Genomic DNA, 57506 nt, shown 5'->3' on the forward strand with positions numbered 1-57506 from the left:
GAATGTCTTGAGGCCGAGCTCTTCCGCGAGCTTCACGACGTCATCCGCCATGGCCGCGATGCCGCCTTGCTCGGGCACCTCGCCAGGGGAACGGCCAGTTCCCAAGTGATCGTAGGTGATCACCCGGAAATGCTCGGAAAGCGCCTCGATCTGCGGCGTCCAGTAGGTGCCGCTGCCGCCGAGGCCGGAGGACAGAATGATGGTCGGCGCGTCCTCTCCCGACGCGCCAAAAATATCGTAATGAACCATGCCGTTACTTGCCGATGTGGGCGACTGTGGCGATCTCAACGAGAGCGTCCGGCTTCACCAGGCCGCACTGAACGCAATACCTGGCCGGCTTGTCGCCCGGGAAATACTCCGCGTAGACCTTGTTCACGGCCTGATAATTCGCCCAGTCGGTGATGAAGATATGGTTCATCGTGACGTCCTCCATCGTGCCGCCGGCGGTCTCGATGACGGATTTGATGACCTCCAGGACGTGACGGGTCTGTGCTCCGGCATCACCCACATGGACGACGTCGTTGTTCTTGTCGAAGGGCAAGGTCCCCGAGACGTAGACAATGCCGTCTGCCAGCGTTCCCGGCGAATAGGGCGCGATCGGCTTCTGGGTTCCTTCCGGAACGATGATCGACTTTGGCATTCCGTTCTCCTCTTTGTTTTTCAAATTCACATATCGGTCGGAGCGGCCTGGCTGATGGCGCCACAGAAATCATTGACGGTCGCGACCCAGCCGAAGAATTTCTCGACATTGTAGACGGTCGCCTGCTGGATGAAGTCCGGCCCCAGGTGATGGGTCGCATCCTCCAGCATCACGCCGAAATATTCGAGGTGAAACGCGTCTCTCAGCGAGCTTTCGACGCAGACATTGGTGGCAATGCCGACGAAGACGAGATTGCGGATGCCGCGTGCGCGCAGCACGCTGTCCATATTGGTGTTGAAGAAGCCCGAGTAGCGGGTCTTCGGCACGAGGATGTCGCCAGGCTTCGGCTGCAACTCGTCTACGATCGCGTAATCCCAGGTGCCCTTGGCAAGCAGTTGGCCCTGCAGTTCCGGCCGCGCCCGCATAGTCTTCAGTGCATTCGACTTGTGCCAGTTGGGAGAACCGGGGCCGCCGGCTTCCACATAGTCCTTGTCCCAGCCGTTCTGGAAATAGATGACCTGCACGCCGTTCTCGCGCGCTGCATCCAGCGTCTTCTTGATATTCGCGATCGTGCCCTTGGCGCCGGCGATGTCGAAGCCGGCGAGATCGACATAGCCGCCTTCTGTCGAATAAGCGTTCTGCATGTCGACGACGACGACAGCAGTTTCCGATGGCTTCATCGAGATCGGTTCCGGTCGTGCGGGAAGCGTCACGCTTTCCAGACGGCTTGCTGGTGCCTGATATCCTGCGACACCGGTCATTCCGCAGCCTCCAGTTCCATCTTGATGTGCTGGCGGCTTTTCATCAGCGGCTGCACGAACTGTCCGAACTTTTCGATGCCTTCGAGAAAATCGTCGAAGGTCAGCATGACACCGCCGGTGCCCGGCACTTCGGCCATCTCGTCCAGCATCGCCGCAACCTCGGCATAGGAGCCAATGATCGTTCCCATGTTGATGTTGACCGCCGAAACCGGGTTTGCCATGTGGCGGACATTTGTGTCGGAGCCGGACTTGGTATCAACAGCGCTCTGAAGGCCGAGCCACTTGATCGCGTCCTGATCGGCACCGGCCTTGTAGTGCTCCCACTTGGCCCAGGCGTCTTCGGATTTCTCTTCGGCAAGAACCATGGTCAGCACGAACGAGCGCACATCGCGACCCGTCTTCTCCGTCGCGGCCAGCAGGCGTTCGTTGGTGGGCGCAAAGGCCTTCGGCGTGTTGACGCCGACGCCGAAGCAGAAGCTGTAATCGGCATATTCCGCCGAGAAGGCCATGCCGGCATTGGATGAGCCTGCGCAGATCACCTTCACATCCCCTTCCGGGATCGGCTTCATGCGGCAGTCGTCCATCTGGAAGTACTTGCCCTTGAGATCCGACTGACCGGTGGTCAGCAGTTCCTTCAGAACGGTGGTGTATTCGCCGAGATAGGCATAGCGATCGGCGAAATAGTCGTCGCCGGGCCAGAGCCCCATCTGGCTGTATTCGGGGCGCTGCCAGCCGGTGATCAGATTGATGCCGAAGCGTCCGCCGGAAATGCTGTCGATCGTGGTTGCCATGCGCGCGACGATTGCCGGTGGCATGATCAGGGTTGCGGCTGTGCCGAACAGCTTGATCTTGGAAGTGACGGCGGCAAGGCCTGCCATCAGTGTGAAGGATTCCAGATTGTAGTCCCAGAATTCCGTCTTGCCGCCGAATCCGCGCAGCTTGATCATCGACAGCGCGAAATCAAACCCGTATTTTTCGGCCTTGAGCGTGATTTCCTTGTTCAGCTCGAACGACGGCTTGTACTGCGGTGCGTTTTCCGAAAGCAGCCAGCCGTTGTTGCCGATTGGGATGAAGACTCCGACTTCCATATTCCGATCCTTCCATGCTGGATTTCCAGGCAATGCGATAAACAGAACGGACGCAAGCTACGTGCCAGTTGTAGCCTCTCATAAGTTTCAATGACTTGCCAGACGGAGCCTCAAAGATATTTTATCGGCTGATAAATTTTTGACCATTTGATAAATTTTTCGGTCGGAGGTCTGCCGAAGCCGTGTGCAGCAACGGCTCCGGCAGAGCCCGTTACAGTGCGGGATGCCGGTTGACGTCCTTGTAGAGCAGGTAGCGGAAGCGACCGGGGCCGCCGGCATAGCAGGCCTGCGGGCAGTAGGAGCGCAGCCACATATAATCGCCAGCTTCCACCTCTACCCAGTCCTGGTTCAGGCGGTAGACGGCCTTGCCTTCCAGCACATAGAGCCCGTGCTCCATGATATGCGTTTCCATGAACGGGATCACCGCACCCGGCTCGAAGGTGACGATGTTGAGGTGCATGTCGTAGCGGATGTCGGAGGGATCGATGAAGCGGGTCGTCGCCCATTTGCCGTCCGTATCGGGCATCGGGTCGAGCACGCAGTCGTCCTCATGGGTAAAGATTGCCGGCGGCAGGTCCAGACCATCGACCACCTGGAACGCCTTGCGAACCCAGTGGAACCGCACCGGAGCGCCACTGCGGTTCCAGATCTGCCATTTCGAGCCTGCGGGCAAATAGGCAAACGACCCGGTCCGCAATTGGTTTTCCTGGCCATCCATCTCGATCGTCATTTCGCCATCCACGACGAAGATGGCGGCCGAGGCGCGCGGATCAGGTTCGGGACGAGCGCTACCGCCCTGCGGCGCGACTTCCATGATGTATTGCGCAAAGGTTTCTGCGAAACCGGAGAGTGGCCGGGAAATGATCCAGGCGCGCGCATTCTCCCAATGCGGCAGCATGCTGGTGACGATGTCGCTCATGACAGTACGCGGAATGACCGCATAGGCGGTTGTGAACACCGCCTTGCTACTGAGAAGGTTCGTCTGTGGCGGCAGGCCACCCATATTCGAGTAGTAACGGCTCGTCGTCATGCGCTGCGATTCCCCATGCTTGGCTTATCCTTCAGGTGTAAGCACGGTTTTCACGACGGGCAATATGCGTTTTCCGTCAGGTGACGGCACCGACCTGCCACGGCACGAATTCGTTGTCGCCATAGTCGTAGATCTCGCTCACGGTCTTTTCGCCCGAGGCGACAGCGATCACATGCTCGAAAATCCGCTCGCCCGACTGCTCGATCGTCTCGTCGCCGGTGACGATCCCTCCACAGTTGATGTCCATGTCTTCCTTCATGTGCTCGTACATTTCGGAATTGGTGGCAATCTTGACGCAAGGCGCCGGCTTGAAACCGGACACCGAGCCGCGTCCGGTTGTGAAGCAGATGACGTTGCAGCCGCCCGCAACCTGGCCGGTCACGGCAACCGGATCATAGCCAGGCGTGTCCATGAAGACGAAGCCCTGCTCTGTCACCGTCTCGGCAAACTCGTAGACCGCCTTCAGCGGCATGGAGCCCCCCTTGGCGACGGCACCGAGCGACTTTTCCAGGATAGTCGTAAGACCGCCGAGCTTGTTGCCGTAGGATGGATTGTTGTTCAGCTCGTCGCCGTTTCGCGCCGTATAGTCGCGCCACCAGTCGATGCGCGACAGAAGCTTCTGCGCGACTTCCGGTGTCGACGCGCGACGCGTCAGCAGATGTTCTGCACCGTAGATCTCAGGTGTTTCGGCAAGAACGGTCGTGCCGCCATTGCGGACGATCAGATCCGAAGCGTGGCCGAGCGCCGGGTTTGCGGAAATCCCTGAATAGCCATCCGAGCCGCCGCATTCGAGAGCAAGCTTCAGCTTCGACAAAGGCTGCTCCGTGCGCACCGCGGAATTCACCATGGGCAGCATTTCCTTGATGATCGAAATCGCGGCGTCGATCGTCTTTTTGGTCCCGCCATGCTGCTGGATCGTCATCGTCCGCAGCCGCTCGCCCTCCTCCATACGGTAATGTTCGAGGATCGGTGCGATCTGGTTGGTCTCGCAGCCGAGGCCGATCATCAGGATCCCACCGAAATTGGGATGCCGGGCATAGCCCTGGATGGTGCGGATCAGCAGGCGGTAGCCTTCCGACTTGTTGTTGATCGCACAGCCGCTGCTATGCGTCAGCGCCACGACGCCATCGATATTGCCAAACCCGTCCAGCCCGCCCATGCGGTTGAAATAGTCCGCAATGTAGCGGGAGACGGTGGCGGAACAGTTCACCGAGGAGATGATGCCAATGTAGTTGCGCGTTCCTGCACCACCGAGGCCGCGATCGAAACCCATGAATGTCCGGCGCTGCTCGAGCGGCAAAAGGGCACGCTCGCCACCATCGACGCAGAACTGGTGCTCATGCGTGGAGGGAAGCATGGCAAGATTGTGCAGGTGCACGTGATTGCCGGGTGCGATGTCCTGCGTCGCAAGACCGATCACCTGACCGTATTTCTTGACTTCCTGGCCGGCCGCAATCGCCCTGAGCGCAACCTTGTGGCCTCGCCCGATCAGATCGCGCGCCAGCAGAGCTTCGATTCCAACCGGCGAACCCTGCTGGATCGACCGACGGGCAACGGCAACGTCATCGGCGGTATTGAGCACGATAACCGGGGATGTCATGTCATTCATAATGGACCTCCTCCCTGGAGGTATCAAAGTCGGGGTTGAATTTGGTTTTCGGCTGCTAGTGGTCAAGCCAGCGGCGTTTCGATTCCTCCAGATGCATGCGCATCATTGCCTGGGCTAGCAGCCCGTCACGCGCCTCCAGCGCGGTCAGGATTTCCTCATGCTCCGCGAGGGCGCAACTCCATGTTTCCGGTGTTTCGAAATGCTCCCGAAGCTGGGCGGAAAGAGGGCTGTGCCGATCGTCAAACAGATCGCCGATGATGCGGCCAATGACACTGTTTCCCGACTGGGTGGCGATCGTCAGGTGGAACTGGCGATCCTGGTCGACCGGTTTGCGGCCTTCCTCTATCTCGATCGCCATCGCGTCGAGCGTTTGACGAAGCGTAGCAAGCGCCTCCGGCGTGATGCGCGCGCAGGCAAGAACGATGGCGGCACCCTCGATTGTCGCACGCGCCTGCATCAGCTCGGCCGGGCTCTCTCCCATGGACCCCGACCATGCAGCGCGCCGCTCGGCGGCCGGAACGACATAGACGCCAGACCCCATGCGGATCTCGACAGTGCCGTCCAGTTCAAGTGCGATCAACGCCTCGCGTAGCGAGGGGCGCGACACACCAAGCTGCTGCGCAAGCTCCCGTTCCGCCGGCAGGCGCTGGCCGAAACGAAACTGCCCATTCTGCACCAAGCCGCGGATCTGGTCTGCGATCTGTTGATAAAGCCGGCGTTCCGGGATCCGAATTCCGTTCATAAGCGCTCCAAAACTGGCCTTACCATATTGCGTGACCGTTGAACTGGCAAGGCCAATGACGACAGCTATATGTCCCGTAACGCTGCGAAAACACAAATTTCGCCCTTCGCCACGAAACTGGCTTGACCATTTTGGTAAGGCCGCCTAGCAATATTGGCCAGACCGGATGGGTGGAGCTGACCGGCAGTCGCAAGCTTGCGACAAGAGGAGGATGTGGAGGATGCAGACCGATCATTCGGTACTCGAGGCGCGTTTGCGCCCGGCCGTTGGCGTGCCAGCAGCTGACGCACTTCTGCGGCTCGACAACATCTCCAAGGAATTTCCGGGCGTCAAAGCTCTGGCCGACGTCAGCTTCGACCTTCGTCGCGGCGAAGTGCATGCCGTGTGCGGCGAAAACGGTGCGGGAAAATCGACGCTGATGAAGATCATCAGCGGCGTTTACCAGCCAACATCGGGCACCATCACATACAAGGGCGAGGAGCGGAATTTCTCGTCGACGCGGCAGTCCGAGTCCGCCGGCATCGCCATCATCCACCAGGAACTCAATCTGGTTCCGCATCTGACAGTCGCCGAAAACATCTATCTCGCCCGCGAGCCTCGCCGCGGCTTTCTCGTCGACCGCAAGAAACTCCGGGCAGATGCCAAGCGCTGTCTCGACCGGCTGGGCGTCGATATCAGCCCTGATGTCTCCGTCCGTGGGCTTTCCGTGGCGCAGTGCCAGATGGTGGAGATCGCCAAGGCATTGTCGCTGGATGCCGAAGTCCTGATCATGGACGAGCCAACCTCGTCCTTGACCGAGCAGGAAACGCGGCTTCTGTTCAAAGTCATCCGTGATCTCAAGACATCAGGCGTCGGGGTCGTCTACATTTCTCACCGGCTCGACGAAATGGCCGAAATCGTCGATCGCGTCACAGTACTGCGCGATGGTCGTTACATTGCCACCGACGATTTTGCCGCGACGACCGTCGATGACATCGTCGCCAAGATGGTCGGCCGCTCGCTGGAAGAAAAGTTTCCAGAGAGAACCTCGACGCCGAGTGACGACGTCATTCTCGGCGTAGAAGGCCTCAATCGCACCGGTGTCTTCAGCGACATCTCGTTCACGCTTCGGCGCGGCGAAATTCTCGGTTTTGCAGGCCTGATGGGTGCCGGGCGCACCGAAGTCGCGCGCGCGATCTTCGGCGCCGATGCGATCGATGCCGGCACGATCACCCTGCATGGCCAGACACTGTCGATCTCCTCGCCGCGGGATGCGATCGATGCGGGCATCGCCTACCTCTCGGAAGACCGCAAGGCACAAGGGCTGGCGATCAAGATGCCTGTTGATGCGAACATGACGCTCGCCAACATGGAAGCGCTCTCCGATCGCTTGGGGCTGATCGATTTCAAGGCGCAAGACAAGGCCGCCAACGAGTATGTCGACCTTCTCAATATCCGCACGCCGTCGATCCGGCAGCAGGTGCGGCTGCTTTCGGGCGGAAACCAACAGAAGATCATCATCGGCAAATGGCTTTTCCGCAAGTCGAAGGTCCTGTTCTTCGATGAGCCAACCCGCGGCATCGACGTGGGCGCCAAGCTCGCGATCTACAGGATCATGGACGAACTGGCGGCAAACGGCATCGGCGTTGTGCTGATCAGTTCGGAACTGCCCGAAATCATGGGCATGACGGACCGGGTTGCGGTCTTCCATCATGGCCGCATCACCGGCGTGCTGGAAACGGCAAAGACAAACCAGGAAGAAATTATGCGCTACGCCTCCGGTTACAGCCGGACATCAGGTGCGGACGCTGGCGCAAGGAGCAAGCATGGCTGATATTACCGAACCCTCGAAGTCGCGCAGCGTTTCGCTGAGCGACCGCCAAAAGGACATCATCCAGAAGTTTGCAGCACTCGGCAGCCTGTTTGTTCTTGTGCTGGTGTTTTCATTCAGCAGCAACGCCTTCTTCACCGTCAACAATGCGATGACGATCGCCTTGCAGGTCACCTCGATTGCCCTTCTCGGCATCGGTGCCACCTGCGTCATCATTACCGGCGGCATCGATTTGTCCGTCGGCTCTGTGCTGGCGCTGGCAGGCGTCGTCGCGGCTCTCTGCGTGAAAGAGCTCGGTCTGCCGGTTCCGCTCGGCATGTTCGTCGGCATTCTCGTCGGCAGCCTCTGCGGCCTGATCAACGGCATTCTGGTGACCCAGATGAAACTGCCGCCCTTTATCGCGACGCTCGGCATGATGCTGATCGCCCGCGGCGTGGCGCTTCAGATTACCGGTGCCCGCGCCGTCTCAGGCCTCGGCGAATCCTTCGGCGTGCTCGGCAACGGCTCGTTGTTTCGCGTCGTCACCATCGGCGACGACGGCTTCCCGACGGTGGTCTTCCCGGGCATCCCCTATCCGGTCATCCTGATGATCGTGATTGCGATTGCCGTGTCCTTCATGCTGAACCGCTCCGTGCTCGGCCGCCATATCTATGCGGTCGGTTCGAATGCGGACGCCGCCCGGCTGTCCGGCGTCAACGTCGCCCGCGTCACCAATTTCACCTATATATTGTCAGGCACGCTCGCTGGTTTGACCGGTTGCGTGCTGATGTCCCGCCTCGTGACGGCCCAGCCGAACGAAGGCGTGATGTACGAACTCGATGCCATCGCCAGCGCGGTCATCGGCGGCACCTCGCTGATCGGCGGTGTCGGCACGATTTCCGGAACGGCGATCGGCGCCTTCGTCATCGGCATCCTGCGCAACGGGCTCAACATGAACGGCGTTTCCGCCTTCACACAACAGATCATCATCGGCCTCGTCATCCTGATCACCGTCTGGATCGATCAATTGCGCAACCGCCGGTGAAGAAGGGTGCGGACCCTTTTCCGCGACAATGGGGGTGGGAGTTCCCCGGGGCGGCGAAAACGCCGTCCGTTTGAGGAGGATTGAACATGAAGAAACTAGCAACCGCGTTGCTTGCCTCGGCGCTGATCTTGGGTGCGGCCTCTGCACAGGCAGCCGAGATCGCCGTCATCGTCAAGACCGTCAACTCGACCTTCTGGCAGAACGTCCAGAAGGGCGCTGATGCCGCCATGAAGGAAGTCGGCGCCGGCAATACGATGACCTTCCAGGGTCCGGCATCGGAATCCGCCATCGCTGACCAGGTCAACATGGTCGAAAATGCCGTTAACCGCGGCGTGGCCGGCATCGTGCTTGCGCCGTCCGATCCGGACGCGCTGATCCCGGCCGTGAAAAAGGCCTGGGAAGCCCGTATTCCGGTCGTGATCGTTGACTCGATGCTGAGCAAGGGCTCGGAACAGTATTACCAGTCGTTCCTCGCAACCGACAACAAGACGGCCGGCGAACTGGCTGCCAAGGCGTTGATTGGCAAGGTCGGCACCGAAGGCAAGATCGCCGTCATGTCCTATGTGGCAGGCGCCGGTTCCGAAATCGGCCGCGTCGGTGGCTTCACCGATTATATCAAGGCAAACTCGAAGCTCCAGATCGTCGGCCCGTTCTACTCGCAGTCGCAGATGGCGACGGCGCTGAACCAGACCACGGACGTTCTGGCCGCCAATTCCGACCTCAAGGCCATCTTCGGCGCCAATGAGCCGACGGCGATCGGCATGGGCCGCGCCATCAAGCAGTCCGGCAAATCGGGCAAGCTTGTCGCGATCGGCTTCGACGGCAACCAGGACCTGCAGGAATTCGTCAAGGACGGCACGCTTCAAGCGATTGCAGTCCAGGGCTCGTTCCAGATGGGCGATCTCGGCGTCAAGACGATCTCCAAGCTCCTGAAAAAGGAAAAGGTCGAGAAGTTTGTCGATACGGGTGTCGTCGTCGTCACCAAGGACAATATCGACAAGCCGGAAGCCAAGAACGTTCTCTACTAAGCCTCCCCGCCTCGATACGCGTCGCGAATGGCGCGTATCGTCTTTCTCTGCAATGATGAAACGAAGGTTGCCCGATGAACGCCAGTGATACCCGCAAATTCCCGCGTGTCGATTTGGATGTGACGCTGATCGGCCTCGGCTGCGCCCAGATGGGCAACCTTTATCGCGTCACGCCCTATGCGGAATCCGCCGGCGCTTTTAAGTCCGCGTGGGATGCCGGTATCCGCTATTTCGACACCGCACCCTTCTACGGCTTTACCCGCTCCGAACGCCGCCTTGGAACGATGCTGACCGATCTTCCCCGCGAAGACTATGTTCTGAGCACCAAGGTTGGCCGCGTCATGACGCCGGATGAGACGGTTGGACCGGAAGAGGACGGCTACGCCGAGCCCCTGCCCTTTCGTCCCGTCTACGACTACAGCTATGACGGTATTCTGCGGTCCTTCGAGGCAAGCCAGCAGCGGCTTGGTATCCTGAAGCCGGACATCCTCTATATTCACGATATCGGTCGCATGACGCATGGCGACCGCCACGATCACTACTGGCAGCAACTGACCGATGGCGGCGGCTTCAAGGCGCTGGGCAAGTTGCGGGACGAAGGGTCGACCAAGGCTATAGGCCTCGGCGTCAACGAATGGGAAGTCGTCGCCGACGCGATGAAGGTTTTCGACATCGATTGCACGATGCTGGCCGGTCGCTATACGCTGCTCGAACAGGACAGCCTCGGCTTCATGGATGAATGCGCGAGGCAAGGTGTTGCGATCGTTGCCGCGGGACCGTTCAATTCCGGGCTTCTCGCCGGCAACAAGAAGTTCAACTATACCGAAGCTCCGGCTGAGATCCTTGCGCGCGTCGAGCAGTTGCGGTCCGTCTGCGACGAAGAAGGCGTGACGTTGCAGGCTGCCGCACTTCAGTTTCCGCTGGCCCATCCGGCGGTAGCGACAATCGTCTCCGGCGCACGCAATGCCGAACAGATCACCTCGAATGTCGAGTGGTTTGCCGAGGAAATTCCTGCCTCCTTCTGGTCGCGTCTGAGGGAAAGCGGGCTTCTGGCTGAAGGCACACCACTTCCCGGCATCGGAGCCTGATCGATGCGGATCGATGCCCACCAGCATTTCTGGCGGATCGCCGACCGGACAGGCCAATGGCCGGGGCCCGAGTTTGCGGCCATTCACCGGGATTTCCTGTCGGACGATTTGACGCCGTTGCTGGAAGAAGCCGGCGTCGATGGCACGGTGCTGGTGCAGACGATGGAAACGCAGGCCGATACGAAGTTCATTCTGGATCTCGCCGACAACCACCCTTTCATCCTCGGCGTGGTTGGCTGGACGGATTTGAAAGCATCGGATGTGCAGGAGAATATTGGACAGCTGGCAAGCCACCGCAAGCTGAAGGGTTTCCGCCCGATGCTGCAGGACTTGGCTGATGACCGGTGGATCGATGATCCCGCGCTCGATATCGGTATCGCTACGATGATCGAACATGATCTGGTCTTCGACGCCCTTGTGCTTCCGAGGCATCTGGCACCGCTTTGCAACTTCGCGCGGCGCCATCAGGAGCTCCCGATCGTCATCGACCACGGCGCCAAGCCGCCGATCGCGGAGGGACGGTTTATCGACTGGTACGCCCGCATGAAGGCGCTGGCGGCCCTGCCGAATGTGCATTGCAAGCTATCGGGCCTTCTCACCGAAGCGGGAGACCAGAAGCCGCAATCCGTGCGCCCCTACGCGGAAACGATCTTCGACCTGTTCGGCGCGGATCGCGTCATCTGGGGCAGCGACTGGCCGGTGTTGCGGCTTGCCGGGGAATACGGTGCGTGGCTCCGGCAATGCCTGGACATCGTTCCGGCAGAGCACCATTCGTCCGTCTTCGGCGGCAATGCCAAACGTTTCTATCGACTGAAAGAGATCTAGGATGCTGACTATCATATGCGATGAACCGGGCAAACTTTCGGCGATTGAGCGGGACAAGCCCGCACGGGGCGAAGGCGAGGTGCTTCTGAAGGTCCGCCGTATCGGCGTCTGCGGCACCGACCTGCATATCTTCACCGGCAACCAGCCCTATCTTTCCTATCCGCGCGTCATGGGCCACGAACTGGCGGCAACCGTCGAGGAAGCGCCCGAGGGAAGCTCGCTTCAGGTGGGCGATATCGTCTCGATCATCCCCTACATTTCCTGTGGCCACTGCAATGCCTGCCTGAAGGGCAAGACCAACTGCTGCCGCAATATCGGTGTGCTCGGCGTCCATCGCGATGGCGGCATGACAGAATATCTGAGCATTCCCGAGCAGTTCGCTGTGAAGGCAAACGGACTGACGCTTGATCAAGCTGCCATGGTCGAGTTTCTGGCGATCGGCGCACACGCCGTCGCCCGCGCACGGGTCGAAGAGGGACAGAAGGTTCTCGTCGTCGGGGCCGGCCCGATCGGCCTATCGGTCGCGATTTTCGCACAACTCGAAGGCGCCGAGGTAACTGTCATCGACGGTCGTGAAGACAGGCTGGAGTTCGCCAAGAGCCAGTTGGGCATCGCGTCGACGGTCGCGCTTTCCGCTGACGACGCCGACCAGCTTTCCGCCATCACCAACGGCGATTTCTTCGACGCGGTGTTCGACGCGACCGGGAACCCGAAGGCGATGGAGCGCGGCTTCTCCTTTGTCGGGCATGGCGGCACCTATGTCCTGGTGTCGATCGTCTCCAGCACGATCGGCTTTTCGGATCCCGAGTTTCACAAGCGCGAAACGACGCTTCTCGGCAGTCGCAACGCGACGATCACGGACTTCGAGCGGGTGATGGACGCGTTGCGCGCCGGCCAGGTACCGGATGCCTTGATTACGCACCGCATGCACCTCTCAGATGTGCCGGACCGGTTTTCCAAACTGACAGACCCCGCGCAGGCGGTGGTCAAGGCGCTCATTGAAGTCGCTTGAGGAGTAAGTCATGCAGCGCATGGGAATGATGATCGGCGTGAAGCCGGAGATGCTCGCAAAGTATCGGGAACTGCACGCGGCGGTATGGCCGGAAATCCTCGACTTGATTTCCCGCTGCAACATCAGGAACTATACGATCTTCCTGCGCGAACCGGAAAACCTCCTGTTCGGCACATGGGAATATCACGGCACCGATTTCGCAGCCGACATGGCGCGGATGGCGGCCGACGAGAAGAACCAGGAATGGTGGGCCTTTACCATTCCCTGCCAGAAGCCCATGGAAACGCGGGCTGAAGGCGAATGGTGGGCGATGATGGAAGAAGTTTTCCATCATGATTGACACGCAAACGGGAGAGTTGAAATCGATGGCAAATCTGAATGGCAAGACAGTTCTGATCACCGCTGCGGGTCAGGGGATCGGCCGCGCCAGTGCGCTTGCCTTCATCGCGGCAGGTGCGAAGGTTCATGCCACCGATATCAACGAGACGGCTCTTTCCGGGTTACCGAAGCTCGACAATCTGACCACGGCAAAGCTCGACGTGCTGAACGAGGAGGCGGTCAAGGCCTGCGTCTCGGGCATCGGTCAAATCGACGTGCTCTTCAACTGCGCAGGCGTAGTGCACGCCGGTTCGGTTCTGGAGATGCCGGATAGCGATCTCGATTTCGCATTCGATCTCAACGTGCGCGCCATGATCCGCACGATCCGCGCCGTGCTGCCGGGCATGCTGGAGCGCAAGGATGGCGCGATCATCAACATGGCCTCCGTCGCGTCCAGCGTGAAGGGCGTGCCGAACCGCTTCGCCTATGGCGTGACCAAGGCGGCTGTGATCGGGCTGACGAAATCAGTCGCGGCCGACTACGTGACGCAAGGGATCCGCTGCAATGCGATCTGCCCTGGCACTGTGGAAAGCCCGTCGCTGCAGGACCGCATGCGCGCCCAGGGCGATTATGATGCTGCCCGCGCCGCGTTCATCGCCCGCCAGCCGATGGGCCGTCTGGGTTCGCCGGAAGAGATCGCCGATCTCGCCGTCTATCTTGCAACGGCCACCTATACGAGCGGACAGGCCTTCGCCATCGACGGCGGCTGGACCATCTGAGCCTTTCAATCCTCTGCCGTCCTTGACGGCGCACCACCCGATCATCTTGAACCGCCGACCAGCGGAAGGAATAGCTATGGCCAAAGTTATCGATATGCGGGTTGTCGACCTGCGCTTTCCGACCTCGCAGAGCCTCGACGGTTCCGATGCCATGAACCCGGATCCGGATTATTCGGCAGCCTATGTGATCCTCGAAACCGACGATCTGGCGCTGAAGGGACATGGCCTCACCTTCACAATCGGCCGCGGCAACGACATCTGCTGCATGGCGATCGAGGCGATGCGCCATCTCGTGGTCGGCGCCGACACGCAGGTGATGAAGGCCAATCCGGGCAAGTTCTGGCGGCACCTGACCGGCGACAGCCAGTTGCGATGGATCGGCCCCGACAAGGGCGCCATGCATCTTGCGACCGGCGCTGTCGTCAACGCCTTCTGGGACCTGCTCGCCAAGGAAGAAGGCAAGCCGGTGTGGCGGCTGGTGGCGGACATGTCGCCGGAAGAGATCGCCGATATCGTCGACTATCGCTATCTGACCGACGTCCTCACACGCGACGAGGCTCTTGCCATTCTCAGAAAAGCCGAGGCCGGGAAGCCGGAGCGGATCGCCATCCTGGAAAGCAAGGGTTATCCCTGCTACACGACCTCCGCCGGCTGGCTCGGCTATGATGACGAGAAGCTGCGCAGGCTTTGCCAGGAAGCGATCGATGCCGGTTTCGATCATATCAAGATGAAGGTCGGTCGCGATCTGGAAGACGACATTCGCCGTCTGACCATCGCGCGCGAGGTGATCGGCCCCGACCGTTACCTGATGATCGATGCCAACCAGGTCTGGGAGGTCGACCAGGCGATCGACTGGGTCAACAAGCTCGCGTTCTCCAAGCCCTTCTTCATCGAGGAGCCGACCAGCCCGGATGACATTGCCGGTCACCGCAAGATCCGCCAGGCGATCGGGTCGGTGAAGGTTGCGACCGGCGAGATGTGCCAGAACCGTATCATGTTCAAGCAGTTCATCGCCGAGGGTGCGATCGATATCGTGCAGATCGACAGCTGCCGCATGGGCGGGCTGAACGAGGTTCTCTCCGTCCTGCTGATCGCCGCCAAATATGGCCTTCCGGTCTGGCCGCATGCCGGCGGCGTCGGACTTTGCGAATATGTCCAGCATCTTTCGATGATCGACTACGTTGCGGTTTCCGGCACGATGGAAGGCCGCGTCATCGAATATGTCGATCACCTTCACGAGCATTTCCTCGAACCCTGCGTCATCGAGAACGCCGCCTATATGCCGCCGAAAATGCCCGGCTTCTCGATCGAGATGAAGGCAGAGACGCTTGAGGAATTCCACTTCGGACGTTGAGGGCGATGGCGGTCTCTGTTAATCCCAGGTAATTGCGTCGCTTGAATCGTAAGGGATTTCCAATGGAGCCAATCTGGGCCGTCGGCCTGATGACCGGGACCGTCCTCGACGGCAATATCGACGTCGCGCTCTTGAAGACCGACGGCGAAACGGTGGAGACATCAGGCGACTACACATTGGCGCCGTATCCGCCCGAAATCCGGTTTCTTCTCGAGGAAACGCTCGCCCAAGCGCGCGTCTGGGAATTCGAAGGACCGGAGCCCGCGATCTTCGCCGTGGCCGGGGAGGCATTGACGCGGGCGCAATCGCACGCGGTGCAGGATCTTGTTGAGAGTGCCGGCCTGACGATGGACGATATCGGCATTGTTGGCTTTCACGGCCAGACCGTTCTCCACCGTGCACCGACCCGGGAACGCCTCGGCGACACGCGGCAGCTCGGTGATGGCGAATTGATGGCGTCGATCCTGGGCTGCAAGGTCGCCTATGATTTCAGAACCGCGGACGTTCGCGCCGGTGGCCAGGGCGCACCGCTTGCCGCGGTCTATCACGCGGCGCTTCTGCGTGGCGTCGATCAATCGGGCGATAGCGCCGTTCTCAATCTCGGCGGCGTCGGCAATGTCAGCTGGTGGGATGGCGAGGATCTGGTAATCGCCTTCGATACCGGCCCGGCCAATGCTCCGCTCAACGATTTCATCAAGTCGCTCGGGCTTGGCGAGATGGACCGGGATGGTTCGCTTGGCGCTTCGGGCAAGGTCGATGAGGAGCGCCTGGCACGTCTGCTTCAGCATCCTTACATGACGGCGCCCTATCCGAAATCGCTCGACCGCTATTCGTTTACCGCGGCCATGGCCGACGGTCTTTCGCCGGAAGACGGCGCGGCCACACTTTCAGCCTTCACCGCGTCAGCGGTCGGCAAGGCGCTCGATCTCTTGCCGAGACGTCCGAAGCGGTTGATCGTGGCCGGTGGTGGACGTCGCAACCCGACGATCATGGCGATGCTTCATGAGCGCGCCGGCGTAGAGGCCGTGTCCGCCGACGAGTTCGGCTGGCGGGGCGATGCGGTGGAGGCGGAACTGTTCGCGTTCCTCGCCGTGCGCGTGCTGCGCGGTCTGCCGATCAGCTTTCCGACGACAACAGGTGCGCCGAGGCCTCTGCAGGGGGGACGATTGGCCGGCTGACACAAGGCTCAAGCGGAATTGAGTTTCCCGGATGGGTCTTGCTGCCCTACATGACTGATATAGCCGTCACGGAGGAAACAGCTTTGCGTCTTTACCGGATCCTTGCATCCATCCTGGTGCTTCTTGCGCTTTCCGCCCCAGCCGGGGCGCAACAGCCCCCCGGCATTTTCTCGCTCATCCCCAATGACAGCACGACCGAGCATGTTCTAAAAACCGAGGGCAGCGCAGATCTGCCCTATACAGCGACCGCCGGGACGCTTGACCTGTTCGGCCAGGACGGCAATCGAACGGCCACGATCTTCTACACGGCCTATGTCGCCAAGGATCGGACGCCGGGTCGTCCGCTCACCTTCGCCTTCAACGGCGGCCCGGGCGCAGCGTCGGCCTATCTGCATCTCGGCCTGCTGGGCCCGCGGATCATCGAATTCGGCAAGAACGGCAACGACGGCACTACGCCGCAGATCAGGGACAATCCGCAAAGCTGGCTGGCGTTCACCGATCTCGTCATGATCGATCCGGTTGGCACCGGGTGGAGCCGCGCCGCCAGCGACGACATTGCCAAGAATTTCTACGGCGTAAGTCAGGATGCCGACAGCCTTGCCAAGGTGATCTCGCTCTACGTCCAGAAGAACGACCGGCTGAATGCACCAAAATATCTGGTCGGCGAAAGCTATGGCGGGTTCCGCGCCGCGAAAGTCGCGATCGCGATGAAGAATAGCCAGGGCATCATCCCCTCCGGCATCATCATGCTCTCGCCATTTATCGAAGGCCGTTTCCTTGCAAATTCCGACGATCCGCTGAGCGCCGCACTGCAACTGCCCTCGCTTGCGGCCGCCGAGATGGAGCGTACCAAAAGCTTCACGCCTGAAAAGCTCGCCGAAGCCGAACGTTTCGCGTTGCGCGATTATCTTCCGACAGTGGCGGGTGCTGCTCCGACGGGCGAAGAAGCCGAGGCTTTCTATGGAAAGCTTGCTGGTCTCACGGGTATCCCGAAAGATGTTGTTTCCAGAACGCGAGGCCTCGTCGGCGATGTCTACGGGAAGCAGATGGGCGGACCGGGTCGGGTCGTCAGCCCCTATGATGCATCCTACGCCGTGCCGGACGCCTATCCCGAGGACGCGTATGGGCGCAATGACGATCCCATTCTGGAAGGCTACACCCGCGCCTACAGTGCAGCCTTTGCCTCCTATGCGAAAGGCGAGCTGAAGTTTTCGAGCGACATGACCTACTCGCTTTTGAATGAGGATGTGAACCGCCGGTGGGAATGGAATGGCAGCCCGGGCGGCGATGCTCGCGCGCTCGCCAGCGCGTCGACGGATATCCGCGACCTGCTGTCGGTCATCCCATCCTTCCGCGTGCTGGTCGCGCATGGTCACAGCGATGCGCTGACACCCTATGGTGTGAGCCGCTACGTGATTGATCATCTGCCGACACAGTTGGCAGCCGGCCGGGCAGAACTGAAGACCTATAGCGGCGGCCACATGTTCTATACAAACCCGTCGTCGAGGGCGGCGTTCCTGAGCGATGCGAAAGCGTTCTACGAGACAAAGACGGTAGAATAGGACTAAGCCCAGTCTATCGAGCTTTTCAAAAGAGTCCGGCACCCCAGGGGTGCCGGATTTCGTATGGGATATGACCCAGCCTATTTCTTTTCAGAGTGGCCGCCGAAGGCTGCCCGAAGCGCCGACAGAACCTGGTTCGAATACTGCTCATGACCCTGCGACGAAAAGCGCTGGAAGAGAGCGGACGACAGGACCGGAAGCGGCACGCCGGTATCGATACCGGCCTTCATCATCCACCGTCCCTCGCCGGAATCCGAAACTCGACCACTGAAGGCGTCAAGCGTCGGATCGTTGTGCAGAGAGCCGGCGAGAAGATCGAGCAGCCACGACGAAACGACGCTGCCGTGACGCCAGACTTCGGTGATTTCAGCCACGTCCAGATCGTAGTGATAGTAGTGCGGATTGGCGAGCGGGCTGGTTTCCGCATCGGCGCTACGTGCCACCTTGCCAATATTGGCAGACTTCATCAGGTTGAGGCCTTCGGCATAGGCCGCCATCATGCCGTATTCGATGCCGTTGTGGACCATCTTCACGAAGTGACCTGATCCTGCTGGGCCGCAATGGATATAGCCAAGTTCCGAGGTCCGCTGTGCTTCCTTGCCGGCTCCCGGGGACAGCGACAGGAAGATCGGATCGAGGCGCTTCACCGCTTCATCCGGTCCGCCGATCATCAGGCAATAGCCGCGTTCCAGACCCCAGACGCCACCGCTCGTGCCGACATCGATATAGTCGAGGCCGATGCCCGAAAGACGCCCGGCGCGATCGATATCGTCCTGGTAGTTGGAGTTTCCGCCGTCGATCAAAACGTCGCCGGCCGCCATGACGACGGAGAGTTTCTCGATCGTCTGGTCGGTGATCGCTGCAGGCAGCATCAGCCAGACGGTGGCCGGCTTTGTAAGCTTGCCGACCAGATCTTCGAGCGAGGTAGCACCGATCGCGCCTTCCTGCTCGAGAGCCTCGACATTGGCCTGGCTGACATCGAATACCACACATTCATGTCCATCACGCAGGAGCCGTCGCACCATATTGGCGCCCATACGGCCGAGGCCTATCATTCCGATCTGCATTCCGTTTCCCTTCCGAAAAACCATGTTGTGGGTCCGAACCATCAGGCCCGACTGAGATGAGGCATATCAGTTCGTTCAGAAATTGACACCTGCAGACATGCACGGCAGATGCGCCGAAACCGCCAGCCTAGGCACGGGAAGAAAATACTGTTGACAACCTTCAGCGAAAATGAGAACAAAGGAAGAACATTGAGGAGAACGCCATGCAGAGAACTGAAGAGGTCGTCGCCCGTGCTCTTGCCCTCGTGGCCCAGTCGAAGGCGCTCAGGGAACGTCACGACAAGGAACGCAAGGAGATCTATGGACGGATCGAAATTGCCAATCTTCGCAAGCCGCATGTTCCCAAGGGGATTCAACTGCCTCTCAACCTGCAGTGAATTGACTTTATCGTTGGAGGACGTGGTCCGCGTATACGTCTGATTCAGTCTGTTGCAAGGCTGCACTCGACTCGCTTCTGAAGAGGTGGTTCATTCCCTTCAACGGCGTAGGGGTGCTTAATGCTTCACGAATACAACGAGATCTTTATGCAGCAGCGGTATTTCATAAAGATCCTGATGGCCTGGATTGGGGCAATTGCCTTGGGCTGTGTCCCCGTTTTGATGATCGTCAACGCGGTCACCATTTGAGAAGACGCTTCGGCGCTCTAGAGGTCTCGCGCATTCCATAACTGTTTCACGAAGACGTGCAGTTGACCTTCGTTTGGTCGATGTCAGAAGAGCATCGACATTTAACGGAGCTTCCCAATGGTCAACAAAATCCAGGCTTACCAGCCTGTTCTTCTCAGCATCCTGCGTATTGCCGTCGGCCTCGTCATCTTCTCCTTCGGCATGGCGAAAATCTTTCATTTCCACGCTGGTACCTTCATGCCGCCCACGGGCTCGTTGCCCTGGATCGCGGGTCTCTTTGAGCTTGTCTGCGGCTTCCTCTTCCTGGTCGGTTTCCAGACACGGATGGCGGCATTCCTCCTGTCCGGACTAATGGCCGCGGCTTACTTCATCAGCCACTTTCCCAAAAGCATTTTCCCGCCCGAAAACGGCGGAATGGCTGCTGCCGTGCTCTGCTTCGTGTTCCTGTATTTCGTCACGTCCGGAGCCGGACCGATCAGTGTCGATGCCAAGCTGAACAAGGCATAGGACCGGATCAAGGCAGGTTGGGAGGCTCTGCCGTGTGTCCGCAACAGTGACGAACGCGAAACGGCCGCGCCGATGATGTTCGGCGCGGTCGTCTCTTGCCGCCGCTTCCCCTTCGGGAGCCTTGATCGGTCAGATCACTTCTTTGCGTCAGCCCAGCTCTTCACCAGGTCGTCGTAGTTGACGGTGATCGGCTTTTCCTTTTCGTTCTCGATCTTCAGCTGCGGAGCCAGATTGCCCTTGGCGACCGCATCCTTGTTCCAGTAGGCCAGGTCATGCTCTTCGGCGAGCTTGGGGCCCATGTCCTTCTGGACGCCAGCGCGTTCCAGACGCTGGAGCACCTTCTCCTGCTCGGCGCAAAGCGAGTCCATCGCCAACTGTGGCGTCTTTGCACCCGATGCGGCATCGCCGATCGCCTGCCACCAAAGCTGTGCGAGCTTCGGATAATCAGGAACGTTGGTGCCGGTCGGCGACCACTGAACACGTGCCGGCGAGCGGTAGAACTCGATCAGGCCGCCGAGTTTCGGTGCGCGATCGGTAAAGCTCTGATGGCGGATCGAGCTTTCGCGGATCAGCGTCAGGCCCACATGGCTCTTCTTCAGGTCGACGGTCTTGGACGTGACGAACTGGGCGTAGAGCCAGGCCGCCTTTGCGCGGTCATCGGGCGTGGACTTCATCAGCGTCCAGGAACCGACGTCCTGATAGCCGAGCTTCATGCCGTCTTTCCAGTAGACGCCGTGGGGGCTTGGCGCGAAACGCCATTTCGGCGTGCCGTCCTCGTTCATGACAGGCAGGCCTGGCTTCACCATGTCGGCGGTGAAGGCCGTGTACATGAACATCTGCTGAGCGATTTCGCCGCCCGCGGGGACAGGACCGGATTCCGAGAAGTTCATGCCCTGGGCAGCTGGCGGTGCATAGGCTTTCATCCAGTCGAGATATTTCTGGATCGAATAGACGGAGGCAGGACCATTGGTGTCACCGCCGCGCGCGACGCAGGAGCCGACCGGCTGTGACTTTTCGTTGACCTTGATACCCCATTCATCGACCGGCAGACCGTTCGGAAGACCCTTGTCGCCGTTGCCAGCCATCGAAAGCCACGCATCGGTGAAGCGCCAGCCGAGCGACGGGTCCTTCTTGCCGTAGTCCATGTGGCCGAAGACCTTCTTGCCGCCGACATCACGGCCGGTGAAGAATTCCGCGATGTCTTCGTAAGCCGACCAATTGACGGGAACACCGAGGTCATAGCCGTACTTGGCCTTGAAATCAGCCTTGTTCTTGGCGTCGTTGAACCAGTCGTACCTGAACCAGTAAAGGTTGGCAAACTGCTGGTCCGGAAGCTGGTAGAGCTTCTTGTCGGGCGCGGTGGTGAACTTCAGGCCGATGAAGTCGTCGAGATCGAGGCCGGGATTGGTAACGTCCTTACCTTCCTTCGCCATGAAGTCCGTCAGGGAACGGGCCTGCTGGTAACGCCAATGCGTGCCGATCAGGTCGCTATCGTTGACATAGGCGTCATAGATGTTCTCGCCCGACTGCATCTGCGTCTGCAGCTTCTCGACGACATCGCCTTCGCCGATCAGGTCGTGGGTGATCTTGATGCCGGTGATCGCCGTGAAGGCTGGCGCCAGCACTTTCGATTCGTATTCATGCGTAGTCAGCGTTTCGGAAACGACCTTGATGTCGAGACCGGAGAAGGGCTTCGCCGCATCGACGAACCATTGCAGCTCCTTTTCCTGCTCGGCGCGCGAGAGGGAAGAAAGGTCCTTGATTTCCTTGTCAAGGAACTGCTTCGCCTCGTTCATGCCGGCGTGAGCCGTGCCTGCCAATGCCAGCAATATGCCTGCTGTCGTTGTCAAAAGATGCCGTCGCATAATGTCCTCCCAGAGTTGCGATTGCGATTTCGTTTCGGCGCCAGTCCTCCCGCGCGCCGTATCAAACTTGCCTTCAGACGAAGCGGAGAACGCCGACGGCGTAGACCACAGCGAGGGCAAGAGCCCACCACAGATTGGTGCCGATCAGCCCCAACCATGCGAGATTGATGAATGCTGCACCAAGCAGCGAAATGAAGAGCCGGTCCCCCCGCGTTGTCTCGAAGCGCAGGATCCCAACCCGTGGCGCTCCCCCCGGAGAAAAATACTCCCAGATGCCCATCGCTGCAATCAAGGCGAAGATGGTCACGAAGAAAAGCGTCGTCGGCAGCGTCCAGGCCATCCATGAAAAGCTCATCTGCGTTCTCCTTCTAGACCCGACCCAGGGCAAAGCCCTTGGCGATGTAGTTGCGGACAAAGTAGATCACGAGCGCGCCCGGCACGATCGTCAGCACGCCGGCGGCTGCCAGAACGCCCCAGTCCATGCCGGACGCCGAAACGGTGCGGGTCATGATGGCCGAGATCGGCTTGGCGGCAGTGGTCGTCAGCGTGCGGGCAAGCAAAAGCTCGACCCACGAGAACATGAAGCAGAAGAAGGCTGCGACGCCGATGCCGGACGCGATCAGCGGCATGAAAATCTTCACGAAGAAGCGCGGGAAGGAATAGCCGTCGATATAGGCGGTTTCGTCGATTTCCTTCGGCACGCCGGACATGAAACCCTCGAGTATCCAGACGGCCAGAGGAACGTTGAACAGGCAGTGGGCGAGTGCCACGGCGATATGCGTGTCGATCAGTCCGAAGGCGGAATAGAGCTGGAAGAATGGCAGCGCAAAGACCGCCGGTGGCGCCATCCGGTTGGTCAGCAGCCAGAAGAACAGGTGCTTGTCGCCGAGAAACCGGTAGCGCGAGAAGGCGTAGGCCGCGGGAAGTGCCGCCGCCACCGAGATCAGCGTGTTCAGACCCACATAGATAATCGAGTTGATATAGCCGTTGTACCAGGACGGATCGGTGAAGATCACTGTGTAATTCCGCAGCGTCGGGTTATGCGGGAAGAGCGAGAAGGTGCCGGTGATCTCGGCATTCTCCTTGAAGCTCATATTGACCAGCCAGTAGATCGGCAGCAGCAGGAAGATGATGTAGATCGTCGAGACGAGCCAGGAGTAGCTGCGCGCCGGCTTGAATGTGTTGACTTGAGCCATTGTAACCGTCCTCCTCACGCGTCTTTGTCGCTGCTGGTCATGACCGTGTAGAAGATCCACGACATCAGCAGGATGATGAGGAAGTAGATGATCGACATCGCCGCGGCCGGCCCGAGGTCGAACTGCCCGACCGCCATCTTGACGAGATCGATCGACAGGAAGGTTGTCGAGTTGCCGGGCCCGCCGCCGGTGACGACGAAGGGTTCGGTATAAATCATGAAACTATCCATGAAGCGCAGGAGCACGGCAATCAGCAGCACCCGCTTCATCTTCGGCAACTGGATAAAGCGGAACACCGACCAGCGCGACGCGCCATCGATTTTCGCAGCCTGATAGTAGGCATCCGGGATCGACACGAGACCGGCATAGCAGAGGAGCACGACAAGGCTCGTCCAGTGCCAGACATCCATCACGATGACGGTGACCCAGGCATCGATCGGATCGCGGACATAGTTGTAGTCGATGCCGAGGATTGCGAGCGTGCGGCCGAGAAGGCCGATATCGACGCGACCAAACACCTGCCAGATGGTGCCGACCACGTTCCACGGGATCAGCAGCGGCAGCGCCATCAAAACGAGGCAGACCGGGACGCCTAGACCCTTTTTCGGCATGTTCAGCGCGATGAAGATGCCGAGCGGAATTTCCAGCGCAAGAATGATGACAGAGAACAGCAGGTTGCGCTGCAACGCCGCCCAGAACCGATCCGAATTCAGGATTTCGGTAAACCAGCCAGTGCCTGCCCAGAAGAATTCGTTGTTGCCGAACGTGTCCTGCACCGAGTAGTTCACAACGGTCATCAACGGTATCGCCGCTGAAAACAGGACCAGCAGCAGCACCGGAAGAACGAAGAACCAGGCCTTGTTGTTATAGGTCTTTTCCATGCCGTTCACGCCTCCCCGCCGACGCGCCAGGAATTGGCGTAGATATTGATACCTGCAGGATCAAAGCTCACGCGGGCTTCCGCCGGAATTTCCGTATTCTCGTCGGCGACGATCGCAAGCGGCTTTCCCTCGAATTCGGCGCGGACGATGCGCCGTCGGCCGATATCCTCGATCCGGCTGATCTTCACCGGCATGCCTTCTCGACCGAGATGGATGAACTCCGGACGGATGCCGAGTTCGATCCGGTCGCCCAGCCTCGTCTTCGGCGGCACATTGAGGTCCATCCGCTGACTGCCGACCACGACAGACCGCTCATTCAGCTGCGCCGGCAGGACGTTCATGCCGGGCGAGCCGATGAAATAGCCGACGAATGTATGGCTGGGCTTCTCGAACAATTCCGCAGGGGTGCCGATCTGCACAATCTCGCCCTCGTACATCACGACGACCTTGTCTGCGAAGGTCAGGGCTTCGGTCTGGTCGTGGGTGACATAGACCATGGTAAAGCCGAACTGCTTGTGGATCCGCTTCAACTGCGAGCGCAGCACCCATTTCATATGGGGATCGATCACGGTCAGCGGTTCATCGAACAGGATGGCGTTGACGTCGTTGCGCACGAGGCCGCGGCCGAGTGATATCTTCTGCTTCTGGTCAGCGGTCAGGCCCCGCGCCTTGCGGTCGGCCCAATCGGCAAGATCGATGATCCCCAGCATGTCGCGAACGCGCTTGTCGACTTCGGCCTCGGGTACTTTGCGGTTTCGCAGCGGGAAGGCCAGATTGTCGTAGACCGTCATCGTGTCGTAGATAACCGGGAACTGGAACACCTGCGCGATGTTGCGACCCTGTGTCGAGACTTCCGTCACGTCGTTTCCATCAAACAGGATGCGTCCGTGCGACGGCTGCAGCAGACCGGAGATGATGTTGAGCAACGTGGTCTTTCCGCAGCCGGAGGGGCCAAGCAGCGCGTAGGCGCCACCGTCGTTCCATTCGTGATGAACTTCGCGAAGCGCATAGTCGCTGTCGGCGACGGGGTTGGCGCCGTAGGCGTGGCGGATATGGTCGAGGGTGATGCGTGCCATGATGTTTCCCCCTAAGCCGCAGCCGCAGCGATTGCCCGGCCATCGCTGCCGAACGCCATCAGATGTCGGGTATCGAGAAAGACTTCGATGCCGGTATCTGGATCAATGTTGTGAATGCCGGGCGCCAGCATCACCCATTTCACGCCGTCATATTCAAGATGCACGAAGCTTTCCGAACCGGTGATTTCCGAGATCTGCGTGCGGGCGGCAAGGCGGGCCGAATTCTCGGTCTGCTGCGTAAAGCTTAGATGATGTGGATGAAACGCAACCGTCAGGGGACCATCCGGTATGGTTCCGAGATGCGCAGGCAAGGGGAGAACGTCGCCTTCGCGGTGGCGGAGCCCGCCACCCGACTTGACCACCTCGATGAAATTCAGCGGCGGATCGGCAAAGGTCTTCGCGGTCGTCAGATCCGCCGGCCTTCTATAAATGTCGATCGTCGGCCCGAACTGGGTGATGCGGCCCTCGGAAAGGGTTGCCGTATTACCGCCCAGCATCAGCGCTTCCGAAGGTTCGGTCGTCGCATAGACAAAGATTGCGCCGGACTGGGCAAAGATCTTGGGAAGCTCTTCGCGCAGTTCTTCACGCAGCTTGTAATCGAGGTTGGCAAGGGGCTCGTCCATCAGCACGAGGCTGGCATTCTTGACCAATGCACGGGCGAGCGCGGTGCGCTGCTGCTGGCCGCCGGACAGATGCAGCGGCGTACGGTCGAGATAGGGCGTCAACCGCAAGAGATCTGCGGCCTTGCGCACCTCGCGGTCGACGGTCGCCTTGTCCTTGCCGGAAATGCGCATCGGCGAGGCAATGTTTTCATAGACGGTCAGGAGCGGATAGTTGATGAACTGCTGGTACACCATCGCGATATTGCGTTTTTGCACCGGCATGCCGGTCACGTCTATTCCATCGAAATAGACAGCACCCTCCGTCGGCCGGTCCAGACCAGCCATCAGCCGCATCAGCGACGTCTTGCCCGAAAGCGTCGGACCGAGCAGCACATTCAGGCTGCCACGCTCGAGCGTAAGGTCGCTCGGGTGAATATGATATTCGCCCGCCACCATTTTCGCAGCTTTTCGCAATTCCAACATGCTTGTTCCCCTGCCTCCTCACAGCGGGAACACATGCCGCTTATCCGGCGATCCTTTCCGGTATTGCGGCCATGTACTCCTCCAAAACCCTCTTCTCGTCAGCGTCGAGCCGTAGCCCGTCCTTTGTTCTCCTCCAAAGGACGTCCTCGGCGCTTAACGCCCATTCCTGATCGGCAAGATAGCGAACCTCCACCTCATAGAGTTCGCCGCCGAAATTATGCCCAAGATCCTCTGCTCGAGCAGCGTTGCCGAGCAAAGTCGCGGCCCTCGTACCGTAACGCCGGACCAGCCTACGCGCATGGCGATCGGTCAGGAAGGGATATCGCGCCTTCAGCCCAGCGACTTCGCTTTCGTAGCCGCGGGCAGGGAAATCGCCACCCGGGAGGTGGCTGTCAGCGGTCCAGGGCTTGCCTTTGACGCCGATGGCTTCGCCGATCTTTTCGACCGCATGTTCCGAAAGCCGTCGATAAGTGGTGAGCTTGCCACCGAACACATTGAGAAGCGGCGCTCCGCCCTCCCCGAGGCCGACCGTATCCAGCTTCAGTACATAGTCGCGGGTTGCCTCCTGCGCTTTCGAGGCGCCGTCGTCGAACAGCGGCCGCACGGCCGAATAGGTCCAGACGATATCTTCCTTGCGCACCGGCTCCTTGAAATACTCGCTCGCCGCCTTGCAGAGATAGTTGGTTTCCTCGTCGGAGATTCGAACGTCCTTCGGATCCTCCTTGAAGTCGCGATCGGTCGTGCCGATCAGCGTGAAATCCTCTTCGTAAGGGATAGCAAAAATGATCCGGTTGTCCGGGTTCTGGAAGAAATAGGCGCGAGGGTCGTCGAACTTCTTCTTGACGACGATATGGCTGCCCTGAACCAGCCGGACATGGTGCGCTTCGTTTTCGCCGAAGGCGGAGCGGATCACCTGGTCCACCCACGGGCCGGCGGCATTGACCAGCATACGAGACTTGTGGGTCTGACTGGAGCCGGTGACCGTGCTTCGGGTAACAATCGTCCAAATGCCCTCTTCGCGCCGCGCCGAAACGACTTTCGTGCGCGGAAGGATCAGGGCACCCTTGTCGGCAGCGTCACGGGCGTTCAGCACCACCATCCGCGCGTCGTCCACCCAGCCATCGGAGTATTCGAAGGCCTTCGTAAACAGCGATTTCAAAGGCTTTCCGGCCGGATCCTTGCGCATATCAAGCGTTGCCGTCGGCGGCAGGAGCTTGCGGCCACCCAGGTGATCGTAGAGAAACAACCCCAGCCGGATCAGCCAGGCGGGTCGGACGCCACCCTTGTGATAGGGGAGAACGAAGCGCATCGGCCAGATGATATGCGGTGCCATTGCCCAGAGCACTTCGCGCTCCATGAGAGACTCGCGCACCAGCCGAAATTCATAGTGTTCGAGATAGCGCAGCCCGCCATGGATAAGCTTGGTGGCGCCTGACGACGTGCCTGAGGCAAAATCGTTCATTTCTGCCAAGGCGACCGAATAGCCGCGACCCACAGCATCGCGCGCGATACCGCAACCGTTGATCCCTCCACCGATCACAAAGACGTCGTGAATTGCCTGACTCATTATCCCCTCGCTAAGCCCTGTCCCCTCACAGAGCCCGGCTCGACATGCCGGCAGCGGCAAATCGAAAGCTAACCCCATTAGAGTGAAAATATCTCGAATGTCAAACGAAAGACGACGCGTGCGTTGCAGCATCCGCGGTGGCTGTTTCGATCAGCGCAACATTCGTCTGATGGCAAAGATCACGGATCAGTTCGGACTGGCAGGCGTCGGTGATGAACGTATGAACCTGGGAGATCTGGGCGATACGAACCGGCGCCGTTCGTTCGAATTTTGTCGAGTCGGCCACGAGGATCACATGCCGGGCGTTGGCAATGATCGCCTGCGCCACTTTCACTTCGCGAAAATCGTAGTCGAGCAGAGCGCCGTCGTGGTCGATGGCCGACGCACCGATGACCGCATAGTCAACCTTGAACTGCCGGATAAAGTCGACGGCCGCCTCGCCGACGATGCCGCCATCAGACTGGCGAACGACACCGCCGGCAATGACGACCTCGATATCGTCGACTACTCTCAACCTGTTGGCAACGTTGATATTATTTGTAATGACCATAAGGTCCTTGTGGGCGGCCAGCGCTTCACCGACGGCCTCCGTCGTGGTCCCGATATTGATGAACAGGGACGCTCCGTCCGGAATGAGGGCTGCCGCAGCCTCGCCGATCGCCTGCTTCTCGACGGCAGCGATCTGGCGGCGCGCTTCATAGCGCATGTTCTCGATGCTGCGCGGAAACGTGGCTCCACCATGGATGCGGTTGAGGACGTCCGCCTCACAGAGATCATTCAAGTCCTTGCGGATCGTCTGCGGCGTGACGGAGAACTGAGTGGCCAGATCCTCCACCAGGACCCGCCCGGTCATCCTCGCCACCTCGACGATCCTTGCCTGCCTGTCCGTCAGATGCATCTCGTCCCCGTGCTTTCGTTTTCTTTCACTTTGAGACAAAAGCCGCGCGCAGGCAACAGCCTTTACGAAGGAGATCGCTTAAGGACGTTGCCATAGGGTGAAAACGAAAAGAGCCCGCCGCGGGAGGAGGTGCGGCAGGCTCTTCAAAAGACGAGAGCAACGGCTGGGAGGAGGAGTGCCGGTGCTCTGCTGCAGAAACCTCTGGGAGGAGGAGGGAGGGTTCTGCGTGTCTGACGATTTGGGAGGAGGTAAATCGTTTCGACAAGATGGAAGATACGCTAAACCCGCTCATTTTCTAGGCAGGAATTGTCAGGGCAGACATGCACCGGACGCATACCTACCTTGGCCTTCAAAACGAGGGTTTGCCCTGCGACTTTGAAGGGCAAAAAATCACGAAAATAATTTCTGACTAATGGAATAAAATCCGGCCGGCGTTCGTATAAGCAGGTATGGACCCGAACAAACGCTCATTCGACGTGATCGCACAGCTTGCCGCGTTGAGACGCTACGCACGCTCGCTTGCGCGCAACTCTGTCGACGCCGAAGACCTGGTGCATGACGCGTTGGTCAAGGCGTATGAGAAGCGTTCAACCTTCCACTCGGGTGGAAATCTGCGGAACTGGCTGCTCTCGATCGTCCACAACACGCATCTGGACGGTCGCCGCAGCGCCCTTGCCCGTCGTCGCCGCGACGACCTGTTTGCCGATGATGGCTCGACCGCAACCGAGCCGTCCTATCCGGCAGCGCAGGAACATTCGGTTCGCCTGCAGCAGGTTCGCGAGGCTTTCATGACCTTGCCGGAGGATCAGCGCGAAGCGTTGCACCTCGTTGCGGTGGAAGACCTGTCCTATCAGGAAGCCGCCGACACGTTGGGTATTCCAGTCGGCACGCTGATGTCGCGGATATCGAGGGCGCGGGCTCGGCTGCGCAGCATGGAAGATGACAAAGGGCGTGGCGGCCACCTGAAAATCGTAGGAGGCAAAGATGAATGAGACCGGAACGGTCGTCCTGAATGACCTCGACGCCTACGTGGACAACCAGCTCGACGCGGCGGGACGCCTGCGTGTCGAGAACTACCTGTCCAGCCACCCGGAAGACGCCGCACGCGTCATGGCCGATCTCGGAATGCGGACGACGCTGAAGCTCGCTCTCACCGATGACGCCGTGCATGGCAGGACGGAGACCCGCGAGGCGGCGAGACGACTTTCCGCGAGTCTTGAAAGCCGGCGCACCTTCACCGCTCTCAGGCGCGTCGCGGCGATTGCCATGCTTGTTTCGGCAGGATGGTTTGCCAATTCCTCGATCGGTCCGTTCGGTCCGAGCGAAGTCAATGCTTCGGTCCAGCCGCCGGCACTGATCGAAAACGCGGTGCGGGCGCACGAGACGTCGCTCGTTCGCGAAAAGATGCCATCCCAGCCGGAAGCAAGGACCTACGACCGGGAGGACATCCGCGCCGCAACGGCAATCGTCATGCCCGAATTGCCAAAGGGCTGGCAGGTGACCGACGTGCAGATCTTTCCCTCGGATTACGGCCCGAGCGTCGAGGCAAGTATGCGCACCGCTGATGGCATCAGGGTATCTCTCTATGCCGTGCGACCTGGCCATTTCGCGGTCGAGCCTATCAAGGACATGAATATGCCGAAGGCCGAAGCGGCCTGGTGGCAGATCGGCGACGTGGCTTACGCCGTGGTGTCGAGCACGACCGATATCGGTCTCGCAGACGAGGCCGAGCTTCTCAAGAATTCCCTTTACTGATCAACAGGAGATTCCGAATGTATGAAAACGACCGGCGCTGGGGCGCCACGACAGCACAATCCGGCGCAGTCTTCGATGAAGGCCTTCGCCAGCACATGCTGCGCATCTACAATTACATGGGGCTTGGCCTCGTCATCACCGGTATCGTCGCCTTCATCGTCGGCACCACGCCGGCGCTTTACGTGCCGATCTTCTCCAGCCCGCTGAAGTGGGTGGTGATGCTTGCGCCGCTCGCCTTCGTGTTCTTCTTCTCGTTCAAGATCCAGTCCATGTCGGCCGCCTCCGCGCAGATGACCTTCTGGGCGTTCTGCGCCGTCATGGGTCTGTCCCTTGCTTCGGTGTTCCTTGTATTTACCGGCGCAAGCATCGCACGCACCTTCTTTATCGCCGCAACCATGTTCGGCGCGACCAGCCTTTACGGCTACGTCACCAAGCGTGACCTCGCCAAGTTCGGCTCGTTCATGATCATGGGTCTGATCGGTGTGATGATCGCTTCGATCGTCAACATCTTCCTCGGCTCCAGCGCCCTGCAGTTTGCCGTATCGGTGATCGGTATCGTCGTATTCGTCGGCCTGACTGCTTGGGATACCCAGAACATCAAGCAGCAGTATGCAGAAAACTACGATCAGGAAAGCCAGCAGAAAATGGCCGTGATGGGCGCGCTGTCACTCTACCTGAACTTCGTCAACATCTTCCAGCTGCTGCTCAATTTCACCGGCCAGCGCGAAGAATAGACGACAAGAACAACCGGTTCCGAGACACCTTTCGGACCTCTACCAGCAGGGCGGATCACTCCGCCCTGCTTTTCTGTGACCACGCGAATGACGGCCTGCTGAAGGATATCGACCTGCGACTTCAGATGAAATAGGAATGCGTGGATCGAATTCGTTCAACACGTGTTTACGCGTCTATTCCGGCAGTAAACCGTTCGAGCTCGTTCGGTTGGAAAACCCTCAGACTGGAGTCCGCATGACATCCTCGACCGCCGGTTCGGCCGACAAAGCCGCAGGCCACCGGAAATTTCTTGTCCTGCTCTTGGGCTCGATCGGCGTCGTCTACGGTGATATTGGCACCAGTCCGCTCTACGCGTTCCGGGAGGCTCTACGACCATTTTCAGAGAATGGCGTCCAGCCCGAACATGTCATCGGACTGATCTCTCTGATGGTTTGGACACTGACGATCATCGTCACGTTCAAATACGTCCTGTTCCTGCTTCGCGCCGATAATGACGGCGAAGGCGGCACGCTGTCGCTGCTTGCCCTGTTGATGAAGAAGACAGGCGGCTACATGCCTGTCCTGTTCTTTGCAGGCCTGATCGGTTCGGCTCTGTTCATCGGCGATGCAATGATCACACCCGCACTGTCGGTCATGTCGGCGCTTGAAGGTATGAAGCTCGTGACGCCCGCCTTCTCCGACTATGTCTTGCCGCTCTCAGCCGCGATCATGGTCGGCCTGTTTGCGATCCAGTCCAAGGGCACCGAAGCAGTTGCCAAATTCTTCGGCCCGATCACGGTCGTCTGGTTTCTGGCGATGGCATGGGGTGGCATGATCCATATCGGCGACGATTGGACCATCCTCGAAGCCCTCAACCCTATCAATGCGCTCTGGTTTATCACCCATGCCGGCTGGGCGGGTCTCATCGTGCTCGGCGCGGTATTTCTGACCGTGACGGGCGCGGAAGCCCTTTACGCCGATCTCGGCCATTTCGGTCGCAAGCCAATCAGTGTCGCCTGGTTCATCCTCGTATTTCCCGCGCTGGCATTGAATTACCTTGGGCAGGGCGCGTTGGTCCTGAGCAACCCGGCCGCCATCGAGAACCCGTTCTATCTGCTCTATCCGGACTGGGCGTTGCTGCCGATGGTCATTCTGGCAACGATGGCAACCGTCATCGCCAGCCAGGCTGTCATTACGGGCGCGTTTTCGCTTGCCCGGCAGGCCGTGCATCTCGGCTTCCTGCCGCGGCTGATGATAAAGTTCACCTCGGAAACCAATACCGGGCAGATCTATGTTCCGGCCGTGAACATGATTCTGTTCATCGGCGTCCTGGTGCTGATCTTCTCATTCGGCGATTCAGAATCGCTGGCAACCGCCTACGGTATCTCGGTCACCGGCGCGATGGTCGTGACAACGCTGATGTCGTTCCAGTTCTTGCGGGCGGTGCGCGGATACTCGGCCCTTATCGCCGGCGCACTTCTGCTGCCGCTGCTCTTGATCGAAGCGGTGTTCCTTGCCGCAAACCTTCTCAAAATCCACGACGGCGGCTGGGTGCCCGTGGCGCTCGCCTTCTTCATCATGATCCTAATGTGGACGTGGACGAAGGGTTCGAAATACATCAAGGACAAGACCGCCAGGAACGACATCCCGCTGGAAGTCTTCATTCCGATGATCGAAAAGGAATCCGATCATTCGCCGGTCGTGGTTCCCGGCACTGCAATCTTCCTCACCAGCGTTCCCAACCGGACGCCGGCAGTCCTGCTGCACAACATCAAGCACAATCATGTCCTGCACGAGCAAAACGTCATCCTGACGATCTGGACGCAGGACAAACCCTACGTTCCCGATCGCGAACGGGTGGAAATGAAACGCATCTCCAAGCGTTTTATCCGCCTCGACATCACCTTCGGCTACATGGACGAGCCAAATGTCACCAGAGCACTGACGCTCTGTCGTAAGGCGGGCTTCAAGTTCGAGATCATGCAGACCTCGTTCTATCTGGGACGGCGCAACCTGGTCAGCACACCCAATACCGGGTTGCCGGCCTGGCAGGAGCAGATCTACATGGCACTGGCCGATTTCGCGATCGACCCATCCGCCTATTTCAAGCTTCCACCCAACCGTGTCGTGGAACTGGGAGAGCAGGTGGCGATCTGACCTGATCCCTTTCGCCATCACGCGTACAGTATGCCGCATTGTACTTGCGCCGGGGTGTGCTATCGAAAGATCGAACCCCGTGCACGAGGACGCGATGGGAAGGCTGGTCGGTAAATCGGAACAATGGGCGGTGCGCATTCTATGCGCCATCGCGCTTGTTGTTCTCGGCCTCTCGCATCAGCCGCCTGCCCTTGCAGCCACCGGTTTCGATCCGGCTGACTATGCCGAGTACGTGCTGCCGGACGGCACGCTGCCGACGCTCTGCGTCACGTCAAACAGCGATCGGCCTGACCGGGACGGACAACACCACCATAGCAAAGGCGCCAAGACCGACTGCGAAGCCTGCCGTATCAGCGCCGTGGCGATGGTCCCACCCGCGCCGATCCACGCAGAACGGGTATTCCTCGCCCAAGAACTGGCCAAGTATCCGTTCCCGGTGGGCGAGATCACCCGCCAGTTATATCCGCCGAATACCGGTCCCCGAGCACCCCCCTTCGCCTGATGATCATTTGAGCCTCCGCTGCGGCTTTTGCCCGCGGCTTGTTCAATGTTGCAGATCGGCACAGTCTCGCCTGCCATCAGGATAATACCGAATGACCATCTTAACTTCCGCCTCACCCGCGGAAAGCGACGCCTCGAGCGTTTCGCTTTACCGCGCCCTATGGCGCTGGCATTTCTTTGCGGGTCTTCTCGCCATTCCCTTCATGCTCAACCTAGCCATCACCGGTGGGCTCTACCTGTTCAAGGACGAAATCAACGATACGTTTTTTGCATATCGCTACCAGGTGGAAGCCGCCGGTTCGCCGCTTTCGCCGGACCGGATCGTCGAAGTCGCCGCATCCGCCGTCCCGGGTTCGGTGGCGCGCTCTTACAAGGACCCTGCTTCGGCAACACGGAGCGCCATAGTCACCGTGTCGTCCAAAGCCGGCTCCACGCTCGTCTTCGTCAATCCCTACGATGGCGACGTGCTGGATACGGTCGCGTCCGCGGACGAATTCAATCAGGTGGTCAGAAGCATCCACAGCCTCGCCTATTTCGGTACCTTTCCCAACATCCTGACAGAGATCGCCGGCGGCTTTGCCATGGTTCTGGTCGCGACCGGGATCTATCTCTGGTGGCCGCGGCGGCAGACCGGCGGTGTGGTGACGGTACGCGGAAATCCTTCGCGGCGGGTGTTCTGGCGTGACGTGCACGCGGTCACCGGCGCTTTCGCAGGGTTGCTGATCTTCTTTCTCGCCGCCACAGGCATGTTCTGGTCGAACACCTGGGGCAGCAATGTCCAGGCCTGGCTCACCGACAAGGGCCTCGGCTATCCGGCAGAGCTTTGGGACAACGTGCCGGTGTCGAAGAAGGTGACGGGCGATGTCGCGCCCAATAGCGGCTGGAGCGTCGAAAAGGCGCCGGTGCCGATGTCGGGTACGCTGACCGGCGAACCGATAGGCCTCGGAAAGGCCGTCGCGATCGCGAAGGATCTGGGCATAGCCCCGGGTTTCGATACGGCGATCCCCCGCACGGAAACGGGCGTCTATACCGCTTCCATCTTTCCTGACGACCTTTCGAAGGAAAGGACGATCCATATTGATCAGTATTCCGGAACACCGCTGGTCGACATGGGTTATCCGCTCTATCCGGCGCCTGGAAAGGCTGTCGCGTGGGGTGTCAATGTTCATATGGGCCAGGAATGGGGTCGGTTTAACCAGATGCTGATGCTCGCCACCTGCCTTGCGATCGTCTTTACCTGCGTCACCGCTGTCGTCATGTGGTGGAAACGCCGTCCATCCGGCCGCCTTGGCGTCCCGCCGATGCCGCCGAGCCGTTCCGTCTATTTCGGTCTGTGGCTGATCACGCTGGTTTTTGCCATCGCGTTTCCGATGTGCGGGATTGCGATCGTCGCGATGATCGCCTTCGACCAGATCGTCGTCCGCTTCGTTCCGCCGCTCAAACGCGCCTTCGCTTAAAGGAAAACACATGCGTAACACACTCATCGCTTCGCTTGCACTCGCGGCTTTTGTTGCCGCCGCTGGCCAGGCTGCTGCCCATGCCAGCGTCAAATCGACGACCCCAACCGACAAGGCATCCGTTGCATCGCCGGAAGAACTGGACCTGACATTTTCCGAAGCCCTGAACCTGCCGTTCAGCAAGCTTCACCTTCTCGGCCCAGACGGCAAGGAGATCGAGATCGGCAAGGGCGTGCTGAAAGACGCTGACAAGACGATGACTGCGCCGGTCACCGGGCCGCTCAAGCCCGGCACATATACGGTCAGATGGAATGTGCTTTCGGTCGATGGCCACAAGACCAACGGCACGTACACGTTCACCGTGAAGCCGTGACAACGGCTGAGACCCTCATTGTAGTCTGCCGTTTCGGCTTCTACGCAGGCGCCCTGTTCCTCTGGGGCGCCGCAACCTATATCGCCGGTTTTGTGCCGGACGGTCTACGGCAATCGGTGTGGGCGAAGCTCACACCGATCCGTGGCCTGTCGGTGCTTGTGATAGCGGGTGCGACGGTTGCATCTCTGCCGCTCAACGCCGCCCTTCTCGGCGACGGCTGGCAGGATGCGGCGGATCTCGGCATGCTGTGGACGGTCATAACCCAGACCAGTATCGGCACCGTCTGGATAGTGCAGGCGATTGCTGCAGGCCTGTTGTTTGCGGCCCTTACGCCCTCCTCGCGCTCGAAAATCCTACCGACGGCGCTGGCAGCTTTGGTCGCTCTCGCCAGCCTTCCGATTTCCGGACACGCAGCCATCCACGATGGATCACTGCGCCTGCTGCACCGGGCAAACGATCTGCTGCACCTTCTCTCGGGCGGGTTCTGGTTCGGGGCGCTGTTACCGGTCGCTCTGCTTCTCCCCGCGCTCAGGGACCAGTCGACGCGACACGATGCCACGACCGCTTTGATCGGCTTTTCCCGGGCAGGTCATGTTGCCGTGGCGCTTGTGATCGTGACAGGGCTGTTCAGCACCTGGCTCATCGTCGGCGGCCTGCCGCTTGACTGGTCCTTGCCCTATCAGCTGCTGCTTTCGGCCAAGATCCTGATCGTTGCAACCATGGTCGCGCTGGCGATCGTCAACCGTTACGTCTTCGTACGGCTGCTCGACCGCAGCCCGCTGATGTATCGAAGCCTCGTCTGCGCGACGGTCACGGAAATCGGGCTTAGCCTCGGAGTGCTCGCCCTCGTCGCCTATTTCGGTCGTTTGCAGCCGGTCTAGACGTCAGGCGAACAGGACGCAGACGGGACTGCCGATCTCGAACGGCTCGCCGATGGTCGTCAGCGTTCCGTGTTCCCCATTGATCTCAAAGAACACCAGCGAGTGGCTGTCCTGGTTGGCGACGATGAGATAGCGACCGGTGGGATCGATGGCGAAATCCCGCGGGGTTCTACCAATGGTGGGATACCAGCCGAGGGTTCTCAACCCGCCATCGGCCAGAATTTCACAGGCGACGATCGTGTCATGGCCGCGGTTGGAGACATAAAGAAACCTGCCATTCGGATGAATTTTGATCGCCGCGCAGGACGACGTGCCGGCAAAATCGGCCGGCACTGTGCTGGTTTCTGACAGGAGCGTGAAATTGTCTCCCTCGATGGCATAGGCACCGACGGTGCAGGCGGCCTCATGCGCGACGTAGAGCCTACGACCATCCCGCGAGCAGACGATATGGCGCGGCAGTGAACCGCCGGGCACGTGCAGCACGACATCCGGCTCTGAGCCTATTCCCTGATCGCCGAATGCATATCTGGCGATCTCGTCGGTCCCGAGATCGCAAACGAGAACATGCCGATCGCCAGGCATGACCAAAACCTGGTGCACATGCGGGCCTTCCTGCCTGTCGGTGACGGGGCCGGATCCTGTCCGCTGGATCACCATGACGTCGTCGTCATCGGGAAGACCCTGATGATCAAGACCGTAAGCGACCGCACTTCCGCTGCCGTAATTGGCAACGAACAGCCGTTTCCCTGAACTGTCGAGCGAAACATGACACGGCGCTGAACCTCTCGCCGAGATGCGCTTCGCCAAGTTTAGACCGCCGTCCCCGTCGATCTGCAGGACAACCACGCCCGCCTGCGCCTCGTCGTCGAGTTCCTCGACGGCATAGAGGACGTTTCCATCCTGCCCGAGCGCCAGATAGGTGGGGTTGCGGATCGCTTCGAACGCCGCGACCTCTTCGAACCGGCCCGTCTGGAAATCAAGAGAAAGCAGGCTGACGCCTTTTCCCTTGCCCTCCACATGCGGCATCGATTCCGTGTAGCTGCCTATGATGACGCGCGCCGTCTGAAGATCGTCCATGCTGTCCTCACCCTATCGCCATCAGGCTCGCATTGCCGCCAGCGGCCGCCGTATTCACGGAGACCGACATTTCTTCAAGCAGCCAGTTCAGGCAATAGGGATCATCCATGCCGGCGATGTCAGCTGAGGAAGCCGCCTGCGTCAGCACCAGCGGACCGGGAAGGCTGGCAATACGACGCGAGACGGAGATCAGGCTATTGCCGTCGCCTTCCAGCAAGGCACCGGCATAGGGTCCGTGGTTTGCCCAATCGGAAGACCAGATGATCCGGGCAGCGATTTCGGCCGGTAGATCGGAGAACTTACCCTGAAGGCCGGAGTCCGTGTCGATGGTGACGCTGTTGCCTGTTGCGAGCGCGGCACCCAGCTGGGAAACGAGACCCGCCTCTGTCTGCGGCACGAGCAGGATGCGCCCGCGCGGATGCAGACTATAGGTGTTGCGCTCGCCGACGGGGCCGGGAAGTTCCTGCGACATGCCGAGAGCGGATTCGCCACCCAGTTCGCGGATCGCTTCGGAGTCCTCGGTTTTGCCCTTGGCGCGCAGCCATTCGGCCAGCAACGAGATCGCCGGATCGACATGAACCGAACTGTGGCGCGGCGGCACCGGCGGCTGCTGCAGCAGGCGGCCGAGATAAAGCGGGCCGCCGGCCTTGGGGCCCGTGCCCGAGAGGCCGCGCCCGCCAAACGGCTGCACGCCGACGACAGCGCCGATGACGTTGCGGTTGACGTAGATATTGCCGGCCCGGACACGGCTCGTCACATGCGCAATCGTTTCGTCGAGACGCGTGTGGAGGCCGAATGTGAGACCGTAGCCGGTGGCGTTGATATCGTCGATCAGCCTGTCGAGATCCTCACGACGATAGCGGATGACGTGAAGGACAGGTCCGAACACTTCCCTCTCGAGGTCCGAGAGGTTGTTCAGTTCGATGATCGTCGGCGCGACGAAGGTTCCGGCAGCCGTTGCAGCGGGGATGGCGACCTGCTCAATGCGCCGGCCCTTGGCGCGCATCGCATCGATGTGGCCCTCGATAACATCCTTCGCTTCGGCTGTGATGACCGGCCCGATATCGATCTTCAGCTGGTCGGTGCGCCCGACGGTCAGTTCGGCAAGGGCGCCGCGGAGCATGGTCAGCACGCGGTCCGCTATGTCTTCCTGCAGGCACAGGACACGCAGGGCCGAGCAACGCTGACCGGCGCTGTCGAAGGCGGACGCGATGACATCGCCGACCACCTGTTCGGCCAGAGCCGAGGAATCGACGATCATTGCGTTCTGGCCGCCCGTTTCGGCAATCAGCGGGATCGGCTTTCCGGCGTTCGACAGCCGGCCGGCAAGCTCGGCCTGGATCAGGCGAGCGACGTCTGTTGAACCGGTAAACATCACGCCCTGGGTTTCGGGGGCAGCCACCAGCGCTGCGCCGATCTTTCCATCACCCGGCAAAAGCTGAAGCGCGCCGCGTGGTACGCCGGCCTGATAGAGAAGTTTCACGCCTGCCGCTGCGATCAACGGCGTTTCCTCAGCGGGCTTTGCCAGCACGCTGTTGCCGGCGACGAGAGCGGCCGCGATCTGGCCGGTAAAGATTGCCAGCGGGAAGTTCCACGGGCTGATGCAAACCACCGGCCCGAGCGCCTTATGCCCCGGCCCCAGCGTGCGCTTGGCCTGTTCCGCATAATAGCGCAGGAAATCGATCGCTTCGCGCACTTCGGCAATCGCGTTCGGCAGGGATTTTCCAGCCTCGCGCATGATCAGGCCGAGAAGGGACGGCATGCTTTCCTGCATGACATCGGCAGCCCTTTCGAGGCAGGCGGCGCGTTCCTGCGGCGCAACGGATTGCCACTCGGCAAAGGCTTCCTGTGCGAGAGACGCTGCCTTTTGCGCATCCGTCAGGCTTGCTTCCGTGACTGAGCCGACCACATCCGAATGGTCAGCCGGATTGAGCACGGGCCGCGTTTCACCTGATGAAGTTCCATCGCCAAGTTCTGGAGCGGCTGTGAAGGGAGCCTGGGCGCCTTCCTGAAACACGGACGCGAGGGAGGCAAGCGTCGTTTCGTTGGCGAGATCGAACCCCATGGAGTTCTGTCGGTCCTTGCCGAACAGGTCGGCCGGCAGAGCGATCTGATCGTGTTTTCCGCCGGAAACGGACATGCCGCGAACGACGGCGGTCGGATCGGCAATCAGCTCGTCGACGGACACCTGGTCATCGCCGATCCGGTTCACGAAGGATGAATTGGCGCCGTTTTCCAGGAGACGGCGGACGAGATAGGCGAGAAGCGTTTCGTGGGTTCCAACAGGCGCATAGATGCGGGCCGGCCGGTTGAGCTTTGCCTGACCGACGACCTCTTCATAGAGCGGCTCGCCCATGCCGTGCAGGCACTGGAACTCGTAATCGCCAACCTTGAAATCAGGTCCGGCCAGCTGATAGATCGTGGCAAGCGTCTGGGCGTTGTGTGATGCAAATTGCGGAAAGACGGCGTCGCGTGCGTCGAGCAGTTTCCGGGCGCAGGCGATGTAGGAGACATCCGTGTGCACCTTGCGGGTAAAGACCGGGAAGTCTTCGAGGCCTTCGATCTGCGCCTTCTTGATTTCCGCATCCCAATAGGCGCCCTTGACCAGACGCAGCATGATGCGGCGGTTGGAACGGCGTGCGAGGTCGATGATGAAATCAAGCACGAACGGGCATCGCTTGCCATAGGCCTGCACCACGAAGCCGATGCCGTCCCAGCCGGAAAGAGCAGGGTCGAAGCAGAGGTCCTCCAGAAGATCGAGCGACAGTTCGAGGCGATCGGCCTCCTCCGCATCGATGTTCAGACCAATATTGTAGGACTTGGCAATGGCGGCCAGCGCCTTCACGCGCGGCAGAAGTTCTTCCATGACGCGGCTAGCCTGGGCGCGGGTATAGCGCGGATGAAGTGCCGAGAGCTTGATGGAAATGCCAGGGCCGTTGTAGATCCCGCGTCCGGCAGAGGCCTTGCCGATCGCATGGATCGCCTTCTCGTAGTCCTTGTAATAGCGCTCCGCGTCTTCCCCTGTCGTCGCTGCCTCGCCAAGCATGTCGTAGGAATAGCGAAAGCCCTTCTGCTCCATGGTCCGCGAGCGGCGCAGTGCTTCCTCGATCGTCTCACCGGTGACGAACTGCTCGCCCATCATCCTCATCGCCATATCGACGCCGCGGCGGATGACCGGTTCGCCACAGCGGGCGATCAGACGCGTCAAGGCCGCTGAAAGGCTGCGATCGCTGACGGTCGAGGTCAGTTTGCCGGTCACGACAAGTCCCCAGGTCGCCGCGTTGACGAAGAGCGAACGGCCCTCGCCCACATGCGACTTCCAATTTCCGCCGGAAATCTTGTCGCGGATCAGCGCATCACGCGTCGCCATATCCGGAATGCGCAGCAGCGCCTCAGCCAGGCACATCAGGGCAATGCCTTCCTGGCTGGAAAGCGAGTATTCCTGCACCAGCGCTTCGACGCCCGACCCCTTGGCCTTGCGGCGCAGCGCGACAATCAGATCGCGAGCTGTCGAACGGACTTTGTCAGCGAGGTCGGCGGGCAGTGTTGCCTGCTCGAGAAGCGGCAGCACACTGTCGATTTCAGGTCTGCGATAGGCCGCTGTGATGGCCTTGCGCAAATCGGACTGCGGCCGGATCGGCGGGGCGAAATCTTCAAAGGGCATGGTCTCCAAAGAGCCAGGCAAGAATGTGTTGTGTTCCATCGCAGATGCCATTGTTCCGCCTCCCGAATATCAAGCCAATCTAGCGGATCAGCGACGATCCCGCGATGCGAGAAAAATAATCGAATCTGCTCTATATAGCTTCTCTGAAAATGGGTAGAATTTGGAGAAATTCACCACGTTTCGGGAGGAGTACAGAGAAAATGGAGAGGAAGAGCGATATGCCTGGGGATATAGACCACTTCGACCGGAAGATCATGGATGTCCTTGTCGGCGATGGCCGGGTCTCGGTGACGGATCTTGCCGACAAAGTCGGCTTGTCCAAGACTCCGGTGAATGCGCGCCTGAAAAGGCTGATGCAGGATGGCTTCATTCTCGGCTTTCGCGCCGTTCTCAACCCGAAGAAACTCGGCCTCGACCATGTGGCTTTCGCAGAGGTGAAACTGTCCGATACGCGCGAAACGGCACTCAACGCGTTTAACGCAGCAGTATGGCGAATTCCCGAGGTCGAGGAGTGCCACATGATAGCCGGACGTTTCGATTACCTCCTGAAGATTCGCACACCCAACATCCGCCGCTATCGCGAAGTGCTTGGCGAAAAAATCTCCAGTCTGCCATTTGTGGCAAGCACCTCAACCTCGGTTGCCATGGAGGCGGTGAAGGAACGATAGGTCCAAGACCACTGGTCAGAGTTGAGGCGGCAGCTTTCCGTTCAACATGTCGAGCAGCCTGACCCAATTGGCACGATGCCGGTTACCGGGACCATCCTGCGCCCAACCCAAGACCCTCTTGACGCCCCCGTTGTCCTGATAGCTGAAGGCCCGGCTGCTGTGCAGAGACAACACGAGTTTTTCGACGTCCTCGGCATGGAGCGTAACCTGTTCGCCCGAATGGTTGGGATCGCGAAACGTCATCGAGCCCGGCAGCAGCCAGTGCGTTCCGATGCCTCCATTGCTCGAAAAAACCGGCGGTATCACGATGTCATGAAAGTAGATCTTGCTGCAGTGGGTCGTTTCGTAGAGCGTTTTGAGGTCGGCGCGCAGTTCCGCTTCCATGCCGAGCCCGAGCTGTCCACCGGCTCCAAGCACAGAGTCGAAACCGAAACTTTCGCTATAGGGCCCCGCGAGAGCGGAAACATCCGCGACGATGACGTGGAGCGGGGCGAACCTTGGCGAATTGCCGCACCCGCAAGATTTGGGTTCTCGTCTCGCCGCATCGCGCAAGGCACGATACATGGTCACTGTACCGCGATTCTCGACCGTCCCGCCGTCCGTCACCCAATAGCGTTTGGCCGTGCCGCTGCTCGGCATGATATCCACGGCGGCATCCGGAAACACAGGGGGGAAATTGGCGCTCAATGCTGCGGCCCGTGACACAGAGACGTCGGGTTCGTCGATGGTGACGATTTCCATCCCGGGCGACGTATTTGCCTGCATCGTATGGGTCGATCCGATGTTGGTCAGCACAAGCCGCCCGCCCGCGCCCGCGCCATCCAGCAACCCCTGGCACCGGCTGGCCTGTTCCGGAAGCGAATACCCGTCGCCTCGGCGGCACGGATTTCCAGGATCGGGATAGGATCCGACGATCGACGAATTCAGCATCAATCCAAACGAGACGTCGCCCATCTTTCCCGCCCCCATTCGGCAGACGAAGGATTCCGCCAGGATATGGCCGAGTTTAGAGCGGGCTGGTGCAAGGCCGCTCACAGAACCATCCGGCACCGCCGGCTCGCCGCATGTAAAACGTCTCCACTGAAAGCGACCGAATGTGATCCGCAGGTCGCTGGCGCGATTGATGACATCTTCAATATAAGGATGCGCCATTTCCCGCGAATAGCGCTCCCACGCCATGAAGCCGACGCCACCGCGGGAGCGCAGTTCCGCCTCGTGCAAGCCAAAATACGCAAGCGCAGCGCTCCCGCCGGAAACGCCGCTCGCCATCACCACGTCGCAGACATGTCCCGCCTCCGCCAAGCCCCTCAGCAACGAGGCGGTATAGATCGCAGCGCGTGTACCACCTCCGGAAGCCGCGATGGCGATGCGAGGCATGCCCGCTTTCAGAGGTGAGCAGTCGCCATTTTCATAATCCTGGTTCTTCATGAACGCGAGAGCATCGCGACCGCCCCCACCCTCGGCATGGACTGTGAGCTCCGGCGGTTGCACCGCGTAATAGAACGTCAGGACAATCGGCCCGACAATCAGGCCAAAGGCCAACGTTCCGACGATGACCGGATAGATCACCGCCGCCCGCTCGAAATTGCGCAGGCTCGCCAGCAGATCGTCTGCCTTTATCATGTCGCGTGAGCGAAGCTCTATCTGGCGCCGGAATTGACCGATCAGCTCCGCGGGCGTCATGAACTGAAGAGCCGCGCCGCCGCCGGCATACCCGTCTTCGTAGTGACCCCGCAGCTTCAAGCGGCCGGCGCCATGCAAACTGATCGTGCGACCTTCGCTTTCGACGCGGCTGAGTGTCGGATCACCGTGGTAGGGATAACCGACCGATATGGCGGTGCGCCAGTCGGGCTTGAGTGTGAGCATGCGCATGAGCCTGCGGGCAACGAACTGGTCGGTCCAGAAACCGTAATACCAAGCGCACGCATAAGAAAGCAGGATGTAAAGCATCAGGACCGGGTTGCCATAACCCGTGCTGCCGCCATTAAAGAGGTACGTGATGAAATGTATTTCCGCGAGCCGTGCCCCGGCGACGGCAATGACGAGAATGGAAATCACGCGCTGCGGACCGATGAAAAACATCCGGCCCAGCGTCTTCAGGATTTCCATCAGCCGCTCGAAGAGAATGCCGAGGAAAAGCAAGATCCACATGATCCCGCCGACGAAAAGGAAAGTCAGGGCAAGAAGATGGTCGGGGACGAACAGGGTCAGCAGCGACCCGGGCAGAAGGAGTTCTACCGGATAGCGAACCGGAGCGATTGCCAAGGCGGAAAAGAAGGCAGCTTTCGCCCCGCCCCCCACGAAACTGTAGCGATCCTTGGGAAGAAACAGCTCCACCTCTGGCAGGGCATCGGCCAATCCTCCATCGGCTGTCGACCTGAATAGCGCTGCGGCAAAACCGAATGCAGCAGCAAGCGCGACGGTCATCGCAAGAACGACGGCCACGCCCACGTGCAGTCGGGGTGCGGCGACCATCTCCCCGTAGACCTCGGGCAGAGAACTCCACAACAGCAATGCCAGCATCGCAACCAGACATGTCAGTTGCCCGGTCAGCAGATAGTTGTTGGCGACTTGGCGACGCTCGGCAAGAGCGTTGAGACCCAGAAAAAGCACAAGTCCGATCACCAGCAGAATGAGGTTCGGCCAATCGGTTTCCATGGTGGGGCCAAGCGCCAGCATGACGGTCAGCACCAGAAACAGCGCCGGCGCGTACCAGGGATAACGGTCCGGGGCGAGCAGTTTCCAGTAGGCGCGTCGCCTCGTCGGAAGCGGCCGGTTGGCCCACGCATCCAGACGTCGCCAGCCGCGAACGAAATCCGCAACCCTGTCGTTCAGCCAAGGATAGGCTTGCCGAACGAGAGACCGGCCGCGTGCTTGAACCTGCGTCATCACGCCATCTCCCCCTGTGGTGGCGAAAGCAAAACGTCGGCCGCCTTCTCGGCGATCATGTAGACCGCGCAGGCGAGGAAATAGCCGGGAATGCGGGGAAAGACCGACGCATCCACGATCCGCAACCCATCGACGCCATGCACCTTGAACCGGCTGTCCGTCACGCCGCCGCTGTCCCGCGGCCCGATGGCGCAGGTCCCGCAGGCGTGGTGACCCCATGCGTTTTCGGCCACGTAGTTGCGCAGTGCTTCGTCGCTGTCGCGCCAGCGGCCGGGCTCTTCCTCTTCGGCAACGAGGTCGTCCATCCCTTCGGCCACTTTGCGCACGAAACGGACGCCCTTTACCATCGCATCGAGATCGCGACGGTAATCACCCCTGCCTTCGGCAAACGAATGGAACTGAATGTCCGGGTCTGTCCGCCAGTCCGAAGATCGCAGCCTCACCGTACCGGCTCGGTTTTCCGTATAGGCCTTCAGCACGACCCAGCTCAGATAGTCTTTCTTTCTGATCCGCTGCGAATAGCCTTTGTAGTAGCCGCGGAAATCACCCAGCAGCGAAAAGCAGTGGAGATCAGGCTCGTTCAGGCTGTCGCGCGATTTGAGCGCCATGGAAAACAACAGGCCGTTGCTTGTGTAGTTGCCAAGACGAAAGCGCCGCCACTTGCGGTATTCCGCGTCACGGATCGAATAGGCTGCGTTTTTAAGCGTCGCCCAGGGCTTGTTCATGCGGCTGACGACGCCGATCTCATATCGGTCCTGCAGATTGCGGCCAACGCCCGGCAGATCTTCGACGACGGCGATCTCGTAACGAGCGAGATGAGCGGCATCGCCAATTCCCGACAGCATCAGGATCTTCGGCGATGCGAAAGCGCCGGCTGCGAGGATGACCTCTCGCCGCGCCTCAACGAAGAGTTCGTTACCATTCGCATCGATCGCGTGGACGCCCACGGCGCGCCTATCCTCAATCGCAATGCGCGCCACCGATGTTCTCAGCCGGATATCGAGCCTGTCGGGATACCTTGCCTTGACGTCGAGCAACCGTTCGCGCGGCCCATGCCGCACATGCCTGCGGGTGGAAAGGGGCGCGATGCGGATGCCGCTTGCAAAGGGGTTCCAGACCCGGTGCGCATTCGGATCGGTTTCCGCCGTCTCCCATTGCGTCCCGGAATGACCGAAGGCATCAGCTGCCGCGCGCACACAGTGCAGAAGCGAGCTCAACAGCAGGCGGTCGCGGATTGGTCTCAGCGGAAAAACCAGTTCCGTTTGCATCCAGCCCCACCAGCCGTGTCCGGTCGGATTGAGACCAGTGAAGAAGGAAAGCCAGCGCCAGAAAAAGATGCGGTAGCGGCAGCGTTCGATCCGTTCGAAATAGGTCTGCATATGCGCAGCCCGCCAGCTCTCGTCGCCTGTGAGGTCGCGGATATGGTTCCAGTCGCAGGCATTCGGTTTGACGATGATCATCGCATGATGGGCACTGCAGCCACCCAGCCCCTGTGCACGGGGATAGAGAATTCCGCCCTTTTCATCGCAGTACCGCCAGTCGCGTTTCTGCACGGCCGTATCCTCATAATGCCTGACATAGTAATCACGCGCCAAACCCTCGTGTTCGGACGCGAAGGCATGGAACGCCGGCACTTTATAAGCATCGGCCAGAGGCATATCGGGGTCGTCATTTGCAACCGCATCGCTGTAAGGCCGTTCGGCGAGCGGATCACCACCAGCTTCGATCACCAGAACGGTGCACCCCGCCTCCACAAGCCGCGCAGCCACGACCGCCCCACCCGCACCGGCGCCAATCACGATGTAGTCGTGGGTCGCTTCGCTCCCTGCCATGTCAAAGCTGCTTCAGAAATGAAATCAATGCGTCCTTGTCCGCCTGCGACAGATCCGAGCCGAAGGCATGTCCCGCATTGACGACGTAATCGGGGCACTTGCTGAGGGTCACGAGCCGATCGATCAGGCCGGTCTCGCGCACGACCGTCTCGGAATGGCTCCGCACCGCCGGGTCGGCCAGTTCCTGCGCAGAACATTGCCCTCCCAGCTCTGCGAAGGCCGAAACCAGGCCGGGACCATTGGTGATCAGCCGCTTGTAAACGGGCCAGGCATCTTCGTCATGATCCGGCAAAAGCTTGGTATTGACCAGCGCATTGACCGGAAATCCCGACGGGAAGGGCCCGAGTGCAATCGATCCGTCATCCTTGAACGCCCAGGGCGCAATGCGGCTGAGCAAGCCGCTAAAGGGGCGGATCTGATCCGGCACGAAGCCTTTTGGGATGATCAGGCAGGAAGGGGCGCTGGTACGATAGATATAGCCTGGCACGGCCTCTTCGGTCGCTTTGTCCATCCGCCGCGTTTCCGGTGAAAGCATCTGCCGGATCGACGTGTCGAAGGCCGAAAGCCGGTTTTCGATACAGGGCATGTAGGGGTCTTTGGGATCCGCAGCCGGGCAGGCGCTGGGAGATCGTGGGTAGTTTCCGTTGCCGGAGTTTGCCTGCGTACCAGACGTCCCAACAGGCCCGCTTTCCGTATCCTTGCCATAACGCGGATAGGAATAGGGGATCTCGTGCCCGACGGAATTGTTGAGGAGATAGGGCGCCGTCGACCAGATGCTGATCAGCGAAGGCGGTCGCAAATAGCCGCGTCCGTTACCAGGTGATTGCATCGGCGTTGCTGCACCCGAAACCGGATGGTGCACCGTCACTTCCTTCGGTGCAGGCAGGGTTTTGTATGTCGACGAGGTGAAGTTATCCCAGATATCGCCGGCCAGGCCATTGGTGGCGATGGCACTGCACGCATTGGTGCGCACCAGATCGATCGGCACCCTTCGTTCATTTGACAGATAGTTGTCGACGAGAAAGTCCGGTTTCTCGGCCTGCGCACGCATCAATTGTTTGAACTGCGCCGATTGTGCCCATGCCCAGTAGCGGTCCCAGCATTCGCGGTACTGCGGCCCCGCGCCGCCGCCCTCGCAGATGCCCTCGCCAACGCCGAATTCGGCCGGAGCCTTGGGTTGTTTGCTCGAATGGCACGCCGCGCAGTTTTCAGCGAAGACATCACGACCACGGGCTACCTGCTGCTGATCCAGCGCGGCCAGCAGCTCCTTTCCGCCCGGCGCGTCCTTGAGGAGATCGGAGCGACCGGTGACGAGAAAAAAGATCGCCATGTCGGCCGTCATCGTCTCGGTCGCCTGCCAATAGACGGAGTTCTTTTGTGCATCCGGAACGCGGATTGGCGATATCTTCTGGCCACCCAGGAAGGGGCGGAAGTGCAGAAGCCACTCTTCGCTGAACAGCCCGATGTTCAAGTAAACACGGTTGAGCGCCCCAAGCGTGCCGACGGAGTCAGACCCATCCTTCAGCACCCGCATCGAAGCAGACTTGCCATCCCGCTTGTTGAAGAAGGCATGCAGTGCCGCCGTCTGCGAGTAATCCTGAAACTGCTTGTTCGCCAGCTCGTCGCCGGTCAAATTTTCCCAGCCCGTACCGGATGCAATTCCAAGGCGCGCTACTGTCTCATAGACCGCATTCATCGTGCGAGGGTTGTTGATGTAATCGCTCGAAACGAGCGACGTATCCAGCGAGCCCGGCGGATTGGTGTGGAACAGCTGGAAAAGGAAATTGCCTTCGTTGGAGGTCGGCTTATCGTCCTCGCCGCGCGGTTGCGTGTTCCAGAAGAAGATCCGGTCCACCCAGAAGTACTGCGCTCCCGGGTTCGAGGTGATCTGCGAAAACTGCGGCCTTTCCACATCCGCCGGCGGCGTGATCGGGTTCGGTCCGACATGGCAGAACGCGCAGGACATGCCGACGCGGTACGGACGCACCAGATCCTTGTCGTTGTAGTAGGAAGGGTCGTTATAGTAGCGGTCGGGGTCCCACTTTTTCGAGGCCTTCAAGTCGAAATCCGGGTTGGGAAACAGGCGCAGCCCCATGACGCCGGTCGGTTCCCCGTAATAGGAGCCGACCGGCAGGGTCACCTCCCGGGCTTCAAACTCAACCGGTTTACCCCGCGCACCCACTTCCACGCCTGGGTATCGCCTGTCCGCGTCCGGATTGCCGCCGAACGGATCGGGAGGCGTGTCAGTCCGGCGCTGGTCGAGCCACAATCCGAAGTGTTTCGGGTCCGGTCCCGTCGCCTCATCGAAGCCCGGCTCATTGACGAGCCCGAGATACCGAAAGCGATTGTCGCGGCCATAGGCCTGGCTCGGATGCGAGGAAACCGTCTTCAGAAGATCAAATGCTCCGATCGTGTTGCGCGCGGCAAAATCCCAGAAGCGATCATTGCCGCCGGTCCAGACAATCCAGGCATTCTGACCGCGGATTGCCGCCTGTCGGATCGCCTCGGGGTCAAGCCCCGTCGCGCCTGCAATCTGGCGGATTTCCTGCGGGTACTCCCCTCCCTCAATCCCCTTGAGGAGACCCTTGTCCATCTCGGCGAAATAGGGCTCGGTTGCGGCTGGCAGACTGGAAACGTCGCGCCGCGCAAACTTGGCCTCGTCCTCGACCTTGCCGAACTGATCGGATGGCGGCTGGATGAGCGACCAGACGACGAAGCCGGCCACGAACAGAACGATCACCACCAAAGCGGCAGCGGTCGTGACCAGCCAGAAGAGGAAACGCTTCGCTTTCTTGGTCCAACCGTGCATGCGTCCCCCTCCCCTTTTTCAAAGTGTCTTCAGATAGGCGAGCAAATTGTCCTTTTCGGCCTGCGGCAGGTCCGTGCCCCAGAGATGGCCGCCATTGCCGTTGCCCGGCAGGCTCGTGTCATAGAGAAACCCGCCCGTTTCCGGTCGCTCGGCGCTGACGAAACCCCCGTTCACCGTGTCGACGAGATCGGAGCCGCGATAAAACTGCTTCGGCCTCTGTTCCGGCGATTTGAGGAGATCGGCAAGCGTCGGAACGCTGCCATTGTGGAGATATGGCCCGCGCAACCACAGGCCCGCCATATCGACTGCCACGTAGCCTTCCGCCTTCTGGAAATGCGTGAACCCCCACCGGTAGCCAGTCTCGTAATCGGCATATCGGGATTTCGCCGCGGGGCTCCACATGTCGATGCGATGCCGATCCGTTCCGAGTTCGACAATCGGGATCGGAGATCGGTAGCGCGCACCGTTCGTGTCATGGCAAACGGCACACTGCGCCTGGTAGACCCCCTGCCCCGCATCGACGGCGGAGGCGTCAACCCGAAGGGGATCGTCCGTCTCACGACTACTCTTGAACGGCGAAGGCGGCGGCCGCTGCACCGAGGTGAAGGCGATCATCCGGTCGAGGTTTTCTTGGGTCCGCAGAACGGTTTTGGAACTCATGCCATCGCCGATGGCGCCCGATACCGCGGTTTCGCGCACATCCGTTTGCAACCCGTCCCAATGAAGCGAGAAGTTGCGAATGTTCGTCGGGGCAAGCTCGCTCATGTTCCACAGCGGCATCATGTCGGAATTGCCGATCGTGCCGTCGTCCGGGAGCTCGAGGTTCTGGAATTTGACGGGGTTGAAAGGATCGATGCGGCCCGGGCCCCAGTCGGGTCGAGTGTCCTGCCAAGCGAACCGCCGCGCCTGATCCTGAAATGCCTTGCGCGTTGCCGGGATCAGAACGAAACGGTAGAGCAACCTCTCATAGAGCGGCATGTCGTAGATCGTGGTGATTTCCCGCATCACCCGGTCCGCGGTGAAGCGGGCATCGGCACCGACCTTGATCAGGAAGCGGATATAGGCCTGCGGATCAACGCGCGTTCCGGCACCGGCCGAGACCAGCACGCGAGGCTCATCGGGTTTAAGCCGGTAGCTGCCCTGGTGGCAGAAGGCACAGTTGGGCGAGACGCGATCGATGACACCCAGTGTCGTCACCGAAAAGCCGATTGGCACCTTGTCTCCGGCACGCCAGTACATGCCGAAGGCACCGTAGCCATCCTTGCCGTTCGGCACATGCTCCGGAAAGAGCTGCGGCAGCACGCGCCAGATCCAGTAGGGCAGGCCCTGAACCTCTTCATTGCCGATCGAGCCGTGATTGAAAAGCCGGGCGAGATCCTCCGTACGAGGGGCGGCAACCGGGCGGAAAAGAAGAAGATAAACGGAAAGCGCACCCGCCACGACGACGACCAGCAGCGCCAGAAGCCCTTTCCAGAACAGCCGGGTTTTGCGCGCCCTCATGGGCGGCCCCCGTCGGCGAGTTCCTGTTCAAGGCGGCTGATGTTGAGGAGGCAGATCAGCGTCGGGATCGCCACCGAACCATCGAGAAGGACACCGGTGATATAGCCGATCGGCTGGTCGAACACCGTCACGGCAAGCAGGAAGAACACGACGCCGGCTGTGCGCGATGGAAAGACCTGCAGCCAGGCAAATAGCCGGTAGCGGTCGATATCGATCGACGCGGGAATATAGAAAACGGAGAGAATACCTAGCAGGAGGCCCGCGAACTGCGCCCAGATCACCTGGTTGACGACGATGCCGAACAGGGAAAGCAGCCATTCCGGGCAGAAGATCAGCGGCAGCACGAAACACAGGTTCAGGATCACGCCGATCCATACGACGATGGCGTGACGGGCCTTCCAGGTGCTGAGCGAGCGGGTCCTGATCATAGCGTCTTCATGTATTCGACGAGGGCATCCTTATCGGCTCCGGAAAGCTCCGTGCCGTAAGCTTTGCCCTCGTGTCCGCGGTTGGAATTACCGGTTTTTGAGGTGTCATAGAGAAACAGCTGATCGCCCGGTGCCGCATCGTCGGATCGATATCCGACCCGTGCCAGGTCGAGCACCTCACTGCCGCGATACCACCGCGCCGGCCGCTGCGACGAGGGTTCGAGCAGATCGCGCAGCGTCGGTATTGACCCATTGTGCAGATAGGGTGAGCGGGCCCAGATCCCGTCGAGGGGATGGTTCGCATAGCCGTTGGTCTTGTGGAACCGCTTGAAACGCCACGGATAGCCCGCATAGAGCTGGTTCTGTGCGGCCGCAAAATCCGGTGTGTAGGAGGCCCAGCGGCCACGATCCGTCCCGATATCGGCCAGCGCGACCGTCCGTCCGAGCCGCTTGAAATGATCGGTATTGTAGGAATAGGTTCCGCCTGTCTTCATGCCATGGCAACCGGCGCAGGTATCCGAGAACACCTCCCTGCCGCGCTCGGCAGCGTCGACATCTACCTTTGCCGGAAACTGTGGCGCGGGAAGATCCCACATCCATTGTTCGATGCGGCGGATCGACGATCGATCCACCGTTACCGGTGTCACACCTGCGCCGAGTGCTGCGCTCAGGTTGCGCTCGGCAACCGAATTGTTATTGCCGTCCCAGTGAAGGTTCATTCCCTCCCGCGGGCGTTGCTGCCAGATCGACGGATAATCGGAGCTTCCGTTCAGCGCTGCATCACTGATCGATGCAGCGTCCATCGGAAAGTTGAACTGCAGGCTTTTATAGGGGTTGAATGTATCCACCCGCCCGGGTCCCCATTTCTCCTGCCGCGCAACGAATGTCAGCCGTTTGCCGAGATCTGCGAATGCCGCCTGGAGGCGCGGAAAGATCACATAGCGATACACCACCTGCTCGAACGCATTGAGATGACCGCCGACTTCTGGACTGTTGATCGCGGCGATCAGCCGGTCGGCGGTAAACCCGGGATCCGACCCGAGGTCGATGAAGAAGAGAATGAATTCCTGAAGCCGCAAATTGTTTGAAGGTGCACCGTAGACCAGATGCCGCTCCGTCTGGTTCGGAAGCGTGTAGGTTCCGACATGACAAACCGAGCAGTTCAGCCAGACGCGATCGACTCCGGACACGATGCGCCTGGAGACGCCGATCGGCAGGTCGTCGCCCGGCTTCTCGTAAAGCATGCCGAAATGACCCCATCCGGCCGGCCCAAGCTTGTCGGCATACATCACCGGCAGCGCCTTGAAGACCCAGTAGGGTGGCCCGGTCGATGCCTCGCTGCCAATCGAGCCGTAGAGGAAATGATCTTCCTGGTTTCGGAACGCGACGACATACTGGTTGACGAAAACGAGCCAGTAGACGATCGCTGCGAGCACAAGCACTGCGATCACCACGACGATTTTCCGCTTGCTCCCGAGGACGATCTCGACCGGGGTCAGCGGATCGTTGAGATCACTCATGGCTCCGCCTCCACCACCTGAGGTGGTGTCGCCACAACGCTTCCCGCAAAAGCCGGCGGCGTAAACACCGACATGACCTCGTCGATCATGTGCTGATGCCGGGCCTCAAACGTTGCCCCGGGATACCGTTTTACCTCGTAGCAGCCGAGAGGGTTCTCCAGATCATTGAGAAGACACTTGTTGCAATAGGTGCACTCGCGGCCTTTGTCCGGGCCATTCTGGGTCTTGAGGATCTTCGGCAAATCATTGTTGGCAATCAACGGTCTTGCCATGCTGACGGCATCGCAGGCGCCGCTGCGGATCGCCTCGCCGATCACATCGGCATGCTGAAAACCGCCCGTACAGAGAACCTTGACGCTTTGATCGATGCCCCGGACCGCTTCCGTGACAGCGCGGGCATAATCGAGGTTGATGCCTTCGATGACTTTCCCCCGCCGGAAACGCCACCAGGCCACAAATGCAGGTCCCAGGACCGGATTCGAAAAGATCGAATAGTTGAAACGCGCCCTTGTGCCTTGCGAAAGCATGCCGTCATACCAGCGCCGCAGGTCGTTCAGGGGCAGATCACCCGGCGGGTTGCGGGGGTGCGGGAAGGTCGACCCGCTGGAAATATGGAAGGCATCGACACCCTTGCCGCCATCCAGGAGGAGGGTACAGATCTTGACCGTCTCGTCGAGCGTATTGCCCTTCCTGATCCAGGGATAGAGCCAGTCGTTGTGATCGACCCCGTTGATCTTCATCTGCAGGTGAAAGTCCTGACCGACCTCGCGGCGAATGGCGCGAACGATCTCCAGCACGAACCGCGCCCGCCCTTCCCAGTCGCCGCCATATTCGTCGGTGCGGTCATTGATGCCGCTGCTGAGAAACTGCGTGATGAGATAGCCGTTGGCGCCATGCAGCTCGACACCGTCGAGACCGGCCTCTTTGGCCCGGCGCGCGCCCTGGGCAAACTGCTCGACGACAGTGCGAATATCCTCCCTGCTCATCGCTTCGGCGAGCAGGCCGTGAAAGTAATCGCTTTTGTTCGTTGAGCTCAGTCCCCTTTTGTAGAGGTTTTCAGCACCGCCCATGTCCTGCTGGCGGCCCGAATGACTGAGCTGCATCAAGAACCGACAGTCGTGGGCGTGAACCCGTTCGCCGACCGCCCTCCAGAACGGAATTTTGTCGTCATTGTCGATCATCGCGTAGCGCACGAGGATTCTCCCACGCACGGAAACCGGCGTGAAGGACGAGATGATACAGCCGACCCCGCCGCGGGCAAATTTCTCCTCCCAATTCAGACGCGCAGAGCCGCCGTGACCGTTGTAATCGTCGAACTGCCCCGAGACATTCGATCGGAAAAGACGGTTTTTCACCGTCAAAGAGCGGAATTTCAGCTCCTGGAAGATCTGTCTGGAATTGTCTTCGTGAGTGTACTGCTGATCGTCATGCATCATCGTTCGCCCGCTGAGTTAAGAGGACGCCAAATTCAAAGGTCAGAATTTTTGGATGCTATGCGTAAAATGCTTGTGACTGACGATCACGTTATTGCAATTTTATCGAGCTTGCAACGGGAATATGCAACCTCGAAACCGGCCTCAATTCGCGAAGGTGAACTGTCGGGAGCGATCTTCTAACGACGGTTTTTCGAACGTGAGGCAAGCACGTTTCGGATTGAAAAGCTGGAATGGATCCGCAAAACCCCGGGAAGTGCCGACAGGATTTCCTTGTGGATACGCTCGAACGCGCCGGCGCTCGCAACTTCAACCCTCAAGATATAATCCGAGCCGCCGGTCATCAGGAAGCATTCCTGAATTTCCGGATGTTTCCTCACAGCAGCTTCGAACCGGTTGAGGTAATCCTCGGTCTGCCGCTCCAGCGTGATGTTGATAATCACGGCGATGGCGCTCTCGATCTGGCCATTGTCGATCAGCGCCGTATACCCGCGGATGACGCCAGCTTCTTCCAGGAGCTTGACGCGCCTGAGACACGCGGAGGCAGACAACCCGACTTCCGCGGCCAGTGCCGCATTGCTGATCCGCCCGTTCAGACGTAGGAGCCGGAGAAGGTTGCGGTCGATCGCATCTATCGCTTCCATGCATATTCTTTCAAAACACGACAGAATTCACCAGAATACCGGTGTTCGTCGCACATCCTGTCATCAAATAGCACCAAACTCACCGAATATTCAAATAATCTGCTCTCACAGGGAGGGCAGCAGCATGGATATTTCGTCCTCGTTTGGTGACGCCGGAGTACAGTTCGTTGCCGAGGGTGCATCGGGATACCTGACAATCGATCTGGGTGCCCTCCGGCGCAACTACGAAACGCTCGTCGACATGCTTCTGCCAGCCCGTTGCGCAGCGGTCGTAAAGGCTGATGCCTATGGTCTTGGTGCGACGGTTGTTTCGAGAAAGCTTGCCGATGCTGGTTGTCGGGACTTTTTCGTGGCCCAGTTCGTCGAGGCCATCCGGCTCAAGGATACTCTCCCTGCCGATGCACGTCTCTATGTCTTGAACGGGTTGCAGCCGGGCAATGAGGAGCGTTGTGCGGCTGATGGCATCATCCCGGTCCTGAACTCTTTGCCTCAGTTGCGCCGCTGGTCTGAGCTCGCGCGGCAGTCTGGCCGGTCGCTGCCCGCAGCTCTGCAGGTCGACAGCGGCATGTCCCGTCTCGGTTTGTCGCCGGAAGAATGCAGCATCCTGTCCCGGGAAATGGACGAGCATGCCGGCTTGGAATTCCAGTTCGTCATGAGCCATCTCGCATGCGCCGACGAAGGCGCAAACCTTATGAACGGCGAGCAGCTGGCGGAATTTGAAAGACTTTCTCGTCTGTTTCCGGGAATTCGGATTTGCCTCGCCAATTCCGGCGGCATCTTTCTGGGTGGCGATTTCCACCACACGCTGGCGCGGCCCGGCATTGCGCTTTACGGCGGCAACCCGACCCCCGGCTCTCCAAACCCGATGGAGCCGGTCGTCAGACTCGATGTCGCCGTGGTTCAGACACGTACCGTGCCGACCGGAACCCGGATCGGCTATGGCGGATCGCATATTGCTGACCGAGAGATGCATCTGGCAACGATCGCAGCCGGATATGCGGACGGCCTGCCCCGTGCCCTCAGCGGCACGGGTGCGGTGTATCACGCTGGCGTACGACTGCCGATCGTCGGGCGGGTTTCCATGGACAGCATCATCATCGATGTCAGCGCGCTGCCAAAGGATACTTTGACACTCGGCAGTCTCGTCGAGGTGGTCGGGGAACACCAGACGCTGGAAGAGATTGCCGAGGCCGCCGGAACGATATCCTATGAGATACTCACGGGCCTAGGGCACCGTTACCAAAGACTATACCGCCAAGTTCAGCTGCAAGACGTCTAGGGGAATGCCATGAAAGTCATCGTACTCGGCGCCGGCGTCATCGGCACGACCACCGCCTATCAACTGGCCAAGGCCGGCCACGAGGTCGTCGTTGTCGATCGCCAGACAGGCCCTGCGCTCGAAACAAGTTTCGCCAATGCCGGCGAAGTCTCGTTCGGTTACTGCTCTCCCTGGGCGGCACCGGGCATTCCGCGAAAGGCACTCAAGTGGATCTTCATGGAGCACGCGCCGCTGATCCTGCGCCCGAAGCTTGATCGCGCCATGCTGTCGTGGATGTTCAAGATGCTGTCGAACTGCACCTCGGAGCGCTACGCGATCAACAAAAGCCGGATGCTGCGACTTTCCGATTACAGCCGGATCTGCCTTGCAGATGTCCGGGATGAAACCGGGATTGATTACGACGCGCGCATGCAGGGAACGCTGCAGCTGTTTCGCACACAGCAGCAGCTCGACGCCTCCGCAAAGGACGTCAAGGCGCTCGCGGCCGATGGCATTCCCTATGAAGTGCTCGATCCCGAAGGCTGTATCCGGGTAGAACCGGCGCTCGCCCATGTGCGCGAAAAGATCGTCGGCGGACTTTTGACACCCAAGGACGAGACCGGCGACTGCTTCAAGTTCACTAATCTTCTCGCCGCCAAGGCCGAAGCGCTCGGCGTCCGGTTTGCCTATGGTACGACCATCAAACGGCTCGATGTCGAAGGCGGCAAGGTCAGGGGTGTCGTGACGGACCGCGAAACGCTACGCGGTGATGCGGTGGTGGTTGCTCTCGGCAGCTACTCGCCACTGATCGTGAAAGAGCACGGCATCGATCTGCCGGTCTATCCGGTCAAGGGCTATTCCCTGACCATCCCGATCAAGGATGCCAGCCGCGCGCCGGAATCAACGATCATGGATGAGACCTACAAGATCGCCATCACGCGGCTGGGCGACCGCATCCGGGTGGGCGGCATGGCCGAAATTTCCGGCTATACGAACGATCTCGGTGCGCCGCGCAGGCGCACGCTCGAACATTCCGTGACCGACCTTTTCCCCGGCGGCGATATCACCAAGGCGTCGTTCTGGTCGGGTCTTCGTCCGATGACTCCGGATGGCACGCCGGTGATCGGAGCAACCAAGATCGACGGTCTCTACCTCAATACCGGGCACGGAACGCTGGGCTGGACGATGAGCTGTGGCTCGGCGCGGGTGATCAGCGATCTCGTCAGCGGCAAAACGCCCGACATCGATGCAACCGACCTTGCCTATGCGCGATACGCGCGCCGCTGATCGGCGTCGCACGCAAACGCGGAGCCGCGAACAAGTTCAGGAA

The 57506-nt window shown here is 60.0% G+C and carries 51 protein-coding genes (2 of these 51 only partly in view); 24 read left to right on the plus strand and 27 right to left on the minus strand.

All coding sequences use genetic code 11. The features are described from left to right. The 7 genes from rutD to ACQY1J_RS03250 form a co-directional block, all read right to left on the minus strand. Window positions 1-249: the beginning of a pyrimidine utilization protein D gene (rutD, locus tag ACQY1J_RS03220; RefSeq protein WP_430249347.1), read on the minus strand. 531 nt of this gene lie to the left of the window's left edge; only the first 249 of its 780 coding nucleotides appear in the window; its start codon is at window positions 247-249; its stop codon lies beyond the left edge, outside the window. Between the two features lie 4 nt (window positions 250-253). After that, the gene (gene rutC / locus ACQY1J_RS03225; RefSeq protein WP_062458958.1) at window positions 254-640 is read right to left on the minus strand and encodes a pyrimidine utilization protein C; all 387 of its coding nucleotides are present in this window, start codon (window positions 638-640) and stop codon (window positions 254-256) included. A 26-nt stretch (window positions 641-666) separates the two neighbouring features. Continuing rightward, a complete protein-coding gene (rutB, locus tag ACQY1J_RS03230) occupies window positions 667-1401 on the minus strand; it encodes a pyrimidine utilization protein B (protein ID WP_184655227.1) in 735 nt (244 codons plus the stop codon). After that, the gene (gene rutA / locus ACQY1J_RS03235; protein WP_062458952.1) at window positions 1398-2489 is read right to left on the minus strand and encodes a pyrimidine utilization protein A; all 1092 of its coding nucleotides are present in this window, start codon (window positions 2487-2489) and stop codon (window positions 1398-1400) included. The genes rutB and rutA overlap by 4 nt, the downstream gene beginning before the upstream one ends. A gap of 211 nt (window positions 2490-2700) precedes the next feature. Continuing rightward, window positions 2701-3519, minus strand: a complete 819-nt coding sequence (locus ACQY1J_RS03240; protein ID WP_430249348.1) for a bifunctional allantoicase/(S)-ureidoglycine aminohydrolase — start codon at window positions 3517-3519, stop codon at window positions 2701-2703. Window positions 3520-3595: 76 nt separating this feature from the next. Further along, entirely contained in the window at window positions 3596-5128 is a 1533-nt protein-coding gene (locus tag ACQY1J_RS03245) for a UxaA family hydrolase (protein WP_430249349.1), read from the minus strand. A 55-nt stretch (window positions 5129-5183) separates the two neighbouring features. Then, window positions 5184-5870 (minus strand): FadR/GntR family transcriptional regulator, encoded by a 687-nt coding sequence (locus tag ACQY1J_RS03250; RefSeq protein ID WP_062458943.1) that lies wholly within the window; start codon window positions 5868-5870, stop codon window positions 5184-5186. Between the two features lie 220 nt (window positions 5871-6090). Between ACQY1J_RS03250 and ACQY1J_RS03255 the strand changes: the two genes are divergently transcribed. The 11 genes from ACQY1J_RS03255 (at window position 6091) to ACQY1J_RS03305 (ending at window position 17848) form a co-directional block, all read left to right on the plus strand. Beyond that, entirely contained in the window at window positions 6091-7683 is a 1593-nt protein-coding gene (locus ACQY1J_RS03255; protein WP_430249351.1) for a sugar ABC transporter ATP-binding protein, read from the plus strand. After that, complete coding sequence (locus ACQY1J_RS03260; RefSeq protein WP_062458936.1) at window positions 7676-8704, plus strand: ABC transporter permease; 1029 nt, start codon at window positions 7676-7678, stop codon at window positions 8702-8704. The genes ACQY1J_RS03255 and ACQY1J_RS03260 overlap by 8 nt, the downstream gene beginning before the upstream one ends. A gap of 86 nt (window positions 8705-8790) precedes the next feature. Continuing rightward, on the plus strand, window positions 8791-9732 hold the full coding sequence (locus tag ACQY1J_RS03265) for an ABC transporter substrate-binding protein (protein ID WP_113165111.1): 942 nt from the start codon (window positions 8791-8793) through the stop codon (window positions 9730-9732). Between the two features lie 74 nt (window positions 9733-9806). After that, window positions 9807-10820 carry an aldo/keto reductase gene (locus ACQY1J_RS03270; RefSeq protein ID WP_430249353.1) on the plus strand — a complete coding sequence of 338 codons (1014 nt, stop codon included), beginning with the start codon at window positions 9807-9809 and terminating at the stop codon, window positions 10818-10820. A 3-nt stretch (window positions 10821-10823) separates the two neighbouring features. Then, window positions 10824-11645: an amidohydrolase family protein gene (locus tag ACQY1J_RS03275; protein ID WP_430249355.1), complete on the plus strand. Its 822-nt coding sequence runs from the start codon at window positions 10824-10826 to the stop codon at window positions 11643-11645. Between the two features lies 1 nt (window position 11646). After that, on the plus strand, window positions 11647-12657 hold the full coding sequence (locus ACQY1J_RS03280) for a zinc-binding alcohol dehydrogenase family protein (RefSeq protein WP_430249356.1): 1011 nt from the start codon (window positions 11647-11649) through the stop codon (window positions 12655-12657). A gap of 10 nt (window positions 12658-12667) precedes the next feature. Beyond that, on the plus strand, window positions 12668-12997 hold the full coding sequence (locus tag ACQY1J_RS03285) for an L-rhamnose mutarotase (protein ID WP_430249357.1): 330 nt from the start codon (window positions 12668-12670) through the stop codon (window positions 12995-12997). A gap of 25 nt (window positions 12998-13022) precedes the next feature. Then, complete coding sequence (locus tag ACQY1J_RS03290) at window positions 13023-13754, plus strand: SDR family oxidoreductase (protein ID WP_430249358.1); 732 nt, start codon at window positions 13023-13025, stop codon at window positions 13752-13754. Between the two features lie 76 nt (window positions 13755-13830). Then, window positions 13831-15108 carry an L-fuconate dehydratase gene (locus ACQY1J_RS03295; RefSeq protein WP_430249359.1) on the plus strand — a complete coding sequence of 426 codons (1278 nt, stop codon included), beginning with the start codon at window positions 13831-13833 and terminating at the stop codon, window positions 15106-15108. Window positions 15109-15170: 62 nt separating this feature from the next. Continuing rightward, complete coding sequence (locus ACQY1J_RS03300) at window positions 15171-16286, plus strand: anhydro-N-acetylmuramic acid kinase (RefSeq protein ID WP_430249360.1); 1116 nt, start codon at window positions 15171-15173, stop codon at window positions 16284-16286. Between the two features lie 50 nt (window positions 16287-16336). Further along, the gene (locus tag ACQY1J_RS03305) at window positions 16337-17848 is read left to right on the plus strand and encodes a S10 family peptidase (RefSeq protein ID WP_430249362.1); all 1512 of its coding nucleotides are present in this window, start codon (window positions 16337-16339) and stop codon (window positions 17846-17848) included. 80 nt (window positions 17849-17928) lie between these two features. Here the strand turns inward: ACQY1J_RS03305 and gnd are convergent, their stop codons facing one another. After that, window positions 17929-18915: a phosphogluconate dehydrogenase (NAD(+)-dependent, decarboxylating) gene (gene gnd / locus ACQY1J_RS03310; RefSeq protein ID WP_430249364.1), complete on the minus strand. Its 987-nt coding sequence runs from the start codon at window positions 18913-18915 to the stop codon at window positions 17929-17931. A gap of 203 nt (window positions 18916-19118) precedes the next feature. On the opposite strand from gnd, the gene ACQY1J_RS03315 reads away from it, so the two are divergent. After that, window positions 19119-19292 (plus strand): hypothetical protein, encoded by a 174-nt coding sequence (locus tag ACQY1J_RS03315; RefSeq protein ID WP_165699857.1) that lies wholly within the window; start codon window positions 19119-19121, stop codon window positions 19290-19292. Window positions 19293-19658: 366 nt separating this feature from the next. Then, complete coding sequence (locus tag ACQY1J_RS03320; RefSeq protein WP_113165104.1) at window positions 19659-20048, plus strand: DoxX family protein; 390 nt, start codon at window positions 19659-19661, stop codon at window positions 20046-20048. Window positions 20049-20182: 134 nt separating this feature from the next. On the opposite strand, the gene ACQY1J_RS03325 is transcribed toward ACQY1J_RS03320, so the two are convergent. The 8 genes from ACQY1J_RS03325 to ACQY1J_RS03360 form a co-directional block, all read right to left on the minus strand. Beyond that, the gene (locus ACQY1J_RS03325) at window positions 20183-21913 is read right to left on the minus strand and encodes an extracellular solute-binding protein (protein WP_430249366.1); all 1731 of its coding nucleotides are present in this window, start codon (window positions 21911-21913) and stop codon (window positions 20183-20185) included. A 73-nt stretch (window positions 21914-21986) separates the two neighbouring features. Next, the gene (locus ACQY1J_RS03330; RefSeq protein WP_430249367.1) at window positions 21987-22268 is read right to left on the minus strand and encodes a DUF2160 domain-containing protein; all 282 of its coding nucleotides are present in this window, start codon (window positions 22266-22268) and stop codon (window positions 21987-21989) included. A gap of 13 nt (window positions 22269-22281) precedes the next feature. After that, a complete protein-coding gene (locus ACQY1J_RS03335) occupies window positions 22282-23109 on the minus strand; it encodes a carbohydrate ABC transporter permease (protein WP_062576484.1) in 828 nt (275 codons plus the stop codon). A gap of 14 nt (window positions 23110-23123) precedes the next feature. Further along, entirely contained in the window at window positions 23124-23990 is an 867-nt protein-coding gene (locus ACQY1J_RS03340; RefSeq protein WP_062576486.1) for a carbohydrate ABC transporter permease, read from the minus strand. A 5-nt stretch (window positions 23991-23995) separates the two neighbouring features. Continuing rightward, entirely contained in the window at window positions 23996-25066 is a 1071-nt protein-coding gene (locus ACQY1J_RS03345; protein ID WP_430249368.1) for an ABC transporter ATP-binding protein, read from the minus strand. 11 nt (window positions 25067-25077) lie between these two features. Further along, on the minus strand, window positions 25078-26151 hold the full coding sequence (locus ACQY1J_RS03350) for an ABC transporter ATP-binding protein (protein ID WP_430249369.1): 1074 nt from the start codon (window positions 26149-26151) through the stop codon (window positions 25078-25080). A gap of 40 nt (window positions 26152-26191) precedes the next feature. Then, the gene (glpD, locus tag ACQY1J_RS03355; protein ID WP_062458888.1) at window positions 26192-27718 is read right to left on the minus strand and encodes a glycerol-3-phosphate dehydrogenase; all 1527 of its coding nucleotides are present in this window, start codon (window positions 27716-27718) and stop codon (window positions 26192-26194) included. A 100-nt stretch (window positions 27719-27818) separates the two neighbouring features. Continuing rightward, entirely contained in the window at window positions 27819-28616 is a 798-nt protein-coding gene (locus ACQY1J_RS03360; RefSeq protein WP_062458885.1) for a DeoR/GlpR family DNA-binding transcription regulator, read from the minus strand. A 449-nt stretch (window positions 28617-29065) separates the two neighbouring features. Between ACQY1J_RS03360 and ACQY1J_RS03365 the strand changes: the two genes are divergently transcribed. The 8 genes from ACQY1J_RS03365 to copD all read left to right on the plus strand — a co-directional run bounded on the left by ACQY1J_RS03365 (window position 29066) and on the right by copD (window position 36454). After that, a complete protein-coding gene (locus tag ACQY1J_RS03365; RefSeq protein ID WP_062458883.1) occupies window positions 29066-29608 on the plus strand; it encodes a sigma-70 family RNA polymerase sigma factor in 543 nt (180 codons plus the stop codon). Further along, window positions 29601-30371, plus strand: a complete 771-nt coding sequence (locus ACQY1J_RS03370; protein ID WP_062458880.1) for an anti-sigma factor family protein — start codon at window positions 29601-29603, stop codon at window positions 30369-30371. Before ACQY1J_RS03365 ends, ACQY1J_RS03370 begins: the two co-directional genes overlap by 8 nt. 17 nt (window positions 30372-30388) lie before the next feature. Next, window positions 30389-31105, plus strand: a complete 717-nt coding sequence (locus tag ACQY1J_RS03375; RefSeq protein ID WP_062458877.1) for a Bax inhibitor-1/YccA family protein — start codon at window positions 30389-30391, stop codon at window positions 31103-31105. Window positions 31106-31340: 235 nt separating this feature from the next. Continuing rightward, entirely contained in the window at window positions 31341-33242 is a 1902-nt protein-coding gene (locus tag ACQY1J_RS03380; protein ID WP_062458874.1) for a potassium transporter Kup, read from the plus strand. A 94-nt stretch (window positions 33243-33336) separates the two neighbouring features. Next, the gene (locus tag ACQY1J_RS03385; protein ID WP_430249371.1) at window positions 33337-33744 is read left to right on the plus strand and encodes a hypothetical protein; all 408 of its coding nucleotides are present in this window, start codon (window positions 33337-33339) and stop codon (window positions 33742-33744) included. A gap of 91 nt (window positions 33745-33835) precedes the next feature. Further along, window positions 33836-35200: a PepSY-associated TM helix domain-containing protein gene (locus ACQY1J_RS03390; protein ID WP_430249372.1), complete on the plus strand. Its 1365-nt coding sequence runs from the start codon at window positions 33836-33838 to the stop codon at window positions 35198-35200. Between the two features lie 10 nt (window positions 35201-35210). Beyond that, a complete protein-coding gene (gene copC / locus ACQY1J_RS03395; RefSeq protein WP_430249374.1) occupies window positions 35211-35573 on the plus strand; it encodes a copper homeostasis periplasmic binding protein CopC in 363 nt (120 codons plus the stop codon). Beyond that, complete coding sequence (gene copD, locus ACQY1J_RS03400; RefSeq protein WP_430249375.1) at window positions 35570-36454, plus strand: copper homeostasis membrane protein CopD; 885 nt, start codon at window positions 35570-35572, stop codon at window positions 36452-36454. The genes copC and copD overlap by 4 nt, the downstream gene beginning before the upstream one ends. Window positions 36455-36457: 3 nt before the next feature. Here the strand turns inward: copD and ACQY1J_RS03405 are convergent, their stop codons facing one another. Together ACQY1J_RS03405 and putA are read right to left on the minus strand one after the other, a co-directional pair. Further along, window positions 36458-37531 (minus strand): lactonase family protein, encoded by a 1074-nt coding sequence (locus ACQY1J_RS03405; protein ID WP_430249376.1) that lies wholly within the window; start codon window positions 37529-37531, stop codon window positions 36458-36460. A gap of 7 nt (window positions 37532-37538) precedes the next feature. Beyond that, window positions 37539-41195 carry a trifunctional transcriptional regulator/proline dehydrogenase/L-glutamate gamma-semialdehyde dehydrogenase gene (gene putA / locus ACQY1J_RS03410; protein WP_430249377.1) on the minus strand — a complete coding sequence of 1219 codons (3657 nt, stop codon included), beginning with the start codon at window positions 41193-41195 and terminating at the stop codon, window positions 37539-37541. Window positions 41196-41395: 200 nt separating this feature from the next. Between putA and ACQY1J_RS03415 the strand changes: the two genes are divergently transcribed. Beyond that, window positions 41396-41863, plus strand: coding sequence for an Lrp/AsnC family transcriptional regulator (locus tag ACQY1J_RS03415; protein WP_430249379.1), 468 nt, complete (start codon window positions 41396-41398; stop codon window positions 41861-41863). Between the two features lie 15 nt (window positions 41864-41878). Here the strand turns inward: ACQY1J_RS03415 and ACQY1J_RS03420 are convergent, their stop codons facing one another. From ACQY1J_RS03420 to ACQY1J_RS03455, 8 genes are all read right to left on the minus strand, one after another. Next, window positions 41879-44752 carry a hypothetical protein gene (locus ACQY1J_RS03420; protein WP_430249381.1) on the minus strand — a complete coding sequence of 958 codons (2874 nt, stop codon included), beginning with the start codon at window positions 44750-44752 and terminating at the stop codon, window positions 41879-41881. Then, window positions 44752-46584, minus strand: coding sequence for a GMC family oxidoreductase (locus ACQY1J_RS03425; RefSeq protein ID WP_430249382.1), 1833 nt, complete (start codon window positions 46582-46584; stop codon window positions 44752-44754). The genes ACQY1J_RS03420 and ACQY1J_RS03425 overlap by 1 nt, the downstream gene beginning before the upstream one ends. A gap of 1 nt (window position 46585) precedes the next feature. Continuing rightward, window positions 46586-49393, minus strand: coding sequence for a c-type cytochrome (locus tag ACQY1J_RS03430; RefSeq protein ID WP_430249383.1), 2808 nt, complete (start codon window positions 49391-49393; stop codon window positions 46586-46588). Window positions 49394-49411: 18 nt separating this feature from the next. Continuing rightward, the gene (locus ACQY1J_RS03435; protein ID WP_430249384.1) at window positions 49412-50893 is read right to left on the minus strand and encodes a cytochrome c; all 1482 of its coding nucleotides are present in this window, start codon (window positions 50891-50893) and stop codon (window positions 49412-49414) included. Continuing rightward, on the minus strand, window positions 50890-51321 hold the full coding sequence (locus ACQY1J_RS03440; protein WP_174197484.1) for a hypothetical protein: 432 nt from the start codon (window positions 51319-51321) through the stop codon (window positions 50890-50892). Before ACQY1J_RS03440 ends, ACQY1J_RS03435 begins: the two co-directional genes overlap by 4 nt. Further along, window positions 51318-52841: a cytochrome c gene (locus ACQY1J_RS03445; RefSeq protein WP_430249385.1), complete on the minus strand. Its 1524-nt coding sequence runs from the start codon at window positions 52839-52841 to the stop codon at window positions 51318-51320. Before ACQY1J_RS03445 ends, ACQY1J_RS03440 begins: the two co-directional genes overlap by 4 nt. Next, a complete protein-coding gene (locus tag ACQY1J_RS03450) occupies window positions 52838-54274 on the minus strand; it encodes an NADH:flavin oxidoreductase (RefSeq protein WP_430250013.1) in 1437 nt (478 codons plus the stop codon). The genes ACQY1J_RS03445 and ACQY1J_RS03450 overlap by 4 nt, the downstream gene beginning before the upstream one ends. A gap of 179 nt (window positions 54275-54453) precedes the next feature. Further along, window positions 54454-54918, minus strand: coding sequence for an Lrp/AsnC family transcriptional regulator (locus ACQY1J_RS03455; RefSeq protein WP_062458837.1), 465 nt, complete (start codon window positions 54916-54918; stop codon window positions 54454-54456). A 124-nt stretch (window positions 54919-55042) separates the two neighbouring features. Between ACQY1J_RS03455 and alr the strand changes: the two genes are divergently transcribed. Together alr and ACQY1J_RS03465 are read left to right on the plus strand one after the other, a co-directional pair. Next, window positions 55043-56197, plus strand: coding sequence for an alanine racemase (alr, locus tag ACQY1J_RS03460; protein WP_430250015.1), 1155 nt, complete (start codon window positions 55043-55045; stop codon window positions 56195-56197). A gap of 9 nt (window positions 56198-56206) precedes the next feature. Then, on the plus strand, window positions 56207-57463 hold the full coding sequence (locus tag ACQY1J_RS03465; RefSeq protein ID WP_430249386.1) for a D-amino acid dehydrogenase: 1257 nt from the start codon (window positions 56207-56209) through the stop codon (window positions 57461-57463). 36 nt (window positions 57464-57499) lie between these two features. Here the strand turns inward: ACQY1J_RS03465 and ACQY1J_RS03470 are convergent, their stop codons facing one another. Beyond that, on the minus strand, window positions 57500-57506 hold the end of the coding sequence (locus ACQY1J_RS03470; protein WP_430249387.1) for a sigma-54-dependent transcriptional regulator. 1361 nt of this gene lie beyond the right edge of the window; 7 of the gene's 1368 nt are visible here — the last part of the coding sequence; its start codon lies off the right edge, out of view — the gene reads right to left on this strand; it ends in the stop codon at window positions 57500-57502.

The organism is Neorhizobium sp. DAR64860/K0K1, from assembly GCF_050500205.1.
In the GTDB taxonomy this organism is placed as follows: Bacteria; Pseudomonadota; Alphaproteobacteria; order Rhizobiales; family Rhizobiaceae; genus Neorhizobium; species Neorhizobium soli.

What these genes read in the sequence shown, in the direction of transcription:
- rutC (WP_062458958.1), bottom strand. Translation starts at nt 640, where the DNA reads ATGCCAAAGTCGATCATCGTTCCGGAAGGAACCCAGAAGCCGATCGCG.
- rutB (WP_184655227.1), bottom strand. Translation starts at nt 1,401, where the DNA reads ATGACCGGTGTCGCAGGATATCAGGCACCAGCAAGCCGTCTGGAAAGC.
- rutA (WP_062458952.1), bottom strand. Translation starts at nt 2,489, where the DNA reads ATGGAAGTCGGAGTCTTCATCCCAATCGGCAACAACGGCTGGCTGCTT.
- ACQY1J_RS03240 (WP_430249348.1), bottom strand. Translation starts at nt 3,519, where the DNA reads ATGACGACGAGCCGTTACTACTCGAATATGGGTGGCCTGCCGCCACAG.
- ACQY1J_RS03245 (WP_430249349.1), bottom strand. Translation starts at nt 5,128, where the DNA reads ATGAATGACATGACATCCCCGGTTATCGTGCTCAATACCGCCGATGAC.
- ACQY1J_RS03250 (WP_062458943.1), bottom strand. Translation starts at nt 5,870, where the DNA reads ATGAACGGAATTCGGATCCCGGAACGCCGGCTTTATCAACAGATCGCA.
- ACQY1J_RS03255 (WP_430249351.1), top strand. Translation starts at nt 6,091, where the DNA reads ATGCAGACCGATCATTCGGTACTCGAGGCGCGTTTGCGCCCGGCCGTT.
- ACQY1J_RS03260 (WP_062458936.1), top strand. Translation starts at nt 7,676, where the DNA reads ATGGCTGATATTACCGAACCCTCGAAGTCGCGCAGCGTTTCGCTGAGC.
- ACQY1J_RS03265 (WP_113165111.1), top strand. Translation starts at nt 8,791, where the DNA reads ATGAAGAAACTAGCAACCGCGTTGCTTGCCTCGGCGCTGATCTTGGGT.
- ACQY1J_RS03270 (WP_430249353.1), top strand. Translation starts at nt 9,807, where the DNA reads ATGAACGCCAGTGATACCCGCAAATTCCCGCGTGTCGATTTGGATGTG.
- ACQY1J_RS03275 (WP_430249355.1), top strand. Translation starts at nt 10,824, where the DNA reads ATGCGGATCGATGCCCACCAGCATTTCTGGCGGATCGCCGACCGGACA.
- ACQY1J_RS03280 (WP_430249356.1), top strand. Translation starts at nt 11,647, where the DNA reads ATGCTGACTATCATATGCGATGAACCGGGCAAACTTTCGGCGATTGAG.
- ACQY1J_RS03285 (WP_430249357.1), top strand. Translation starts at nt 12,668, where the DNA reads ATGCAGCGCATGGGAATGATGATCGGCGTGAAGCCGGAGATGCTCGCA.
- ACQY1J_RS03290 (WP_430249358.1), top strand. Translation starts at nt 13,023, where the DNA reads ATGGCAAATCTGAATGGCAAGACAGTTCTGATCACCGCTGCGGGTCAG.
- ACQY1J_RS03295 (WP_430249359.1), top strand. Translation starts at nt 13,831, where the DNA reads ATGGCCAAAGTTATCGATATGCGGGTTGTCGACCTGCGCTTTCCGACC.
- ACQY1J_RS03300 (WP_430249360.1), top strand. Translation starts at nt 15,171, where the DNA reads ATGGAGCCAATCTGGGCCGTCGGCCTGATGACCGGGACCGTCCTCGAC.
- ACQY1J_RS03305 (WP_430249362.1), top strand. Translation starts at nt 16,337, where the DNA reads ATGACTGATATAGCCGTCACGGAGGAAACAGCTTTGCGTCTTTACCGG.
- gnd (WP_430249364.1), bottom strand. Translation starts at nt 18,915, where the DNA reads ATGCAGATCGGAATGATAGGCCTCGGCCGTATGGGCGCCAATATGGTG.
- ACQY1J_RS03315 (WP_165699857.1), top strand. Translation starts at nt 19,119, where the DNA reads ATGCAGAGAACTGAAGAGGTCGTCGCCCGTGCTCTTGCCCTCGTGGCC.
- ACQY1J_RS03320 (WP_113165104.1), top strand. Translation starts at nt 19,659, where the DNA reads ATGGTCAACAAAATCCAGGCTTACCAGCCTGTTCTTCTCAGCATCCTG.
- ACQY1J_RS03325 (WP_430249366.1), bottom strand. Translation starts at nt 21,913, where the DNA reads ATGCGACGGCATCTTTTGACAACGACAGCAGGCATATTGCTGGCATTG.
- ACQY1J_RS03330 (WP_430249367.1), bottom strand. Translation starts at nt 22,268, where the DNA reads ATGAGCTTTTCATGGATGGCCTGGACGCTGCCGACGACGCTTTTCTTC.
- ACQY1J_RS03335 (WP_062576484.1), bottom strand. Translation starts at nt 23,109, where the DNA reads ATGGCTCAAGTCAACACATTCAAGCCGGCGCGCAGCTACTCCTGGCTC.
- ACQY1J_RS03340 (WP_062576486.1), bottom strand. Translation starts at nt 23,990, where the DNA reads ATGGAAAAGACCTATAACAACAAGGCCTGGTTCTTCGTTCTTCCGGTG.
- ACQY1J_RS03345 (WP_430249368.1), bottom strand. Translation starts at nt 25,066, where the DNA reads ATGGCACGCATCACCCTCGACCATATCCGCCACGCCTACGGCGCCAAC.
- ACQY1J_RS03350 (WP_430249369.1), bottom strand. Translation starts at nt 26,151, where the DNA reads ATGTTGGAATTGCGAAAAGCTGCGAAAATGGTGGCGGGCGAATATCAT.
- glpD (WP_062458888.1), bottom strand. Translation starts at nt 27,718, where the DNA reads ATGAGTCAGGCAATTCACGACGTCTTTGTGATCGGTGGAGGGATCAAC.
- ACQY1J_RS03360 (WP_062458885.1), bottom strand. Translation starts at nt 28,616, where the DNA reads ATGCATCTGACGGACAGGCAGGCAAGGATCGTCGAGGTGGCGAGGATG.
- ACQY1J_RS03365 (WP_062458883.1), top strand. Translation starts at nt 29,066, where the DNA reads ATGGACCCGAACAAACGCTCATTCGACGTGATCGCACAGCTTGCCGCG.
- ACQY1J_RS03370 (WP_062458880.1), top strand. Translation starts at nt 29,601, where the DNA reads ATGAATGAGACCGGAACGGTCGTCCTGAATGACCTCGACGCCTACGTG.
- ACQY1J_RS03375 (WP_062458877.1), top strand. Translation starts at nt 30,389, where the DNA reads ATGTATGAAAACGACCGGCGCTGGGGCGCCACGACAGCACAATCCGGC.
- ACQY1J_RS03380 (WP_062458874.1), top strand. Translation starts at nt 31,341, where the DNA reads ATGACATCCTCGACCGCCGGTTCGGCCGACAAAGCCGCAGGCCACCGG.
- ACQY1J_RS03385 (WP_430249371.1), top strand. Translation starts at nt 33,337, where the DNA reads ATGGGAAGGCTGGTCGGTAAATCGGAACAATGGGCGGTGCGCATTCTA.
- ACQY1J_RS03390 (WP_430249372.1), top strand. Translation starts at nt 33,836, where the DNA reads ATGACCATCTTAACTTCCGCCTCACCCGCGGAAAGCGACGCCTCGAGC.
- copC (WP_430249374.1), top strand. Translation starts at nt 35,211, where the DNA reads ATGCGTAACACACTCATCGCTTCGCTTGCACTCGCGGCTTTTGTTGCC.
- ACQY1J_RS03405 (WP_430249376.1), bottom strand. Translation starts at nt 37,531, where the DNA reads ATGGACGATCTTCAGACGGCGCGCGTCATCATAGGCAGCTACACGGAA.
- putA (WP_430249377.1), bottom strand. Translation starts at nt 41,195, where the DNA reads ATGCCCTTTGAAGATTTCGCCCCGCCGATCCGGCCGCAGTCCGATTTG.
- ACQY1J_RS03415 (WP_430249379.1), top strand. Translation starts at nt 41,396, where the DNA reads ATGGAGAGGAAGAGCGATATGCCTGGGGATATAGACCACTTCGACCGG.
- ACQY1J_RS03420 (WP_430249381.1), bottom strand. Translation starts at nt 44,752, where the DNA reads ATGACGCAGGTTCAAGCACGCGGCCGGTCTCTCGTTCGGCAAGCCTAT.
- ACQY1J_RS03425 (WP_430249382.1), bottom strand. Translation starts at nt 46,584, where the DNA reads ATGGCAGGGAGCGAAGCGACCCACGACTACATCGTGATTGGCGCCGGT.
- ACQY1J_RS03430 (WP_430249383.1), bottom strand. Translation starts at nt 49,393, where the DNA reads ATGCACGGTTGGACCAAGAAAGCGAAGCGTTTCCTCTTCTGGCTGGTC.
- ACQY1J_RS03435 (WP_430249384.1), bottom strand. Translation starts at nt 50,893, where the DNA reads ATGAGGGCGCGCAAAACCCGGCTGTTCTGGAAAGGGCTTCTGGCGCTG.
- ACQY1J_RS03440 (WP_174197484.1), bottom strand. Translation starts at nt 51,321, where the DNA reads ATGATCAGGACCCGCTCGCTCAGCACCTGGAAGGCCCGTCACGCCATC.
- ACQY1J_RS03445 (WP_430249385.1), bottom strand. Translation starts at nt 52,841, where the DNA reads ATGAGTGATCTCAACGATCCGCTGACCCCGGTCGAGATCGTCCTCGGG.
- ACQY1J_RS03450 (WP_430250013.1), bottom strand. Translation starts at nt 54,274, where the DNA reads ATGCATGACGATCAGCAGTACACTCACGAAGACAATTCCAGACAGATC.
- ACQY1J_RS03455 (WP_062458837.1), bottom strand. Translation starts at nt 54,918, where the DNA reads ATGGAAGCGATAGATGCGATCGACCGCAACCTTCTCCGGCTCCTACGT.
- alr (WP_430250015.1), top strand. Translation starts at nt 55,043, where the DNA reads ATGGATATTTCGTCCTCGTTTGGTGACGCCGGAGTACAGTTCGTTGCC.
- ACQY1J_RS03465 (WP_430249386.1), top strand. Translation starts at nt 56,207, where the DNA reads ATGAAAGTCATCGTACTCGGCGCCGGCGTCATCGGCACGACCACCGCC.